The sequence below is a fragment of the Bacillus sp. BSL6 genome (genome assembly GCF_052928345.1).
The window spans coordinates 57,672-101,774 of the sequence record NZ_JAVGCW010000011.1 but is presented as its reverse complement, the minus strand read 5'-3'; the positions used below and the strand labels follow the sequence as shown (position 1 = coordinate 101,774).

41 protein-coding genes, 9 tRNA genes, 2 rRNA genes and 2 riboswitches (1 of these 54 cut by a window edge) are annotated in these 44,103 nt (G+C 36.3%); of the genes, 41 read left to right on the top strand and 11 right to left on the bottom strand.

Going from position 1 to position 44,103, the window contains the following annotated elements:
* The 25 genes from RCJ96_RS25055 to RCJ96_RS24935 all read left to right on the top strand — a co-directional run.
* A 23S ribosomal RNA gene (locus RCJ96_RS25055) occupies positions 1-119 on the top strand; the annotation flags it as partial.
* Between the two features lie 86 nt (positions 120-205).
* Positions 206-321, top strand: a 5S ribosomal RNA gene (rrf, locus tag RCJ96_RS25050).
* A 9-nt stretch (positions 322-330) separates the two neighbouring features.
* Positions 331-405, top strand: a tRNA-Asn gene (locus RCJ96_RS25045).
* Positions 406-409: 4 nt separating this feature from the next.
* Positions 410-482 (top strand) — tRNA-Thr (locus tag RCJ96_RS25040).
* Positions 483-506: 24 nt separating this feature from the next.
* Positions 507-581 (top strand) — tRNA-Glu (locus RCJ96_RS25035).
* Positions 582-586: 5 nt separating this feature from the next.
* Positions 587-662 (top strand) — tRNA-Val (locus RCJ96_RS25030).
* A gap of 17 nt (positions 663-679) precedes the next feature.
* Positions 680-763 (top strand) — tRNA-Tyr (locus RCJ96_RS25025).
* 65 nt (positions 764-828) lie between these two features.
* Positions 829-903: transfer RNA gene (locus RCJ96_RS25020), tRNA-Gln, on the top strand.
* A 5-nt stretch (positions 904-908) separates the two neighbouring features.
* Positions 909-984: transfer RNA gene (locus tag RCJ96_RS25015), tRNA-Lys, on the top strand.
* Positions 985-989: 5 nt separating this feature from the next.
* Positions 990-1,061: transfer RNA gene (locus RCJ96_RS25010), tRNA-Gly, on the top strand.
* 10 nt (positions 1,062-1,071) lie between these two features.
* Positions 1,072-1,144 (top strand) — tRNA-Ala (locus tag RCJ96_RS25005).
* Positions 1,145-1,258: 114 nt separating this feature from the next.
* The gene (locus RCJ96_RS25000; protein WP_270796070.1) at positions 1,259-2,404 is read left to right on the top strand and encodes a glycerate kinase; all 1,146 of its coding nucleotides are present in this window, start codon (positions 1,259-1,261) and stop codon (positions 2,402-2,404) included.
* 209 nt (positions 2,405-2,613) lie between these two features.
* Positions 2,614-3,507 (top strand): arginase, encoded by an 894-nt coding sequence (rocF, locus tag RCJ96_RS24995; RefSeq protein WP_000711570.1) that lies wholly within the window; start codon positions 2,614-2,616, stop codon positions 3,505-3,507.
* Positions 3,508-3,755: 248 nt separating this feature from the next.
* A complete protein-coding gene (gene cdaA, locus RCJ96_RS24990; protein WP_001115700.1) occupies positions 3,756-4,577 on the top strand; it encodes a diadenylate cyclase CdaA in 822 nt (273 codons plus the stop codon).
* On the top strand, positions 4,570-6,063 hold the full coding sequence (locus RCJ96_RS24985) for a CdaR family protein (protein WP_074608918.1): 1,494 nt from the start codon (positions 4,570-4,572) through the stop codon (positions 6,061-6,063). The genes cdaA and RCJ96_RS24985 overlap by 8 nt, the downstream gene beginning before the upstream one ends.
* The gene (gene glmM, locus RCJ96_RS24980; RefSeq protein ID WP_000521474.1) at positions 6,056-7,402 is read left to right on the top strand and encodes a phosphoglucosamine mutase; all 1,347 of its coding nucleotides are present in this window, start codon (positions 6,056-6,058) and stop codon (positions 7,400-7,402) included. The genes RCJ96_RS24985 and glmM overlap by 8 nt, the downstream gene beginning before the upstream one ends.
* Positions 7,403-7,688: 286 nt before the next feature.
* Positions 7,689-7,874 (top strand): hypothetical protein, encoded by a 186-nt coding sequence (locus tag RCJ96_RS24975; RefSeq protein WP_001208183.1) that lies wholly within the window; start codon positions 7,689-7,691, stop codon positions 7,872-7,874.
* Between the two features lie 12 nt (positions 7,875-7,886).
* Positions 7,887-9,689 carry a glutamine--fructose-6-phosphate transaminase (isomerizing) gene (gene glmS, locus RCJ96_RS24970; protein ID WP_046199602.1) on the top strand — a complete coding sequence of 601 codons (1,803 nt, stop codon included), beginning with the start codon at positions 7,887-7,889 and terminating at the stop codon, positions 9,687-9,689.
* Positions 9,690-10,058: 369 nt separating this feature from the next.
* The gene (locus tag RCJ96_RS24965; protein WP_446699872.1) at positions 10,059-10,868 is read left to right on the top strand and encodes an alpha/beta fold hydrolase; all 810 of its coding nucleotides are present in this window, start codon (positions 10,059-10,061) and stop codon (positions 10,866-10,868) included.
* A 409-nt stretch (positions 10,869-11,277) separates the two neighbouring features.
* Entirely contained in the window at positions 11,278-12,009 is a 732-nt protein-coding gene (gntR, locus tag RCJ96_RS24960; RefSeq protein WP_074608915.1) for a gluconate operon transcriptional repressor GntR, read from the top strand.
* On the top strand, positions 12,002-13,537 hold the full coding sequence (gene gntK / locus RCJ96_RS24955; protein WP_074608913.1) for a gluconokinase: 1,536 nt from the start codon (positions 12,002-12,004) through the stop codon (positions 13,535-13,537). Before gntR ends, gntK begins: the two co-directional genes overlap by 8 nt.
* Before the next feature lie 117 nt (positions 13,538-13,654).
* Positions 13,655-15,001: a gluconate permease GntP gene (gene gntP, locus RCJ96_RS24950; protein WP_074608912.1), complete on the top strand. Its 1,347-nt coding sequence runs from the start codon at positions 13,655-13,657 to the stop codon at positions 14,999-15,001.
* Between the two features lie 264 nt (positions 15,002-15,265).
* Complete coding sequence (gene gndA / locus RCJ96_RS24945) at positions 15,266-16,675, top strand: NADP-dependent phosphogluconate dehydrogenase (RefSeq protein ID WP_000413557.1); 1,410 nt, start codon at positions 15,266-15,268, stop codon at positions 16,673-16,675.
* A 195-nt stretch (positions 16,676-16,870) separates the two neighbouring features.
* Positions 16,871-18,829: a S9 family peptidase gene (locus RCJ96_RS24940; protein ID WP_074608910.1), complete on the top strand. Its 1,959-nt coding sequence runs from the start codon at positions 16,871-16,873 to the stop codon at positions 18,827-18,829.
* 118 nt (positions 18,830-18,947) lie between these two features.
* Positions 18,948-19,514, top strand: a complete 567-nt coding sequence (locus tag RCJ96_RS24935; RefSeq protein WP_074608908.1) for a DUF4256 domain-containing protein — start codon at positions 18,948-18,950, stop codon at positions 19,512-19,514.
* 71 nt (positions 19,515-19,585) lie between these two features.
* On the opposite strand, the gene RCJ96_RS24930 is transcribed toward RCJ96_RS24935, so the two are convergent.
* The 4 genes from RCJ96_RS24930 to RCJ96_RS24915 all read right to left on the bottom strand — a co-directional run bounded on the left by RCJ96_RS24930 (position 19,586) and on the right by RCJ96_RS24915 (position 23,183).
* A complete protein-coding gene (locus RCJ96_RS24930; protein ID WP_000236340.1) occupies positions 19,586-20,092 on the bottom strand; it encodes a DoxX family membrane protein in 507 nt (168 codons plus the stop codon).
* A gap of 240 nt (positions 20,093-20,332) precedes the next feature.
* A complete protein-coding gene (locus RCJ96_RS24925) occupies positions 20,333-21,250 on the bottom strand; it encodes a sigma factor regulator N-terminal domain-containing protein (protein ID WP_270796097.1) in 918 nt (305 codons plus the stop codon).
* Complete coding sequence (locus tag RCJ96_RS24920; protein WP_000514136.1) at positions 21,250-21,741, bottom strand: RNA polymerase sigma factor; 492 nt, start codon at positions 21,739-21,741, stop codon at positions 21,250-21,252. The genes RCJ96_RS24925 and RCJ96_RS24920 overlap by 1 nt, the downstream gene beginning before the upstream one ends.
* A 140-nt stretch (positions 21,742-21,881) precedes the next feature.
* Entirely contained in the window at positions 21,882-23,183 is a 1,302-nt protein-coding gene (locus RCJ96_RS24915; protein ID WP_074608903.1) for a DUF5068 domain-containing protein, read from the bottom strand.
* Between the two features lie 439 nt (positions 23,184-23,622).
* On the opposite strand from RCJ96_RS24915, the gene RCJ96_RS24910 reads away from it, so the two are divergent.
* Positions 23,623-24,399 carry an SDR family oxidoreductase gene (locus tag RCJ96_RS24910; protein ID WP_416504585.1) on the top strand — a complete coding sequence of 259 codons (777 nt, stop codon included), beginning with the start codon at positions 23,623-23,625 and terminating at the stop codon, positions 24,397-24,399.
* Positions 24,400-24,436: 37 nt separating this feature from the next.
* On the opposite strand, the gene RCJ96_RS24905 is transcribed toward RCJ96_RS24910, so the two are convergent.
* The 4 genes from RCJ96_RS24905 to RCJ96_RS24890 form a co-directional block, all read right to left on the bottom strand.
* Positions 24,437-25,105 (bottom strand): methionine ABC transporter permease, encoded by a 669-nt coding sequence (locus RCJ96_RS24905; protein ID WP_000428874.1) that lies wholly within the window; start codon positions 25,103-25,105, stop codon positions 24,437-24,439.
* Complete coding sequence (locus RCJ96_RS24900) at positions 25,080-26,120, bottom strand: methionine ABC transporter ATP-binding protein (RefSeq protein WP_446699871.1); 1,041 nt, start codon at positions 26,118-26,120, stop codon at positions 25,080-25,082. Before RCJ96_RS24900 ends, RCJ96_RS24905 begins: the two co-directional genes overlap by 26 nt.
* Positions 26,121-26,132: 12 nt before the next feature.
* Positions 26,133-26,945, bottom strand: coding sequence for a MetQ/NlpA family ABC transporter substrate-binding protein (locus RCJ96_RS24895; RefSeq protein ID WP_074608898.1), 813 nt, complete (start codon positions 26,943-26,945; stop codon positions 26,133-26,135).
* A gap of 86 nt (positions 26,946-27,031) precedes the next feature.
* A riboswitch (SAM riboswitch) is annotated at positions 27,032-27,146 on the bottom strand.
* An 81-nt stretch (positions 27,147-27,227) separates the two neighbouring features.
* Positions 27,228-28,136, bottom strand: a complete 909-nt coding sequence (locus tag RCJ96_RS24890) for an NAD(P)-dependent alcohol dehydrogenase (protein WP_000643888.1) — start codon at positions 28,134-28,136, stop codon at positions 27,228-27,230.
* A 146-nt stretch (positions 28,137-28,282) separates the two neighbouring features.
* Between RCJ96_RS24890 and RCJ96_RS24885 the strand changes: the two genes are divergently transcribed.
* From RCJ96_RS24885 to RCJ96_RS24865, 5 genes are all read left to right on the top strand, one after another.
* Positions 28,283-29,047 (top strand): DUF6612 family protein, encoded by a 765-nt coding sequence (locus tag RCJ96_RS24885; protein WP_000720045.1) that lies wholly within the window; start codon positions 28,283-28,285, stop codon positions 29,045-29,047.
* A gap of 111 nt (positions 29,048-29,158) precedes the next feature.
* Positions 29,159-30,595, top strand: a complete 1,437-nt coding sequence (locus RCJ96_RS24880) for an FAD-binding oxidoreductase (protein ID WP_416504586.1) — start codon at positions 29,159-29,161, stop codon at positions 30,593-30,595.
* Complete coding sequence (locus tag RCJ96_RS24875) at positions 30,592-31,125, top strand: MFS transporter (RefSeq protein WP_000222369.1); 534 nt, start codon at positions 30,592-30,594, stop codon at positions 31,123-31,125. The genes RCJ96_RS24880 and RCJ96_RS24875 overlap by 4 nt, the downstream gene beginning before the upstream one ends.
* A 78-nt stretch (positions 31,126-31,203) precedes the next feature.
* Positions 31,204-32,925, top strand: a complete 1,722-nt coding sequence (locus RCJ96_RS24870) for a DUF3981 domain-containing protein (protein ID WP_416504600.1) — start codon at positions 31,204-31,206, stop codon at positions 32,923-32,925.
* 165 nt (positions 32,926-33,090) lie between these two features.
* Positions 33,091-34,302 (top strand): multidrug effflux MFS transporter, encoded by a 1,212-nt coding sequence (locus tag RCJ96_RS24865; RefSeq protein ID WP_116777297.1) that lies wholly within the window; start codon positions 33,091-33,093, stop codon positions 34,300-34,302.
* A 33-nt stretch (positions 34,303-34,335) separates the two neighbouring features.
* On the opposite strand, the gene RCJ96_RS24860 is transcribed toward RCJ96_RS24865, so the two are convergent.
* Positions 34,336-34,782 carry a hypothetical protein gene (locus RCJ96_RS24860; protein WP_416504587.1) on the bottom strand — a complete coding sequence of 149 codons (447 nt, stop codon included), beginning with the start codon at positions 34,780-34,782 and terminating at the stop codon, positions 34,336-34,338.
* Between the two features lie 274 nt (positions 34,783-35,056).
* On the opposite strand from RCJ96_RS24860, the gene RCJ96_RS24855 reads away from it, so the two are divergent.
* Entirely contained in the window at positions 35,057-35,560 is a 504-nt protein-coding gene (locus RCJ96_RS24855) for a hypothetical protein (protein ID WP_071728633.1), read from the top strand.
* Positions 35,561-35,576: 16 nt separating this feature from the next.
* On the opposite strand, the gene RCJ96_RS24850 is transcribed toward RCJ96_RS24855, so the two are convergent.
* Positions 35,577-35,798 carry a DUF3951 domain-containing protein gene (locus RCJ96_RS24850; protein ID WP_416504588.1) on the bottom strand — a complete coding sequence of 74 codons (222 nt, stop codon included), beginning with the start codon at positions 35,796-35,798 and terminating at the stop codon, positions 35,577-35,579.
* A 167-nt stretch (positions 35,799-35,965) separates the two neighbouring features.
* Positions 35,966-36,071, top strand: a riboswitch (SAM riboswitch).
* A 137-nt stretch (positions 36,072-36,208) separates the two neighbouring features.
* Between RCJ96_RS24850 and RCJ96_RS24845 the strand changes: the two genes are divergently transcribed.
* The 5 genes from RCJ96_RS24845 to RCJ96_RS24825 are packed head-to-tail and all read left to right on the top strand — an operon-like array spanning position 36,209 to position 41,508.
* Positions 36,209-37,126: an ABC transporter permease gene (locus RCJ96_RS24845; RefSeq protein ID WP_074608893.1), complete on the top strand. Its 918-nt coding sequence runs from the start codon at positions 36,209-36,211 to the stop codon at positions 37,124-37,126.
* A gap of 16 nt (positions 37,127-37,142) precedes the next feature.
* Positions 37,143-38,147 (top strand): ABC transporter permease, encoded by a 1,005-nt coding sequence (locus RCJ96_RS24840; RefSeq protein WP_000501524.1) that lies wholly within the window; start codon positions 37,143-37,145, stop codon positions 38,145-38,147.
* Positions 38,104-39,114 (top strand): ABC transporter ATP-binding protein, encoded by a 1,011-nt coding sequence (locus RCJ96_RS24835; RefSeq protein ID WP_000531256.1) that lies wholly within the window; start codon positions 38,104-38,106, stop codon positions 39,112-39,114. Before RCJ96_RS24840 ends, RCJ96_RS24835 begins: the two co-directional genes overlap by 44 nt.
* A complete protein-coding gene (locus RCJ96_RS24830) occupies positions 39,111-39,884 on the top strand; it encodes an ABC transporter ATP-binding protein (RefSeq protein ID WP_270796114.1) in 774 nt (257 codons plus the stop codon). Before RCJ96_RS24835 ends, RCJ96_RS24830 begins: the two co-directional genes overlap by 4 nt.
* A gap of 13 nt (positions 39,885-39,897) precedes the next feature.
* Positions 39,898-41,508, top strand: coding sequence for a peptide ABC transporter substrate-binding protein (locus RCJ96_RS24825; protein ID WP_416504589.1), 1,611 nt, complete (start codon positions 39,898-39,900; stop codon positions 41,506-41,508).
* Positions 41,509-41,524: 16 nt separating this feature from the next.
* Here RCJ96_RS24825 and RCJ96_RS24820 read toward each other — a convergent pair whose 3' ends face one another.
* Positions 41,525-41,992 carry a YusW family protein gene (locus RCJ96_RS24820; RefSeq protein WP_074608889.1) on the bottom strand — a complete coding sequence of 156 codons (468 nt, stop codon included), beginning with the start codon at positions 41,990-41,992 and terminating at the stop codon, positions 41,525-41,527.
* Between the two features lie 173 nt (positions 41,993-42,165).
* On the opposite strand from RCJ96_RS24820, the gene RCJ96_RS24815 reads away from it, so the two are divergent.
* From RCJ96_RS24815 to RCJ96_RS24800, 4 genes are all read left to right on the top strand, one after another.
* Entirely contained in the window at positions 42,166-43,065 is a 900-nt protein-coding gene (locus tag RCJ96_RS24815) for a helix-turn-helix transcriptional regulator (protein ID WP_074608887.1), read from the top strand.
* 18 nt (positions 43,066-43,083) lie between these two features.
* On the top strand, positions 43,084-43,275 hold the full coding sequence (locus RCJ96_RS24810) for a hypothetical protein (protein ID WP_270796118.1): 192 nt from the start codon (positions 43,084-43,086) through the stop codon (positions 43,273-43,275).
* A gap of 65 nt (positions 43,276-43,340) precedes the next feature.
* Positions 43,341-43,922 carry a TetR/AcrR family transcriptional regulator gene (locus tag RCJ96_RS24805; protein ID WP_270796119.1) on the top strand — a complete coding sequence of 194 codons (582 nt, stop codon included), beginning with the start codon at positions 43,341-43,343 and terminating at the stop codon, positions 43,920-43,922.
* 58 nt (positions 43,923-43,980) lie between these two features.
* Positions 43,981-44,103, top strand: the 5' portion of a protein-coding gene (locus RCJ96_RS24800; protein WP_270796121.1) for a YhgE/Pip domain-containing protein. It continues 1,020 nt past the right edge of the window; the window shows 123 of its 1,143 coding nt (coding positions 1-123); it begins with the start codon at positions 43,981-43,983; its stop codon lies off the right edge, out of view.

Sequence of the window (44,103 nt, the reverse complement as noted above, 5' to 3'; positions counted from 1 at the left end):
AGATTTCCCATAGCGTAAGCTAGTAAGATCCCTGAAAGATGATCAGGTTGATAGGTTCGAGGTGGAAGCATGGTGACATGTGGAGCTGACGAATACTAATAGATCGAGGACTTAACCATATAATATGAAGCAATGTTATCTAGTTTTGAAGGAATATATAATTTTCTTCTTGACATTTCGAAAGAAATGTTTATAATGATAAAAGTCTGGTAATGATGGCAGAGAGGTCACACCCGTTCCCATACCGAACACGGAAGTTAAGCTCTCTAGCGCCGATGGTAGTTGGGACCTTGTCCCTGTGAGAGTAGGACGTTGCCAGGCTAATATTATTCCGCAGTAGCTCAGTGGTAGAGCTATCGGCTGTTAACCGATCGGTCGTAGGTTCGAGTCCTACCTGCGGAGCCATTATGCTTCCATAGCTCAGCTGGTAGAGCACTTCCATGGTAAGGAAGAGGTCACCGGTTCAAGCCCGGTTGGAAGCTTGGGAATAGGTTTAAAACTTTTTTGGCCCGTTGGTCAAGTGGTTAAGACACCGCCCTTTCACGGCGGTAACACGGGTTCGAATCCCGTACGGGTCACCACTTTTGGAGGATTAGCTCAGCTGGGAGAGCACCTGCCTTACAAGCAGGGGGTCGGCGGTTCGATCCCGTCATCCTCCACCATATATATTTTAAATGTCGGAGGGGTAGCGAAGTGGCTAAACGCGGCGGACTGTAAATCCGCTCCTTCGGGTTCGGCAGTTCGAATCTGCCCCCCTCCACCATTTTCTTTAAAATAACCTGAGAGGGTTTATTTTTTTGAAAAGATAACCATACTAGTAAATATTAATGGGCTATAGCCAAGCGGTAAGGCAACGGACTTTGACTCCGTCATGCGCTGGTTCGAATCCAGCTAGCCCAGCCATTTACGAGCCATTAGCTCAGTTGGTAGAGCATCTGACTTTTAATCAGAGGGTCGAAGGTTCGAGTCCTTCATGGCTCACCATTTTCGCGGAAGTAGTTCAGTGGTAGAATACAACCTTGCCAAGGTTGGGGTCGCGGGTTCGAATCCCGTCTTCCGCTTAATTACTAAGGGGCCTTAGCTCAGCTGGGAGAGCGCCTGCCTTGCACGCAGGAGGTCAGCGGTTCGATCCCGCTAGGCTCCATCTAATAGAGAAAGCTTACATCATATGATGTAAGCTTTTTTGTGTTTAAAAAGACAACTTTCATACTTGTCATTTAAAATGGAGAAAACGTGAAAATAAAGGATGGGGATAATTATGAAAGTTGTTATTGCATCTGATTCATATAAAGAAAGCTTAACAGCTATAGAAGTATGTGAAGCTATTGAAAGAGGTTTTGGAGCAATTTTTCCTAAAGCAGAGTACGTAAAAATACCAATTGGAGATGGAGGGGAAGGAACGGTCAATTCCCTTGTTGATGCTACAAGCGGGAGGATTATATCATTTCATGTGACAGGACCGCTTAGAGAGAGCGTACAAGCCTTTTACGGTATGTCTAAAGATAAAAAGATAGCGTTTATTGAAATGGCAGCAGCATCAGGTTTACAACACGTTCCGGCTAAAAAGCGAAACCCACTTATTACGACGACGAAAGGAACAGGAGAACTTATACTACATGCCCTAGACGAAGGAGCTGAGCATATCATTTTAGGACTTGGAGGAAGTGCTACAAATGATGGAGGAGCGGGTATGTTGTCAGCTTTAGGAGTTAAGTTCATAAATGGAAAAGGAGAAGTAATAGAACCATCTGGTGGAACGTTACATTCGATTGTCTCTATTGATTTTTCACAAATGGATTCACGTTTAAAGCATATAAAGATAGAAGCAGCATGTGATGTAGATAATCCGTTAGTTGGAATAAGAGGAGCATCTTTCGTATTTGGGCGACAAAAGGGTGCGGATGAAGAGATGATGGAAGAGCTGGATGAGAATTTAAAGCATTATGCGCATATCCTTAAACAATACCTATCTTGCGACGTATCTAAAATACCTGGTGCAGGAGCTGCAGGAGGTATGGGAGCAGCTGTTATTGCAGTGTTAAAGGGAAACTTGCGGAGAGGAATTGAAATTGTATTAGATTATACAAATTTTGATAAGCATATAGAAGGTGCAGATTTAATTATAACTGGCGAAGGGAGAATAGATGAACAAACAGCATATGGAAAGGCCCCAGTAGGTGTTGCGGAGCGTGCAAAGCATTTTCATATTCCAGTCATTGCTATTGGAGGATCTGTATCTCCGAATTACACCGCTGTTCATGAAAAAGGAATTGCCGCAGTATTTAGTAGTACAACAAGTCCGATGACACTAGAGGAGGCATATAAAGTAGCAGAGGAGAATATCGAAATGACAGCGAAGAATATTGCAGCAGTGTGGAAAATAGCATCAGAAAAACACTTCTAAATGGGGGAGTGTTTTTTATTATTATTTAATAATAATGATGGTAGTTGCTTCATTAAGTTAACTTTATACATAGAATAGTCTTAACATTTGGATTTTTAAGCGGATATAAGTGAATAATTTGTATATCCATACAGAAAAATGTCGAGTTGAGTCAGACTATATAAAAGATTTAAAATATTTAGTGAAGGCACAGAAGGGGGATACTATCTATGAAAAAAGAAATTTCGGTTATTGGAGTTCCAATGGATTTAGGGCAGATGCGTCGTGGAGTTGATATGGGACCGAGCGCAATCCGTTATGCAGGTGTAATTGAAAGAATTGAAGAAATTGGATATGACGTTAAAGATATGGGAGATATATGTATAGAGAGAGAAAAAGAAGTAGATGTAAATACAAGCTTAAGAAACCTTACACAAGTTGCAACTGTATGTAACGAATTAGCAAGTAAGGTAGATCATATTATAGAAGAAGGGCGTTTTCCACTTGTATTAGGTGGCGATCATAGTATCGCTATTGGTACATTAGCTGGTGTGGCGAAACATTATAAAAACCTAGGTGTTATTTGGTACGATGCACATGGTGATTTAAATACAGAAGAAACTTCACCATCTGGGAATATTCACGGTATGTCACTTGCAGCAAGTTTAGGGTATGGACATCCCACGCTTGTAGATTTATATGGGGCATATCCAAAGGTGAAAAAAGAGAATGTTGTCATTATCGGTGCACGTGCATTAGATGAAGGAGAAAAAGACTTTATTCGCAATGAAGGTATTAAAGTATTCACAATGCACGAGATTGATCGTATGGGTATGACGGCTGTTATGGAAGAAACAATTGCATATTTATCTCATACTGACGGTGTGCATTTATCATTAGATTTAGATGGTCTTGATCCTCATGATGCACCAGGAGTTGGAACACCTGTAATTGGTGGCCTATCTTATCGTGAGAGCCATTTAGCAATGGAGATGTTAGCGGAAGCTGATATTGTTACATCTGCGGAGTTTGTTGAGGTAAATACGATTTTAGATGAGCGAAATAGAACGGCAACAACAGCGGTTGCTTTAATGGGTTCTTTATTCGGTGAAAAACTAAAATAAATGTAAGAAAAGCAACTGAGAAGTTGCTTTTTTTATTTGAAAATAGGCGTATAATAATGATTTATATTATACTGTACGATAAGAATGTTTGACATCTTACCAATTTAGACTAAAGGGGGTTGTTTGTAATTGTCGTTTGTTTCATGTATGGTATAATTAACTAGTTGTTGGAAATACATACAGATAGAGCATAAAACAATATTTCAATATATGGATAGAATTGCTCGTAAGTAGGAGGAAGGGTTAGCATGCCTTTTGAAGATACGACCATTTTGAAATATCTTAGTACGGCATTAGATATTGCCGTTGTATGGTTTATTATATATAAGCTAATTCTCATAATCCGAGGGACGAAAGCTGTTCAACTTTTAAAAGGGATTACAGTTATTATTGTCGTTCGGATGATCAGTATTTTCCTTGAATTGCGAACGCTATATTGGCTAACTGAACAAGTATTAACGTGGGGATTTTTAGCCGTTATTATTATTTTCCAGCCAGAATTGCGAAGAGCACTTGAGCAGCTAGGACGCGGGAGTTTATTTTCGCGTACTGGAACTCATGAGGATGATGAGCCTGAAATGGTTGCAACAGCGATAGCGAAAGCAACGGAATATATGGGAAAACGTAGAATTGGTGCATTAATTACTTTATCAAAAGAGACCGGTATGGGTGATTATGTAGAAACGGGTATTCCGCTAAATGCAAACGTATCGTCGGAATTACTCATTAATATTTTCATTCCAAATACACCGCTTCACGATGGAGCAGTAATTATGCAAGGCAGTACGATTAAAGCAGCGGCTTGTTATCTTCCGTTATCAGAAAGTCCATTTATTTCTAAAGAGTTAGGAACTAGGCATCGCGCTGCAATGGGAGTTAGTGAGGTTACTGATAGTATTACAGTAGTTGTGTCGGAAGAAACGGGCCAAATTTCTTTAACGAAAAATGGTAAGTTGCATCGTGATTTGAAGACAGAACAACTGAAAGATATGTTGTTAGCTGAATTTAGTGCGAACGAAAAAACGACTTCTTCGTCTTTATGGAATTGGAGGAGAAAGCGTCATGGATAAGTTAATGGAGAATCATTGGTTTTTAAAGGGGATCTCATTACTATTGGCGTGTATGCTTTTTATGTCAGCGACTTTAACTGAAAAAAATACGACATCGGGGATACTACCTTTTGCAAATGATGCGAAAGAAACATTAACTAATTATGCTATTAACGTTAAGTATGATGAAGAGAAATATATTGTAAGTGGTATTCCCGCAGAGGGCGTTAAGGTGAAGTTAGAGGGTCCAAAAGCAGCAGTTGCTACGGCAAAAGCGAAAAAACAATTTGATATACCAGTTGATTTGAGAGGTAGCGAAAAAGGAACGTATGAAGTTTCTTTGAAAACGAATGGACTTCCAGATGATGTGAAAGGAACAGTTCAGCCATCAACAATTAAAATTACTCTTCATGAAAAAGCGAGAAAATATGTTCATGTAGACTTGAAATTATCAAATGAGGATCAAATGCCAGCTGGTGCTACTCTCGAAAAATCAAACATTAAACCTGATACGGTTGAGGTAGTTGGGACGAAAGAAGAAATTGAAAGTATTTCATCTGCTAAGGCGTATGTTGATTTAAAAGGTGTTAATAAAACTGTTACAAAAACAGCCGAAGTTACATTGTACAATAAAGAAGGAAAACGTTTAAATGTAAGAACAAGTCCATCTAAAATTAGTGTAACGTTGAATGTGGCGACGCAAGCTACGGCCAATAATACTGAAAAAACTGTTCCTATAACATATGCGAAAAAGGGGAGTTTACCGGAAGGATTGGCCGTTACAAATATTAGCGTTGAGCCGAGAGAAGTAACGATAGCAGGTCCAAAAGATATATTGGATAATATACAATCGATAGAGGGGGTCGAAGTAGATCTTAGTCAATTGACAGAGTCTACAACATTCGATACCTCTGTTTTATTACCAAAGGGTGTAACAAGTGCGAAGCCAAATCAAGTAAAGGTTTCAGTAGGCGTACAAAAAACAAAACAAACGAAAACAAGAACGATTGATGGTATATCAATTCAAAAAAATGGACTTTCTAAAGACGTTACGGCCCAGTTACTTTCGCCGCAAGATGGGAAGATAAGCGTTGATATTTCAGGAGAAACAAGTATAGTAGATAAAATAACAGCTGCTCAAATAACAGCAGTGATTAATCTACAAAATGTGTCTCCTGGGACGAAGGATGTTGCTATTCAAGTGAGTGGCCCTGTTAATATTTCAATAGAGCCAAAACAAAAAAGTGCTAAAGTTACAATTGTGAAGAAAGAAAATCCCGATAAAGAAGTACAGGGTAACGGTGAGCAACCAAATTCAAATAATAATAAAGATAATCAAACTGAAAAACCAAAAAATCCTGAACCTGAACCTAAGCCTGATCCAGAAAAGGAAAAGGAAAAGGAGAAGGAATCGGAACCGGAACAAAATAAAGATAAAGAAACTAGCCAAGAGCCAACAGTAGATAATCAAAAAGAGCCAGAAAAAGGAGCGAATCATAATGGGTAAATATTTTGGTACAGATGGAGTACGCGGGGTTGCGAATAAGGAGTTAACACCTGAATTAGCGTTCAAAATTGGACGTTTTGGTGGTTATGTATTAACAAAAGATACAGACCGTCCAAAAGTAATTATCGGCCGTGATACACGTATATCAGGACATATGTTAGAAGGAGCTTTAGTAGCAGGTCTATTATCAACTGGAGCAGAAGTAATGCGTCTTGGTGTTATTTCTACACCAGGTGTTGCTTATTTAACGAAAGCGTTAGATGCACAAGCTGGTGTTATGATTTCTGCATCTCATAATCCAGTACAAGATAACGGAATTAAATTCTTCGGTTCAGACGGTTTTAAATTAACAGATGAGCAAGAAGCAGAAATCGAAGCTTTATTAGACAAAGAAGTGGATGAATTACCACGTCCAACAGGTACGAACCTTGGGCAAGTGAGTGATTATTTTGAAGGTGGACAAAAGTATTTACAATACATTAAACAAACTGTAGAGGAAGATTTCTCAGGTTTACATATCGCTTTAGATTGTGCGCATGGTGCTACGTCTTCTTTAGCTCCGTACTTATTTGCTGATTTAGAAGCTGATATTTCAACAATGGGAACTTCACCAAACGGTATGAACATTAACGATGGAGTAGGTTCTACGCATCCAGAAGTATTAGCTGAATTAGTAAAAGAAAAAGGTGCTGATATTGGTCTTGCTTTCGATGGTGATGGTGACCGTTTAATCGCTGTAGATGAAAAAGGAAACATTGTTGATGGCGATCAAATTATGTTTATTTGTGCAAAGTACATGAAAGAAACTGGTCAACTAAAGCATAATACAGTTGTTTCAACAGTTATGAGTAACTTAGGTTTCTACAAAGCACTTGAAGCTAACGGTATTACAAGTGATAAAACAGCAGTTGGTGACCGCTACGTAATGGAAGAAATGAAGCGCGGAGGTTACAACTTAGGTGGAGAACAATCAGGCCATATTATCTTACTTGATTACATTACAACTGGTGATGGAATGTTAAGTGCACTTCAACTTGTAAACATTATGAAAATGACGAAAAAACCATTATCTGAGCTTGCAGGAGAAATGACAAAATTCCCGCAATTACTAGTAAACGTTCGTGTAACAGATAAAAAACTAGCACTAGAAAACGAAAAAATTAAAGAAATTATTCGTGTTGTAGAGGAAGAAATGAACGGTGATGGCCGCATTCTTGTTCGTCCATCTGGAACAGAACCACTTATTCGTGTAATGGCAGAAGCACCAACACAAGAAGTTTGTGATGCATATGTACATCGCATTGTAGAAGTTGTGAAAGCGGAAGTTGGCGCTGAATAATTTAATAAATTTATTGAAAAGGAGCACAATAAGTGCTCCTTTTTCATATGTTTTATAGACGGTGAAAAAATTTTCATTGACGTTTTATCCATGTTTGTTATAAGATGGTCTTGTTCTTTTTCTCAAAGGAAATATTGTAAATTATAGAAGCGCCAGAACTACAAGTAGTGTAGTTGACGAGGTGGGGTTTATCGAGATTTCGGCGGATGGCTCCCGGTTGTTCATCACAACCGCAAGCTTTTACTTAAATCATTAAGGTGACTTAGTGGACAAAGGTGAAAGTGTGATGAGAGAAAAGGAACGGATACAAACTAGCTGTATAAGTATATACGGACTTAAACCCAATCGAGAGGAAGGTGAAAGCCGTTACAAGCTTACAGGGCTAGCAATATGTAATCCGTTTTTTAGTATAAATAAAAATGGTATCGGACTATGTCGTTACATGTTCGCAGAGCAGTGTAAGCATTTGTAACGGCGACTAAACATGTGTGGAATCGTAGGATTTATTGGAGAGCAAGATGCAAAGGAAATTTTATTAAAAGGTTTAGAAAAGCTAGAATATCGTGGATATGATTCAGCAGGTATTGCAGTACAAGCAGAGAACGGTGTTGTTGTATACAAAGAAAAAGGCCGTATTGCAAAACTTCGCGAAATCGTAGATGAGAACGTAGCAACAAGCGTGGGGATCGGTCACACACGCTGGGCTACACATGGTGTTCCGAGCAAAGTAAACGCGCATCCGCATCAAAGTACATCAAAGCGTTTTACACTAGTTCATAACGGTGTAATTGAAAACTATGAGTTAGTGAAGAAGGAATATTTACAAGATGTAACGTTCGTAAGTGAAACGGATACAGAGGTTATCGTACAGCTTATGGAACAACAAGTGAGCACAGGACTAAGTGTAGAAGAAGCGTTCCGTAATACGCTATCCCTTTTACATGGCTCTTATGCAATCGGATTACTTGATGCTGAAAATCCAAACATGATTTATGTTGCTAAAAACAAAAGCCCGCTATTAGTAGGTGTTGGTGACAACTTTAATGTTGTGGCGAGCGACGCTATGGCGATGTTACAAGTTACAGATCAATTTATTGAATTAATGGATAAAGAAATTGTAATTGTAACGAAAGAAAGTATTACAATTAAAAACTTACAAGGTGAAACGATTGAACGTGCACCGTTTACAGCGGAATTAGACGCAAGTGATATTGAAAAAGGAACATACCCTCATTTCATGCTCAAAGAAATCGATGAGCAACCACTTGTTATCCGTAATATAATTCAAAAGTACCAAGATGAAAATGGCGAGATTGAATTAGATCAAGACATCCGTAATGCGATTTTAGATAGCGATCGTATTTACATCATTGCATGTGGAACAAGTTATCATGCAGGTCTTGTTGGAAAACAATTTATCGAGAAGTTTGCAAAAATGCCAGTTGAAGTGCATGTAGCAAGTGAATTCTCTTATAACATGCCATTATTAACAGAAAGACCATTCTTCATTTACATTTCACAAAGTGGTGAAACAGCTGATAGCCGTGCAGTACTTGTACAAACAAATGAAATGGGTCATAAAGCATTAACAATTACAAACGTACCTGGTTCTACACTTTCTCGTGAAGCGGATTATACACTTCCGTTATACGCGGGACCAGAAATCGCCGTTGCATCAACGAAAGCTTACACAGCACAGCTTGCAGTACTTTCAATTTTAGCTGCAGATATTGCTAAAGCAAAAGGTGAAGTTCTTGATTTCGATTTAACACACGAATTAGGACTTGTAGCAAATGCAATGGTACAACTTTGTGATCAAAAAGAAGAAATGGACGCATTAGCAAAACAATTTTTAGCAACAACTCGTAACTGTTTCTTCATCGGACGTAGCGTAGACTTCTACGTAGGATTAGAAGGAGCGTTAAAGCTAAAAGAAATCTCTTACATCCAAGCAGAAGGATTTGCTGGAGGAGAGTTAAAACACGGTACAATCGCCTTAATCGAAAACGGTACACCAGTTATCGCACTTGCTACACAAGAACACGTAAACCTTGGAATTCGTGGTAACGTGAAAGAAGTAGTAGCACGCGGAGCTAACCCATGTATCATCTCAATGAAAGGCTTAGAAATGGAAGGTGACAGCTTCGTATTACCAGCTGTACATGAAGCACTAGCACCGTTAGTAGCAGTTATTCCATTACAACTTATCTCATACTACGCAGCACTTCACCGCGAGTGTGACGTTGATAAGCCACGTAACTTAGCTAAGTCTGTTACGGTTGAGTAGGAGATTAGTAGGTTAGTAAATATAGTGTAGTTTTGAAATAAAGTTAAGACGTTTATTAAAAAGGTGCGATGCTTTATCTCTTTAATCAAAGAATTGTAAATAAGCTATGATCAAACCTTTTTATAAAACATAAACATAAACATAAACCTGTTGGATAAGAAACCATTTTGATTAGACTTTTTCAAAATGGTTTCTTTTTATTCATCATAGAATACGGTTTAACACAATATTTTTAATCAAACTTTATTTTAAAGCCACACATTGCTTTTTCTTATGGTGAATTTGTTTCTTAGTTATTTCCTGCATTTTATATCGTTCACCAATCATGTAATGTTAAGGGAGATGACAAAAGAAAGGAAGAATGTACAAATGAGTATAGTAAAAAACGGAACATTGCAAGTAATTGGAGCAAGCATCTATTATGAGGTGCGTGGCTCGGGTCCAATTCTTCTTTTGATTCATGGTGGGGGTGGTGATGCCGACAAGTTCCATAATATCGCCGACCATCTTGCTAAATGGTATACCGTTGTTACTTACGATCGTCGTGGTCATTCCCGTAGCAATCTCGTCAATAAAAATGAGGATTACCATGTGCACACGCATAGCGAAGATGCTCATCGGTTGCTAGCTAATCTGACCAAAGAACCGGCTTATGTATTCGGAAGTAGTTCTGGTGCTGTTATCGGACTTGATTTGTGCATACGTCATCCTGAGCAGGTACAGTTACTAATTCCACACGAACCGGTTTTATTACAACTTTTATCTGAAAATGAGTTGAAGCAGGCTATAAATTTCCTGGAAGACCTTAAAGGGAATCATCAAAGTGAGGTCATGAAGTTATTGTCAAATATTGATGATAGTAATTCCGAACCATCGAAGGATATGCTAACAGAGCGACTACTCGGCAATTCGATGTATTTCACTGAGTATGAAATCCCGGGAATCTTCAGCTATACTTTAAATATCGATGCATTAAAGTCCCTATTAAAACCTGCATCGATACAGGTACGTCCAGCCGGTGGAAGTATTTCACGAGAATCTTTTCCTTATCATTGCGCATTCAACTTAGCAGAACACCTCGGAACAGAATTCGCAGAGTTTCCAGGACATCATGTGGGTTATAACACAGTGTATCATAAAGAGTTTGCTGAGAGGTTACATGATATTATTGAGAATTAATCGGGAAACTATCAATGAGCAGTGTATAAACACAATAGCGCGAATAGATATTCATGGAGTTACAAGACAATACGTAATTTAGGATTTTGTCTATATGTCTAAATTGATTTCAAAGCATCAGTAGAATATGAACAAATAAAAAAAGCAGCCACCTCTCCATTTAAAGGTAGCTGCTTCTTTTTACATAGATTCTATAATTATTTGTCTTTCATACCACTTGTTTAGTTTTCCATTCCCTAAATCTTCTTTATCAACAATAATAGTTTAGGGGTGACTTGATTTGTGAGCTTAATAATTATGGGGCTTTCCACTAATAGGACCAAAGCAAACAATAAAAGCGCTTGCATAATTAAAAATCCGAGTTATAATACTTGTATACAAGTATACTTGATTAACACGAGGTGGATTTATGACGAAATCAACGGAATTTCTTTATCCTGAAAAATGGCTTTCAAAAGCTTCTACAGGCGATCGTGTTGCGAGCGAATTGAGAATGCGCATTATTGCAGGCGTAATTGAAAGCGATACCATTCTGTCAGAAAATAAAATAGCTGCCGATTTTTCTGTAAGTCGGTCACCCGTTCGTGAAGCATTAAAATTACTAGCTTCTGAAAATATTATTCGCTTAGAAAGAATGGGCGCAGTTGTCATTGGTTTAACCGAGAAAGAAATCGAAGAAATATATGATGTTCGTTTACTTATAGAAACGTTTATTTTTGAGCGACTTGGAAAGATAGACACAAATGATTTAGTAAGAGAACTAAATAAAATAATGGAAATGATGAAAATCGCCATTAAATATCATGATTCTGATGAATTTTCTTATCAAGATCTCTTATTCCATGAAACGATTATTCGAACCATTGAGCATTCCTACATCCTAATGATTTGGAATAATTTAAAGCCTGTTATGGAAAGCTTAATCCTTTTATCAATGCGTACTCGTTTCAAGGAAAAGTACGAAGACTTTGAACGGATTATTAAAAATCATGAGCTTTATATAAAAGCAATCGAATCAAAAGATCGAGCCCTCATGATTGAGGCCTTACATCAAAACTTCGATGATGTTCAAGGGAAAGTCGAAGACCTCTGGATGTCACAACAAATGTTATCTAAAGGAGTTGAGCAAGGACATGAGTAGCTATATGTTAGGTATAGATATTGGTACAACAAGTACGAAAGCAGTTTTATTTACTGAGAAAGGCGAAGTCATCCAAACCGAGAATATTGGTTATCCACTTCGCACACCGGATATATCCACAGCGGAACAAGATCCAGAAGAGATTTTTCAAGCTGTTTTACAAGCGATATCAAATATAACGAAACAGCATTCAGATAAAAAACCATCGTTTATTTCATTTAGCAGTGCTATGCATAGTGTTATTGCCATGGATGAAAATGATCAGCCGCTGACACCTTGTATTACTTGGGCAGATAATCGTAGTGAGGCATGGGCACATAAAATCAAAGATGAACTGAATGGCCATGAAGTTTATAGACGAACAGGAACACCTATTCACCCAATGTCACCATTAAGTAAAATTACATGGATTGTGAATGATCATCCGGAAATTGCTATTAGAACGAAGAAATATATTGGAATTAAAGAATATATCTTCAAACAATTCTTTGATCAATATGTTGTTGATCATTCCATCGCCTCGTGCATGGGTATGATGAACTTAAAAAAACTAGATTGGGATGAGGAAGCTTTAAAAATTGCTGGTATAACATCAGCTCAATTATCCGAACTCGTACCAACTACCCAAATATTTAGCAACTGCAATCCAGATTTAGCCCAAAAGATTGGTATCGATTCCCAAACACCGTTTGTCATTGGTGCCAGTGATGGGGTGCTTTCTAATCTAGGTGTGAATGCAATTCGGAAAGGGGAGATAGCTGTCACAATTGGAACCAGTGGTGCTATTCGGACCATCATTGATAAACCACAAACAGATAAAAAAGGAAGAATATTTTGTTATGCCTTAACGGAAAAGCATTGGGTAATTGGTGGACCGGTAAACAATGGAGGAATGGTCCTTCGTTGGATTCGTGATGAACTTGCTTCATCAGAAGTAGAAACTGCGAAAAGACTAGGAATTGATCCATACGATGTATTAACTAAAATAGCTGAACGCGTGAGACCTGGTGCAGACGGATTATTATTCCATCCATACCTCGCAGGGGAACGTGCACCATTATGGAATCCAGATGTACGTGGCTCCTTCTTCGGTTTAACGATGTCACATAAGAAGGAACATATGATTCGTGCAGCTTTAGAAGGCGTTATATATAATTTATACACTGTATTTTTAGCATTAACAGAATGCATGGATGGTCCTGTAACTCGTATTCAAGCAACAGGCGGCTTCGCAAGGTCTGACGTTTGGCGACAGATGATGTCCGATATTTTCGCATCTGAAGTCGTTGTTCCAAAGAGCTACGAAAGCTCTTGTCTAGGTGCAGGTATATTAGGTCTCTATGCCACAGGAAAAATTGATTCTTTTGAAATCGTTTCCGAAATGGTTGGCAGTACCTACAAACATACACCGAAAGAAGAAGCAACAAAAGAATACAGACAATTACTGCCTATATTTATTAACCTATCAAGGGCGCTAGAAGACGATTATACACGAATTGCAAATTATCAAAGAAATTTAATAAAGTAAAACTTTCATCAGTAATCCCCTATGCCTCGCTTCTATCTAAATCTCGAGGTGGGGGGCCTTACTGCCCACGAATAGCGGGATCAATACAAATACAGCTAAGATTAGGGGGGAACTACGATGCCATTAGTCATTGTAGCAATTGGGATTTTAGCATTACTTTTACTGATTATGCGCTTTAAATTAAATACCTTTATTTCATTAATCATTGTATCCGTCGGGGTTGCGTTAGCACTTGGAATGCCATCAGAAAAGATTTTTAAAACCATTGAAGCGGGATTAGGCGGAACGCTTGGGCACTTAGCACTCGTTTTTGGACTTGGTGCGATGTTAGGTAAGTTGCTTTCAGATTCTGGGGGTGCACAACGCATTGCCATGACCCTTGTGAAAAAATTTGGTGAAAAGAACATTCAATGGGCTGTTGTGACTGCCTCATTTATTATAGGGATTGCATTATTTTTTGAAGTAGGATTAGTATTATTAATTCCGATTGTATTTGCAATTTCAAGAGAATTAAAAGTTTCTATCTTATATCTCGGTATTTCGATGGCAGCTGCTTTATCTGTAACACACGGATTTTTACCACCACACCCAGGACCAACTGCTATCGCTGGTGAATTGCATGCAAACATCGGTGAAGTATTACTTTACGGTTTTATGATAGCGGTTCCAACGGTTGTTTTAGCTGGACCTGTATTTACTAAGCTTGCAAAAAAACTAGTACCTGAGGCGTTCACAAAAACCGGTAATATTCAATCATTAGGTGAGCAGAAAGTATTTAAACTTGAAGAAACCCCTGGTTTTGGAATCAGTGTTTTTACCGCTTTACTGCCTGTTCTTTTAATGGCAGTCGCTACAATTATTACTTTGTTGCAAAAAACAATGGGATTCAAAGATAATAGTTTACTAGCAACGATCGAGTTTATTGGGAATGCGGATACTGCCATGTTGATATCCTTACTAGTTGCAATCTATACAATGGGATTGGCAAGAAATATTCCAATCAAAAACGTGATGGAATCTTGTACAACAGCGATCTCGAATATTGGGATGATGCTCTTAATTATTGGTGGAGGCGGCGCTTTCAAACAAGTATTAATTGATGGCGGCGTTGGTAACTATGTAGCCGAATTATTCAAAGGAACTTCATTATCACCAATCTTGCTCGCATGGATTATCGCTGCCATCTTACGTATTTCATTGGGGTCTGCTACGGTTGCTGCATTAACAACTGTCGGTTTAGTGATTCCGATGTTAGGGCAATCTGATGTTAACCTTGCTTTAGTTGTCCTTGCAACAGGGGCTGGTAGTTTAATTGCTTCACACGTGAATGATGCTGGTTTCTGGATGTTCAAAGAGTACTTTGGTTTAAGCATGAAAGAAACATTTGCAACATGGACGTTACTTGAGACTATCGTTTCTGTAGCCGGATTAGGGTTTACTTTATTACTAAGTTTATTTGTATAGATCTTTCTAAACAGTAAAAGGGATACGGAAGCTGTTTAATGTGATTTTTCATAATTAACCGGTTAATTTTCATGATTGATTAATAAGGATGACAATTTCTCTTTATTTTTTAACTTGATAGTGATGTGCCGTGTCCCAATAACCTTTTGTACGAATAATGGCGGAGCCTATTGAAATGAAAAAGTTGGATTATTTGATTAAAGTGTTATTTTAAGTATATATACTATAATACAGAGTAACATACATGGAAAGGAACGATAGAATATGGAAAAGTTACAAATTGGAGTTGTTGGTGTGGGCGTTATGGGAAAAAGCCTCGCACTTAACTTTGAGAGCAAAGGGTATTCTGTTGCCCTATATGATATTTCAAAGGAAAAAGTTGATGAAACCATTGAGGAAAACCGTGGTAAAAACTTAGTTGGTACTCATATAGTTGAAGAGTTTGTTAACTCACTTGAATCACCTAGAAAGATTTTATTAATGGTTAATGCGGGGGAAATTACAGATAAAGCGATTGATTCTCTAGTCCCTCACCTCGATAAAGGTGATATTTTAATTGACGGTGGTAATACATACTTTGTCGATACAATTCGCCGAAATAAACGTCTTGCCGAAGAAGGAATCAATTTCATCGGGGCAGGTGTGTCAGGCGGCGAAGAGGGTGCATTGAAGGGACCATCTATTATGCCAGGCGGACAGAAGGATGCATACGAAAAAGTAAAGGATATGCTTGAAAACATCTCTGCAAAAGTGAATAACGAGCCTTGCTGTTCTTATATCGGACCTAATGGGGCAGGACACTATGTAAAGATGGTTCACAATGGTATTGAGTATGGAGATATGCAATTAATTTGTGAAGCATATTTCTTCTTGAAACAAACACTAGATTTGACTGCAGAAGAGTTCCATGAAATATTTGCTGAATGGAATAAAGGTGAACTGAACAGCTATCTAATTGAGATTACAGCCGATATTTTCAAGAAGAAAGATGAAGAAACTGGTAAGCCATTAGTGGATGTTATTCTTGATACTGCAGGACAAAAGGGTACAGGGAAATGGACAAGTCAAAGCGCACTTGATTTAGGTATCTCTCTGCCTATTATCACGGAATCTGTATTTGCACGTTGCATTTCTGCTTTAAAAGAAGAGCGTGTGAACGCAAGCAAAGTTTTATCTGGCCCTAAAGATAAAACAGCAATTGGAGTTGAAAAAGCCGAATTAATTGAAGCGGTGCGCCAAGCTTTATATATGAGTAAAATTTGTTCTTATGCACAAGGATTCACGCAATTGAAGGCAGCTTCTGAGGAATATGATTGGAACCTTGATTTCGGTAGCATTTCTATGCTTTGGAGAGGCGGATGTATTATCCGTGCTGCCTTTTTACAGAACATTAAAGAGGCTTATGAGACTAACACTGACCTACCGAACCTTTTACTTGATCCATACTTTAAAGAAATTGTAGAGTCATATCAAGGTGGATTACGCCAAATTATCTCAATGGCGGTACAACAGGGCATTCCGATACCTGCATTTTCAGCAGCAATTTCTTATTATGACAGCTATCGTACTGCCAAACTACCTGCAAACTTGTTGCAAGCGCAGCGCGATTATTTTGGAGCGCATACGTATAAACGAGTAGATAAAGAAGGTACATTCCATACAAAATGGATATAAAATAATAAATGGACTAAGATTAAATTCTTAGTCCATTTTTCATTCCACAATTCGTAGGCTATAAGACTCCCACTGATGGAATTTCACTTTTATTTATCTGAATTTTCCATTAGCATTTTAAGTATCTGTGAACAATTTCCTTTATTATGACAAAAAGAGACGAGAGATTTATGGACATTACAAGGGGGCATATGGATGAAAGTGAGTGAAAAAACATATTTAAGTATAGAAGAGATTATTTCATTACCAACCTTATCAAGTACCAATATAAGCGATGATGGCAAAAATGTAGCATTTGTTAAGAGGACAGTTAACTGGAAAGACAATACATATAGAAATCATGTATGGATATATGAAAAAGGTAAAGGGCAGAGTTATCCATTAACAAATGGGGATATAGATAGTACATGCCCGTTATGGTCTCCAAATTCTAGGGGTATTGCATACCTTAGCCCTGTTGGTAATGAGGGAAATCAAATCTTTGTTAAGTCATTAGATAGTTATGGTGGGGTGCAAATTACTAATGAGGAAGAAGGGATCAGTACATTCAAATGGGATCCTACCGGTAAAGGTTTTTATTATATTGCACAGTCAAAAGAATGTGAGGAAATAAAGAAACGTAAGGACCTATATGGAGATTTTCAACATGTAGGTAAGGAACATCAGAATAATTGTTTATGCTACATTGAAATAGAAAAGGTGATACAAAATGATAAAGAGGAACGAGAGATTAACGGTGTTTATCAATTAACTGGTGGTAAGGATTTTTATATCCATGGATTTGATATTTCAAATGATGGGAAAAATATTGTATGTATGGCTACCCCAAGCCTAAACGATCATATGAATGGTGACCTATACATATTAGATGTTGAAGCTGGGGAACTGCAAAAGATGAATGTAGATAGGTTGTTGGGCGGGAGCGTTTGCTTTTCTCCTGAGGGCAGCAAAATATGTTACTCAGCAAGCATAAGAGAGAAGGAGTATTATAGAAACCATATACAAGAAAGTACATTAGAGATATATGATATGAATACTGGGGAGGTACTTCAGCCTCTAACAAACTTTGATAGTACGGTTATGCCATTACAGTGGACAGCTAAAGGAATTTTAATTAGATGGCAGGATAAAACAAATTACCTTATTGGTTTGCTAGCTGAAGATGGCACTGTGGAAACATTAAGCGAAAAAGTAGATGGCTTTATAATGGATGCCTCTATAACAAGAGATGGAAATCATATAACCTATAATAAGGCTATAACAAATGAAACCTTTGAAATCTATTTGGATGATAAAAAAATAACGAATGAAAATAGCTTTTTCGAAGGGAAGCTTAAAAGCAACAGGGAAATCATCTCATGGCAAAGTAGTGATGGTCTTGAAATAGAGGGTGTTTTATCAACACCAGTAGAGTTTGACGCAAATAAAAAGTATCCTTTATTAGTAGTAATTCACGGTGGTCCGGCTTGGGCATCCTTTCCGATATTTTCAGACTGCTTCAATGAGAAATATCCAATTGAACAGTTTGTTGAAAAGGGCTTTATCGTTTTAGAGCCAAACTATAGAGGAAGTTCTGGTTATGGTAATGAATTTTTAAAAGCAAACTATAGAAAACAAGGATTTGCTGATTACGATGATGTTATATCTGGAGTGGATGAACTAATTGAAAAAGGGATGGTAGATAAAGATAGAGTAGGAGTTATGGGATGGAGTAACGGAGGATATATATCAGCTTTCTGTTCTACATTTAGTAGTAGATTTAAAGCTATTTCAGTTGGGGGAGGAATTACGAACTGGAGTACCCATTATGTAAATACAGATATCCCTTACTTTATTAGAATGTATTTAGGAAATACTCCATGGAATGATCCAAATATATATAAGAGAACATCACCAATGACATATATTAAATCAGCATGTACACCTACCTTAATTCAACATGGGGAAATGGATGTAAGAATACCAATTACAAATGCATATGAGCTATATCAAGGGTTAAAGGATATGGAAGTTGATACAGAATTAATTATATTTAAAGGAATGGCATATAGTTCTGACCAACCAGGAGTTCATGTGGCTATTATGAAGCAGAACTTGATGTGGTTTTCACATTATATTCTTGGAGAAAGTATGGAGGGTTTTAGTACTATATAATGGATATCCGCACAGGGATTATTCGTTGTGCAATCGGGCCAGATTGTTGTAAACTGCAAGTAAACCATTATTGAGAAGATTTAAGTGGTTATAAGGAAGCTTAATTCGGAGGACGAATATGACAGAGAATAAAAATGAGTTATCTGTAGAACAACGTGAAGAACTATTAAAAGTATTACAAGCCCGTTTTGAGAAAAATATGAACCGCCATGAAGACCTTGAATGGGCTAAAGTTGAAGCGAAGCTGGCTACTAATAATGAAAAATTGTGGTCACTTAATGAAATGGAAGTAACAGGCGGTGAGCCGGATGTTGTTGGTTATGATGAAGAGAAGGACGAGTATACTTTCTATGATTGTTCAAAGGAGAGTCCTAAAGGGCGCAGAAGTCTCTGTTATGATCTGAAAGCGTTAGAATCAAGAAAAAAACATAAGCCAGAAAATAATGTTATTGATGTTGCAAATGCTATGGGTATTGAACTATTAACAGAAGAACAATATCGGGAATTGCAAAAACTTGGAGATTTTGACATGAAATCATCAAGTTGGGTACAAACACCTTCAGATATTCGAGAACTCGGTGGTGCGCTATTTTGCGATTATCGCTTCGGGCATGTTTTCGTGTATCACAATGGGGCAGATTCTTATTATGCTGCCAGAGGTTTTCGTGGCTCGTTAAGAGTTTAAATTTGGAGTAAACAAAAAAGAGCCTATACGCAGGCTCTTTTTCTTATTTATATTTTAAGAGTAAACCGTTACTACGCAGTTTTGCTTAATTTATATGTTCCGTGGCTGTTTTTACGGAAAAGTTTTGGGAAAACATAGCCATCTAATCCAATACGTCCGGCGTTCTGTCCTGCAACTAAAATGAACATAGTTAAAATAAGCAGGTTTGGGTTTACACTAACAGTTCCGCTTAATAAAAATGCAAGATTCATTATGATTCCGAAAAATGCAGCTGTTTTTGTTAATCCGCCTAAAATCAAACCTAGACCTACTAAAATTTCTCCCCATTGAACTAAAAAGCTAAATAGGTCTGCATTTGGAAGAACAAAGTGTTGAAGGAAATCTGCCCACCAACTTTGTACGGCAGGGTGGTCACCTGATGCTTGAGCAATAGCACCCTTTAGAAAACCACTTGCGTCAAAAGATTGTCCAAAGACTTTGCCGATTCCAGCAGCGAGCCATGTATATCCTATGTAAAGTCGTAAAAATAATAATATGAAAGCAGCACGTTTATCAGTTCTTAAAAAATTGATAACCATTGAAATCCCTCCAATATTGTATTTACAAGTTTATTATATATCCATTGTGAAAAAATTCACAATGGATAAAGTGTGAACAAATATATGATTTTTTATTTATAAAATTGCACCTAAAATATTATGAAGTTTATTTTTGAAAATTAAGCAATAAATGAGAGATGGGAGCTATCTATTGTAGCGGATAGCTCCCGTAGTAAACAGTTTTATGTGTGTTCTTTAAGTTCATCTGGGCGTTCCTTATTATTTCTCCGGTTTTATATAAGGAACAACTTGTGCAGTAACCCCTACAGAAGCACCGCGAACAAAGTCTTGGTTTTCTAATACCTTAAAGTTTTCCGTTTTCCCAGTTAGCATAACCCCTAAGATTTTCACTTGATCAAATGGTTTGTTCTTGTTTGCTTTTAAAAACTTCTGGATATCTTCGTCATATCCATCGTCATCGTATTGTTTAAGGGAGTCAAAGAACCTTTTGTACGCTTCTTCAGGCTCTTTTTCTGGATCAAATCCGTAAACTTGCATACCGGCAGGACCTTTGCTTTCGTCTTTAATAGGTGAGACCATATATAGCCATACGATATTTAAGTTGTCTGGTATTTTTGTTTGAATTTCTTTTAATGTATAAGGTTGATTGAAAGAGATAGCAACTTCCGCTACATAGTTTTCCATTGTTGAAACGGCACTTAATTCATTTTTGACTCCATTATGATATTCTTTGATAGCCGGATTATAAAATGTAGCAACTTTATTTTTCGTTTGTTTATCATAATTATAAGCCTCTTTACTAGAGCTAGACCAATAAGATCCTGGTATTAACTCGTTGTAATCGATATTAGAGCGAAACCAATCGTAAGAGCTTGTCAGTGTATTCCATCGTACTACGTAACCGTTAATGTTTTTAGAGCGATTAGATACGATATTGCCGCCAAACATAGAAGAATTACTCGTTACTTGAGAATCAATTTGCACATTCGGTTCTGCAATTGCGTTATGTAAAAAGAGATGTTCGTGCAGCTTCGTAGAACTTTTCGCTGCGAAGTAATTGCCAACCTTGTACATTATAGGAATCAGCATGACTACAACGATAATAGAAGTAATAATGATTTTAAGTAACTGTTTCCTTTTAGCTTTTTTTAATGCATCTTTTAAAGAAGTATCCATTAAGTTTTTCCTCCTACTGTAGAATGAATTGTTTTACGTGCACGATGTAATTTTTGTTTAACACTGTTCACTTGAATATCTAGTATTAAGGCGATTTCTTCATATGAAAAATCATAATAATATTTTAAAAAGAAGGCTTCTTTATATTCTAGTTTTATATCTTTTAATAGATAGAAAATCTCATCTTTATTTAAAACAGCATCTAATTCTCGGTCTGTATATTGTAGTTTTGAATAAATCTCTTCAGTTAAATAGATGTTTTGCTGCTCTTTTTTTCTCTTCAAGTCAATGTATTCGTTTAATGCAACCCTAAAAAACCATGGACGTATGTTATTCTCTGTTAGGTCATCTAGCAACGTATATACTTTATAGAAAGTATTTTGGATGATGTCTTCTGCGTCTTCTTTTATAGCCCCTTTCGCTAGTAATAGTTTGAACACTTCCTCCCCTAAATTGATAAGATAGGAGGTCAATATATTTTCTTTTCCCATCATTTTTCCCCCCTATACTTATACAACGGATAGGTAATCATAAATGTATACACTTAAATGAAAGTTTTGTTCTTGATACAAATAGAAAAGGCATATAACAATCATATGTTATATGCCTTTTCTATTATATATTTAGTAATTTATTTAGGTAATGTAAACTTAGCTTTTTTACCTTGTGAAATATCTTTAGCTTCTTTATTTCTCATAGGTCCTAACTCAATCTCAAAGCTTTTATCTTTCCAAATCTTCTCATACTGCTCTTGATCTAAAATAAATACTTGCAGTAACTCTCCAGATGTTCCCGTTTTGACTGAAGCGTTATAGTCGTAATTTAGTAGCATACCTTCATTAATCGTATATTGTGTACCATCATTTACTCTCAATGTAGAGCTTATAGGAGATAGTGAAACGTCTTGAGTATCTTTGTTATCAAGCTTGAATTTCACCGTTAATAGAACAATACCGTTTTTGAAATTTGCAAAGCGCGGTGCTTCGACGGAATTTGGTGTGAATTGAGTAAATTGGTATCCATCTAATGTAACATGAACAGCGCCTAATTCTTGGCTGTTATTAATACTTGATTTCTCTTTTAACATTTTTTTATCGCCCATGTTATTAGCTGTAGCTTTATCTTGGTAGAAAGCTTTATCTGTTGCAACCTTTTCAGCACCTTGTTTGTTTAAACTTAATGAAAAGCTTCCGGGACTGCCGATTGGAGCATCGAATTTTCCTTTATTAGCTTGTGCAGTTGGGACTGTGACTGAGACTGTTGAGAGACTTGAAATTTTTGCTAGATCATCTTTTCCAAATGGATACGCGATATAACCAGAAATAGTTTCTCCTGCTTTTACTAAGTAATCATTCGTTGGAGCAAGCTTAGTTGGCAGTTGATCTTCTTTTGGAATTAAATCTTTATAGTTACTATATACTTTCTGCGCACCAGTAAACGATATGTCCAATGCTGGCATATAATAAATATCTTTAGCTGAACTATTTTTTACGCTATAGTTCACAAGAATGACTCCGCCCTCTGTTTGACGGTTAAATGGAATGTTAAAGTCCGTATGGAATCCATTTAATTCAACTAATGTATAACTGTTCATCGATACTGAAATATCTTCAGATTTATAGACTTGTGGTTCCTTATTTTCAAAAAGAACTTTTGTTTTTCCGCCTGTTTCTTTTTCCATGTAGGAAATAAGTTTAGAATAATCGCTGGAGCTAGTAGCGGTATTTTCCGTCTTTTTATCTTCAGTTTTCTTGTCTTCGGATTTTTTTTCTTCAGGTTTATTTTCTTTTGTTGTATCCGTTTTTTCTGTTTTGTTTTCTTTGGCTGCATTTTCTTTTTGTTCTTTATTTGTCGTATCGCTTTGACCACAGCCGGTTATTACAAAAGCTGCTACGATTACTGCAGAAAATAAAGAAAGTAATTTTTTTGACATGTTTCTTCCCCCTATTTGTTTAAAACTAAACTCTCACATTAGCCCCACGTTTTATTATAAGAAGGCTAGTCAATATTTACCAGTGTTTTTTCTGATTATTTCCATTATTTAAATATTGTAATATAATAAATTTGATGGAAGTTTGGAATGGAATATTGGTTTTTATTTTTTTATCATTTGAAATATTACACCATATTGTTATGATAGAAATAGAGGTATATGGAAAGGAGACAAGGACTCAATATGTGGATGAACTTGTAATGATTAGAAATTAGATAGATGAATTTTTCTCTCATAAGTGAGGGGTTATTTGGCTATCTGTAAATCATGCAAGGACTGCATATTTGGCTTGTGCGTCCCCTTTGTAAGGATAGATACTTATGTGGGGAAATTCATATCTCTTATATAAAATATGCGTCCTTTAAAATTGGAGGAGTATATGATGAATCAATTAAAAGATAAAGTAGCAGTTGTTACAGGTGTAAGTCGTTTAGATGGTATAGGCGCAGCAATTTGTAAAGAATTAGCTGAGGCTGGATACAATATATTTTTTACGTATTGGACAGAGTATGATAAAGAGATGCCTTGGGGCGTTGATCAAAGTGAACAAATACAATTACAAGAAGAGTTACTAAAAAACGGTGTGAAAGTATCGAGTATGGAGTTAGATTTAACTCAGAATGATGCACCGAAAGAGCTTATAAATAAAGTTACTGAACAACTAGGCTACCCTCATATATTAATTAATAATGCAGCGTATTCTACGAATAATGATTTCTCTAATTTGACTGCTGAAGAATTAGATAAGCACTACATGGTCAATATTCGTGCGACTACATTATTAAGTAGTCAATTTGCCCGAGGATTTGATAAGAAATCTGGTGGTAGAATTGTGAATATGACTTCGGGGCAATTTCAAGGGCCTATGGTTGGAGAACTGGCGTATGCAACAACGAAGGGGGCTATTGATGCTCTAACTAGTACGTTGTCAGCAGAAGTAGCTCATTTAGGAATAACAGTGAATGCAATTAACCCAGGTCCAACTGATACAGGCTGGATGACTGAAGAGATAAAGCAAGGATTAAAACCAATGTTTCCTTTTGGCAGAATTGGTGAGCCAAAGGATGCAGCAAGACTCATTAAGTTTTTAGTAAGTGAAGAAGCAGAGTGGATTACGGGACAAGTTATTCATTCAGAAGGTGGATTTAAAAGATAAGAAGAAGGTATCTCATCCTGGTGAGATACCTTCTTTTTTAATCTTTCTTCAACCTTCGTGCAATACCATTCCCTAAAGACTGTAATCCTTGAACGAGGATAATTAAAATAAAGACAGTTGCATACATTACTTCAGGTTCATAGCGTAAATGTCCGAAGCGATATGCTAAGTCCCCTAGTCCACCAGCACCTACAAGGCCAGCCATTGCTGTTGCGCCGATTAAGCCAATCGTTGCAATTGTTAATCCAAGTACAAGGGAGGGACGAGCTTCTTTCACCATAACGTGCCAAATAATTTTTATAGTAGAAACGCCCATCGCTTGATAGGCTTCAATCACACCACGATCTACTTCTAATAATGCGGTCTCCATCAATCTTGCGATATAGGGAGCAGTGAAGACGACAAGCGGTACGATAACACCTTGCACACCAATGGATGTTCCCATTAGAAATTTTGTAAAAGGTAGAATGAAGAATAATAGAATGATAAATGGAAGAGAGCGAATGATATTAATAATTGTATTAAGAATTGGATAAATGATTTTGTTTTCTCGCTGTCCACCAGGTCTCGTTAAAACAAGTGTGACACCAAGTGGCAGTGCAATAAGGATCGAGATGAGTAATGAAATAGATGTCATTTGAAAAGTTTGTATGGTCGCCTCCCATATAACTTTACCCCATTCATCCAAAAAGGACTTGTTTTCCATGGCCTGTTCTACCTCCTTCTACGATGATTCCCTGTTCTTGTAAAAATGATAAAGCACGGTTGATTTCATTTTGTTCCCCTTGCATATGAATGATAAGTTTCCCGTATGCTTCATGTTTTAATTGAGTAATATTACCGGATAAAATATTCGGATATACTTGGAATCGTTTTGTAGCGACAGCTAATGCTGGTTCTCCTGAAGAATTTCCTATAAAAGAAAGAGTTACAATTTCACCAGTAGTTTGAAGTTCTTTTTGTACATCTTCTGGAATTTTTGCTGCAAATGCACTATTTACAAATTTCTTCGTTGTTACATGTTGTGGGTTTGTAAAAATATCTTTCACAGTCCCGCTTTCAACTACTGTTCCATGTTCCATAACAGCAACTCGGTCGCATATACGCTGGATGACATTCATTTCATGTGTAATTAATAAAATTGTAATCCCGATTTCCTCATTAATCTTTAATAATAGGTCAAGAATAGAATCAGTTGTTTCTGGATCTAAAGCGCTCGTTGCTTCATCACTTAATAACACTTCCGGTTCATGTGATAGTGCACGCGCGATGGCTACACGTTGTTTCTGGCCACCAGAAAGTTCACTTGGATAGGCGTCTTTTCGATTAAAGAGATCGACAATACGTAAATACTTTTCTACCCTTTTTTCAATTTCTACTTTTGGAATGCCAGCAAGGCGTAAAGGTAGTGCGATATTTTCATAGACGGTAACGGTTTTAAGTAAATTGAACCCTTGAAAAATCATCCCGATTTTTTGTCTCGCTTTTGCTAGTTCTTTTGTAGACAGTGTTGTTAAATCTTGCTCGTTTACAATAATATTTCCTGTTGTTGGTTTTTCTAATAAATTTACACAGCGAATTAATGTACTTTTGCCAGCGCCACTATATCCAATGATTCCAAATACTTCGCCCTTTTTTACTTGGAGGGAAGTAGACTTAAGAGCTTCCACATTCCCCTTTTTTGTTGTAAATACTTTGGATACATTTTTTAATTCAATCATTATCGTCAGCTCCTACCAAGACGGTAAAACAGAACCATCAAATTTTTTCTCGATAAATTCTTTTACTTCTTTAGATTGATAAGCTTTCTTTAATTTATTTACAACAGCATCATCTTTATTTTCAGTACGAACAACGACCCAGTTTACATATGGTGAATCTTTTCCTTCACGGAAGATAGAATCTTTCGCAGGGCTTAATTTTGCACCTAATGCAAAGTTTGTATTAATGGCAGCTGCTTTTACTTCACTTAGTTGTGTTGGTAATTGAGATGCCTCTAATTCAACGATCTTTAAATTTTTTGGATTTTCAATTACATCTTTTGCAGTCGCTTTTTCTGTCGCTTTTGGATCAACTTTTAAAACACCTGCTTTTTCAAATAGTTTTAAAGCTCGAAGTTCATTCGTTGGATCATTCGGTACAGCAATTGCATCGCCCTCTTTTAATTCTTTTACATCCTTTAAGCTTTTTGAATATACGCCCATAGGGAATGTTACTGTTGAAAATACTTCAGTTAATTTCATATTACGTTCAGCTTTAAATACGTCTAAATATGATTTCGTTTGATAGCTATTTACATCAAGGCTTTTTTCATCGAGGGATACGTTCGGTGCTACATAATCATTAAATACTTTTATATCAATTTCGAGACCGTCTTTCGCTGCTACTTCTTTTACCTTTTCAAAAATTTGTTCATGTGGCCCTCCTGTTACACCGACAGTAATCTTTTTCTCATCTAACGCTTTTACTTCTTTATCTGAACTCCCGCTACATGCGCTTAATAATAATACAGCCCCACTTACAATGCTTAATAATACTTTCTTCATCTATAATTCCCCCTTAAATATACGTTCCAAAATAAAAAGCACCTCTCAAAAATAAGAGAGGTGCCGAATAGACAAAATAGATTCCTCTCTTATCTTCCAAAACGAGAACTCGTTTTGCAGGAATTAGCACCTTAGCTTATACGTTATAAGCTCGGTTGCCGGGCATCATCGGGCCAGTCCCTCCGCCACTCTTGATAAGAGTATGTGTATGTAGTTTTTTTAATATGGTACTAATAGTAAATCTTACAAAAAGAATTGTCAACGTTATTTTCTGAATATATTTTATTTTAAGGTAATCGAAACGTTCCCCTTTTTATGCCCTTTTTCTACATATATATGAGCTTCAGCAATTTCTTCTAATCGGTAAGTTCTATCAATAACAGGCTTTAAATTTTCTGTTTCAGTTAGTTTTTTTAGTAGAAACATATCTTCTTTACTTACCTTTGCCATCATTCCATTAACAGATACATATATTCCATTAGGTGTTAATACTTGTTTACAAAGGGATTTTTTATATTTTCCAACTGCATCAAATATAACATCATAGTATTCCCCCTGCTTAGTAAAATCTTCTTTCGTATAATCGATTACTTTGTCAGCCCCTAAAGATTGCACGAGTTCAAAATTTGAATGACTACAAACAGCTGTAACGGTTGCGCCGAAATATTTAGCAAGTTGTACGGCAGCTGTTCCTACTGATCCAGATGCGCCATATATGAGTACTTGTTGCCCCCTTTTTATACGGGCCTTTCTTAGGAAGTGTAGTGCCGAAGTTGCGCCAAAGGGAATAACTGCTGCTTCCTCATACGTTACATTGGTAGGTTTTAATGCTACTAATCCACTTTCATGTACACATGTATATTCTGCATAACCACCGACATTAAGCTCTGTTAATGCAAAAATTTGATCTCCTTTTTTAAATTGAGTTACATCTGTTCCTATTTCTTCGATTTCGCCGGATAACTCTACACCGAGTATAGGCTTTCTCGGTTTTCTAAAACCTAATATGATTCGCATAGGAATCCAAAATAAGAGAGGGCTATTAAACCCACGTATTCTACAATCTCCAGTCGTTACACTCGTTGCGTGGATCTTGACTAATACTTCGTTCTTTTTAGGTATAGGTTTCTCTATATTTTGAAGCTGAAGAACGTTAGGTGGTCCATACTGTGTGCAAATGATCGCCTTCATAATGACCTCCTGAAATGAGTTGTCGTTATTTACATCATATTTAAACTCTTCATTAAACATGTCGCTATATAGCGAATATAGATTGAAATTTATATAGATTTCATAGGAAAAGAGATGATATTATTTTGGGAAAGGGGGGCGGAATTATGAAAAAAATTATTTTTATTTCAAGTTTAGTGCTTGCAATCAGTCTAGGGGTAGGATGTAGTAATGAGAAAACAGCAAAGACGGATGAGCCGAAAAAAGAATCCGTTCAAAAAGAAAAGGAATTAACGGCGAAAGATGTTTTCAAGAAAACGAATGAAGCTTTTAAAAATGAAGAACATGTAACGATGACATATGGTGTAGGGGTAAAAGCTGAGGGAACAGAGATGGATATATTAAAGGCTAAGATGCAATTAGAGCCAAAGACAAAGAATTCTCGTTCTGAAATGAATATTTCCGGTACAGATGTTGTAGTGTATACTGTGGATGGTAAAGTTGCTGGTGAGGTAAAAAACCCTAATACAGGAGAAGTTATAACCGTACCAGAGGAGCAATTAAACGCTGGTGGAATGAAAGCGACTCAAGATATTATAGATAAATTAGAAGTACCGGAAGTAGTTTTAGATAAAATGAAGCTGGAGAAAAGCGGAGATAAATATAAACTGAAATTTACATTAAAAGGGCAAGAAACAGAAAGTATGTTAACTAGCATGGATGAAACGCAGAAGAAAATGTTACAAGCACAAAACGCGAAGATAGAAGAAGTGGATGCAGAATATATCATTACAAAAGATTTTAAATATGAATCAGCAAAGATAGACATGATTATGAGTAGTAATGGCAAGGATAAAGCACACATTATTACGAACGCAAAATATACGTCGTATGAAAAGTTTGACCCAATACAATTGCCAGCAGCAAAGTAACAGTTTTGATAAGGAGGGACCTAAAATAAGGTCCCTCTTTTTTGTATTCTTTCTTCATAGGAAAATAGGTACAATATAAAGAGGAAAAGATGTAGAAGAGGAGAGTGTCATTTGAAAAAAGGAAAGATAGCGGTGGTCATTGTAGCATATACAGTGTTGCTTGCAACGTCTGTACATACATATAAAAAACAACTCGATCATCCTATTATGAGTGATGTAGGTAAATTGCTTCCGACAAAAATAAAACGTGTTGAAAGTGCTACTGATGAGCAATCGTTAATAAAATTAGTGCAAGATGCAAATGTTTCTGGAGAGAAGATTTCTATTGCTGGTATGCAACATAGCCAAGGCGGACAGACGTATTATCCACATGGTACGATGCTTGATATGAAAGGGTATAATAAAATATTAGAATTTGATCCAGAGAAGAAGCGCATTACAGTTCAAAGTGGTGTCACGTGGAATGATATTCAGAAGAAAATAAATCCATATGGTCTTGCTGTTCAGGTGATGCAATCGCAAAATATTTTTACGGTTGGTGGTTCATTAAGTGTAAATGTACATGGTCGTGATATTCGTCATGAGGCATTGATTGATACAGTCGAATCATTTCGATTACTAATGGCAGATGGCACTGTACGTAATGTAAGTAGAGAAGAGAATGCGGATTTATTTCCTTACGTCATTGGCGGTTATGGGTTATTTGGTGTCATTTTAGATGTGACTTTAAAGTTAACAAATGATGAATTATATGAAACGCATACGAAAATGCTAGATTATAAAGAATACACGTCTTATTTCAAAGAAAAAGTGAAAAAAGATGCTAATGTTCGTATGCACTTAGCTCGTATTTCTGTTGCTCCAAATTCATTCTTAAGAGAAATGTATGTGACAGATTATACATTGGCACAAAATCAAAATATGAGGGAAGAGTATAGTGAACTAAAAGAAGAAACTATTATAGCAGCGCCGAAATTTTTACTTGGATTATCACGCTATAGTGATTGGGGAAAGAATACGTTTTGGGATATACAAAGAAGTTATTTCGAACGTACAGATGGAAAGTATGAGACGCGAAATAATGTTATGAGGTCAGATAGTGCCTTTATGGAATATGAAAATCCGAATAGGACAGAGGTGTTACAAGAATATTTTGTGCCTATAGATTCTTTTACGGAATACATAGATGATTTACGTAACGTATTAAATGAAGAAGAGTTTAATTTGCTTAATATTACGATTCGTTACGTGGAAAAGAATGAAAATGCAGTTTTATCCTATGCGAAAGATGATATGTTTGCACTGGTTCTTTTAATTAATCAAGGGCGTTCTGAAAATGAGATAAAGAAAACAGAGGATGTTATTCAGAAGATGATTGATGTTACGTTAAAGCATAACGGTAGTTATTATTTACCGTATTATTCTTATCCAACGAAAGAGCAGTTAAAGAGAGCATATCCTCGTATAGAAGAGTTTCTTCAGAAGAAAAAAGAAGCGGATCTAAAAGAGAGATTTGTGAATTTATTTTATAGGGAGTATACGAAATGACATATAGAAGATTTGTAGCTTCACAAAGCATCATTATGATGGCTGGAAGTATGGTATTTCCTTTTTACATTCTATTGCTTCGGAATGTTGGAAATAGCTTCTCACAGTTTGGCTGGGCATATGGCTTATTTGCCTTAACTTCAGCTCTAGTATATCCGTTAGTTGGAAGAATCTCTGATAGAGTAGGTGATAGAAAGTTACTAATTATATACGCCTGGTCTATGGCAATATTAATGCTTTGTTTTCCTATTGCAACAGAAGTATGGCATGTATACATTCTTCAAATTTTAATGGGTATTTTAGGGGCTGTGCAGCGTAATACGGAGAAGACTTCGTTAGCACGAAAAGTTGTACAAGAAAATGCTGGTTATGAGATTGGAAAATATCATGTGTGGACATCGATTGGAGGAGCAGTAGCAATTATTGCAACAGGATATTTAGTAGATTTCTTTACGATCGGCACGATTTTTTATATTGCATCTATCTTATATGTAGTGAGCGGAGTTGTACTAAGTAGTAAAAAAATATAACAATTCCCATTTTTACCTGAATAACCTTTATTTGTTATACTAAAGGGGAAGACAAAAGAAAAGGGGACATTGCCTTTGATGAAATTTTTAATTTTAGCTATTCTCACTTTGTTTTTGATTCCATGGACAAGAAGAAGCGGTAGTAAACTTCGAGCAGTGGATAAGAAAGGGGATGAGAAGGTTGTAAAGGGTAAGAAATCATCTATTTTAGTTATTCCATTTTTATTTTGGATAGGTATTGCAATCTATGAATATTTTTGGCTAATTGATGATCGAGCAGATTCAATTCTTACTCATTATTCTGTTGCAGTAGCGATTTTAATTGGGCTTGTTTTATTTTCCCAAGATCAAATAGGTAAATTAGAAGGCACGTTAAAAGGACTTCTAATGTTTGTTTTACTTGCAAGTTACGGCTACTTTGGTTATTTGCACGATATAGTAATCTCGCAAAAGAAATATGATTCTGTTGTAAAGGTAGAGAAAGATATTTCAGAGCCATTTACTGAAAATGATCAGCCATTTACAGTGCCGCCAAAGACAGCGGAGAATAAGATGAAAAAAGTATTTGGGGATATTCCGAAAGTAGCTTATTTTGAGCTAGGAGAATTAACGCCACAAATGGTAAATGGCGAGGCTTTATATGTAGCACCGATTGAAGTTTCAGGATTTTTTAAAGCACGTAAAGCTGAGACAATTCCAGGGTACGTCACGATGTCAGGTACGAATCCTGATGCAGAAGCAAAGCTGCACCTTGGTTATAAAATGAAATACGTGCCAAGCATGTTTTTCGGAAATCATTTAGAGCGTGTGGTAAGGAAAGCAGAACCAAATTTAATCTTTAAAGGGAAACCTAAATTCGAAGTGGATGATAAAGGGAAACCGTATTATACAATGACGTACGGTGAATTTATTTCGGGAAGATCCGGATTCGAAGTAGAGGGCGTTGTAGTAGTAGACGCACAAACAGGTGAAGTGAAAAGATACGATAAAGGAAAGGCACCTAAATTTGTTGATGGTGTATTAAATCACGAGACCGCATCTACATTAAATACGTATTTCGGTAAGTACATTCACGGATTTTGGAATACAAAATTCTCGCAAACGGACATGAAGATTCCGACTGAGTGGGGAACGAAAGAAGGAGTTACACCAATCTTCGGTAAGGATGGAACGTTATATTACTTTACTGATTTCACCTCTCCGAAAGAGGGAGTAGATTCTGCACTAGGTTATTCACTTATCGATGCGCGTACAGGTAAGTTGTATTACTATAACGGAAAAGAAGTAAAGGGAATTATGGATGGTTCGGCTGCTTCGGAAGTCGTGGATAATTCCTTTAAGAGAGAGAAATGGCATGGAACGATGCCGGTTATTTATAACGTGTACGGTAAACCTTCTTGGATTGTACCTGTTATTGATGATGGAGGGTTAGTGCGTGCCCATACGGTTATCTATGCTTCTAATGCGAAAATATTTGCAACAGGTTCGACGCAAAAAGAAGCGCTTGAGAATTATAAAAATGCGCTGAGTGGAAGCGGAGATTCATTTAGACCGACTTCAAATGGAAAAGAGGCGCAAAAAGAAGGCGTTGTACAACGTGTATATAAAGAAAAATCAGGTGAAAATACAATTGTTTATGTACTGTTGGAGAACGAACAAAAAGTGTTTATGATACCTGCGAAAAAGTTCCCATATGCTATGTTTACAGAAGTGGGAGATCCAATTCAAATCACATATTTAGATACAGGAGAGGCGATGTCTTCCGTATCTAAATTTACAAATAGTAATTTGAACAAGTAAAGCGATAGAGATTCTATCGCTTTTTTTACAAAATTAAACAGGAAAATACGCTATACTTGACGTATGTGTATGTTGTAACTATAATTGTTACGATTTAGTATGTATAGGAAAGGGTGAACGGAAAAAGTGAATGAAGTTAATCAGGAAATATATAAGCCTGTAAAGATGAACAGGTTATGGATGATTCTTGTATTAGGAACACTTACGGCGATTGGGCCATTATCTATTGATATGTATTTGCCTTCATTACCGAAATTAACGGATGACTTGCAAACAGGTGCATCCCTAGCCCAGCTTACATTAACAGCTTGTTTGCTTGGGCTTTCAGTAGGACAATTATTTGTTGGCTCAATTAGTGATATTTACGGAAGACGCAAACCTCTTATTATTGCTCTCATTATTTATGTTGCTTCTTCTTTACTTTGTGCTGTTGCGCCATCTATTTGGACTTTAGTGTTATTACGCTTCCTACAAGGAGCTTCAGGATCAGCCGGGATTGTTATATCACGTGCAATGGTACGTGACATGTATTCAGGTTCTGAAATGACGAAGTTCTTCTCACTGCTTATGTTAGTAAACGGAGCAGCACCTATTTTGGCACCGATTATTGGGGGACAATTATTACAGTTTACAACGTGGCGCGGTGTTTTCATCGTTCTTGGAGCAATTAGCGTATTCATGTTAATCTCAGCTACTTTCGTATTACGTGAAACATTACCTCCTGAAGAAAGAGAAACAGGCGGTTTGTCAGGGACGTTAGCGACATACGGAAAACTGTTAAAGGACCGTTTGTTTATGGGATATGCATTGTCACAAGGATTAGTAACGGCGGCAATGTTTGCATACATTTCGGGCTCACCATTTGTGTTGCAGAACATATACGGAGCATCACCACAGCAATTTAGTTTATTCTTTGCAATCAACGGTATCGGTATTATTATTGCTAGTCAGGTTACGGGTCGTTTAGCGGGGAAAGTGAATGAGAAGACATTATTTGTCTCTGGTATCATTATTGCAGCTGTTGGTGGTTTATCTTTATTACTGACAATCTTACTAGGGATAGGGTTAATTGGTGTTTTATGCTCGTTATTCCTTGTCGTATCAAGTGTTGGGGTTGTCTCAACAACTGGGTTTTCATTAGCGATGAGAAATCAAAAACAAGCTGCAGGAACAGCATCAGCTTTATTAGGCTTATTACAGTTCATTTCAGGAGCGCTTGTTGCACCGCTAGTAGGTATTGGTGGAAGTAATACCGCATTACCGATGGGTGTTGTAATAGCTCTTTGTGAAATTGGTGCGGTACTATGCTATTTATTTATGGCTAGAAGAAGTGAAAAGCAGTTTGAACTGCAAGCAAGACAAAATTTAGAGGCTTAACAAAAAAGAACTGATTCAAAGGGAATATTTGAATCAGTTCTTTTTTTTATTTCTTTCAAATACCTCATACATATTATTCATGATCGTATCATATAAAACAGCAAGTTTATCCCACACCCAGCGATTACTATCAACTTCTTTTTCCCCGCAGTCGATAATATCGGTATGGTCGGTAATTTTATACGCTTTTTTAACGACAATAGGAGCAATTTTCGGTATACGTGGGATTTCTTTTAAGATATCTGCGAAGTTTCCAATGTAGACATGACCGATGATTTCGATTGTTAATGATTTATCTGATATATTTAGCACTGTATGAAATTGATTTGTATGTTGTTGTTTTAAATATTGGGCTAACTTAAATGGAGCATGCTTCTTTTTTAATACGCGGCGAAGGCTCTCTGTATTTTCGATATGAAGTGATTTTTCGCGAATAAGGACACGAATATCTTCTCCCATAAAAGGCATTGTATTGTACATAGATGATTCTCCTTAAAAACTTACATATGTTTGCGTTATGCATATGTAAGTCTAGCATGGTTTGTTCTTTATGTGTGCTTACAGTTTTGTAAGGTGCTGTAGTAAAGCAGTGCAAAAGTTATTTGTATAAAGTGACGATACTGTGACAAACATGTTGGTATATATATTACGATGTCGTCTTAAGTGTAAAAAGTAGGATGTTCTCGGTATAATAACAAGTAGAGATAAAAGAAACTATAATGAGTAGTAGCTGTAGATAAAAGGAGAAGAAGAGATGAAGAAGGCTTTGGGTATTGCTGTAATGGGAAGTATGATCCTTCTAGCAGGATGTAATGGAAATAAGGATACGAAAGAACCGAAAGAAAAGGTAGAGCAATCTACAGAACAAACAGAAGAAATGAAAGAATACCGTGCAGTACATGAAAAATACGATTTGAAAATGAATAAAGAAATTAATAACGCACTGCAGTTATTTGAAGTAGCAAAAGAAAAGGGCGGTAAGGAAATAACGACTGCTACATATAAAGAAGATGTGCAAAAGGTAACAACGAGCATGTTAGAAGATATTGATCATATACGAAAAGAAATTCGTGTTCCGAAGTCGAAAGAGCAAGAACATGAGGTATATGTCGGTTTCTTGAATGAATCGGAACAAGCAATGAAAAAATTACAGAAATTAGCTAAAGAAGAAGATTCATCGTTGATTCGTGATATAGAAATTAATTTTGCAACAGCATCGACATACTATAAACGTTTTCAAGCAGAAACGAAAAAATAACCTTGCCTATGCAAGGTTATTTTTTCTTCTTGCCATCTCCATCTTCATCTTCATCCTCGGATACTAATATCTTCTGTTCTTCGTGAAATTCAGAAATAGTTTGCCCGGTAATATTATCGAAAGGGGTATAAAAAGAAGTGATACTTTTCTTTTTGATGAAGAGTTTGTAGAAGCCGATGATGACAAGTATAACGATTGTTAAGGGTAATCCTATAGTAGCTAGAAGTAAGGGGTCCATCTTATAACTCCTTTCATATCTTTTTTTATTATAAGCGAAATACGATATAGATAAATAAAAGTGTTAAAAACTGATTTTTCTAAATATATCCAATTTGATTGACTTTTCATTTTTTCAGAATTATAATTCGAAATATACAATTTGAACCAAATAATAATATAGCAATTTACTTATCCAGAGAGGTAGAGGGACTGGCCCTATGACACCTCAGCAGCGGGTTCTGTAATAGGAACACCGTGCTAATTCCAGCAAGCAAGTCTTGAAAGATAAGTGATGGGCCTTTGTTTATTAAGCCTTGATCTTATTTTTTAAGATCAAGGCTTTTTGTATTCTAAAAAAGAGAAAAGGGAGTAATGGAAAAAGTACGTTCATAAAACTAAGTAAATATATGTGTTTAGGGGGTTATTGAAGTGTATGTAATTAAAAAATTATCAGTTATGGTGTTCACGATATGGGTTATTACGACGGTGACATTTCTAATTATGCATATTATTCCGGGGGATCCATTTTCATCAGATGCAAAAATCTTTCCTGAAGAAGTGATCCAAAACATGAGAGCGAAGTATCACCTTGATGAACCGTTATGGAATCAATATGTTGCTTATTTAGACGGCGTAGTTCATTTTGATTTTGGTGAATCTGTTCAATCAACCGGGCAAGGTGTATCAGAAATTATAACAACTGGTTTTGGTCCATCAGCAATTATTGGTTTACAAGCACTTATTATTTCATTGCTAGTCGGAATTGCTGCAGGTACATTTGCTGCTCTCTATCATGGGAAGGTAATTGATTACGGTGTAAGTTTACTTGCCATCCTCGGTATTTCTATTCCGAGTTTTATTTTAGCACCACTATTTATACAAGTATTCGCTATTCAATTCGAGCTCTTACCAGTAGCCTCTTGGGGTACATTTGAACATACGGTATTGCCATCCTTTGCATTAGCGTTAGGACCAATCGCAGTGATTACAAGATTTGTTCGCTCTAATATGATTGAAGTTTTGCAGAGTGATTATATTAAGTTAGCGAGAGCGAAAGGTATACCGATTAAGAAGATTATTATAAGACATGCTCTTCGAAATGCAATTGTTCCAGTGCTTACATTTGTTGGACCATTAATGGCGGGACTTTTAACAGGTACTTTCGTTATTGAAAAGATTTTTTCAATTCCTGGTCTCGGAAAATATTTTGTAGATAGTATTTTTAATCGAGATTATCCAGTGATTATGGGAACAACCATTTTTTATAGTGCACTTTTAATTGTATGTATTTTTATTACAGATATTATTCATCGTATTGTTGATCCACGTATTCGTTCTATTACGTAAGGAGGGAGATGTTTAGATGGGGGCTTATGAAATTAATGACCAGTTATTAACAAATGAAGAGAAAAAAGAATTAACAATAAATAAAGATCAGCAAAAGATTAGCCGAAAGAAAGAAGTGTTTCGTAAGTTTGTATCGAATCCAATCGCAGTTTTAGGATCAGTGACGTTATTACTCATTATTGTTTTTTCACTTGTTGGTGAAAGTTTAACGCCATTTACTGCGAGTGAACAAGTAAAAGAGGCAACAAACTTACCACCTAGTAGTGAGCATTGGTTCGGAACAGATGATTTGGGAAGAGATATATGGGCACGTACTTGGGCTGGCGGGAAAATTTCATTAACAGTTGGATTAGTGGCAGCTGCTCTTGATATAGGACTTGGTGTGCTAATTGGAGGATTTAGTGGATATGTGAGAGGGCGCAATCGCCTTGGGACATTAATTGATGAGTGGATTATACGAGGAATCGAAGTGTTATACGGTATCCCGTATTTATTAATTGTTATTTTACTATTAATTGTTATGAAACCAGGTCTTTTTACCATTATCATCGCCCTTGCATTAACAGGATGGATTGGTATGGCACGTCTCGTTAGGGCGCAAGTCTTATCTTTAAAACAAAGAGAGTTTGTTATTGCAGCGGAGCGATTAGGTACATCACATATGAAAATTATATACGGGCACTTAATTCCGAACTTAACAGGCATTATTATCGTAAATTTATCATTTACAATTCCAGCAGCTATTTTCTCAGAATCATTTTTAAGCTTTATCGGACTAGGAGTGCAATCACCGGCAGCAAGCTGGGGGACGATGACGAATGATGCACTTGGGACATTACTAAGCGGGGAATGGTGGCAGCTATTCTTCCCAGCAATCATGATTGCGCTCATTATGTTCGCATTTAATGCGATTGGTGATGGTTTACAAGATGCAATTGATCCAAAAATCGTAAAACAGAATCGAAAGGAGAAAAAACATGGGACAGCTCTTATCTTTAGAAAACGTAACGTTAGCCGTTGAAAAAGAGAATAGTAAACAAGCAATTGTGAAGCATGTTTCCTTTTCTGTTAGCGAAGGTGAAATAGTTGCACTTGTAGGAGAAAGTGGCTCAGGGAAAAGTGTTACAGCACAATCTATTATCGGCTTAAATCAAGAATCAATTCAAATTGATGATGGAAATATATCTTTCGAATCAAAGGCATTAACGAATCTACAAGAATCAGAATGGAATCAAATTCGTGGGAAAGATATTTCTTTTATCTTTCAAGATCCACTTTCATCTTTAAATCCGACGATGAAGGTGGGAAGGCAAATTACAGAGGTGATTTTGCAACACGAAAAGAAATCGAAAAAAGAAGCAAAAGAAATTGCGATTAACTTATTAAATGATTTAGGGATACATGAAGCAGAGAAACGCTTTGAACAGTACCCACATCAATTAAGCGGAGGTATGAGGCAACGTATTTGTTTAGCAATCGCATTTGCTTGCCACCCAAAACTCGTTATTGCGGATGAACCTACGACAGCATTAGATGTAACAATTCAAAAGCAAATTATGGAGTTATTAAAGGAAAGAAAGGAAAAGCAAAATACGAGTATTTTACTAATTACGCACGATTTAGCACTTGTACGTGAAGTAGCGGATCGAGTAGTTGTGATGTATGGAGGACGTGTTGTTGAAAAAGGAACGATAGAGGAAGTGATAGGTTCTCCTAAACATCCATACACAAAAAGCTTATTACAAGCAATTCCCAATATGGATGATTCCGAAAAAGTATTACGTGCAATAGAAGGGACGACACCTTCCATTGAGACGTTAAATAGCTTTGGTTGTCCTTTTGTAAATCGTTGTCCAGTAGCGATAAAAGAATGTATTCATCGTTTCCCAGAGAGAACAACATATTCCAAGGAGCATAGTTCACATTGCTGGCAACATGTTCTGGAGCATAATAAAGCGAAATCAAAAGAGAAGGTGAATGCCTCATGACGACAGATTTAATTACTGTAAAGCAAGTAACGAAAACGTATGGAAGTAAAAATAAAGAAATCGCAGCGTTAAAAGACATATCACTTACGATCTCGAAAGGCACAACGCTTGGCATTATTGGAGAAAGTGGTTCAGGAAAAACAACACTTGGTAAGCTCATAGCTGGGATTGAGAGCCCAACGTCTGGTGAAATTGATTATAACGGTCAAGTCGTTCACAAGTTGAATGCAGCTCATAAACGTGATTTCTTACAGAAAGTACAGTTTATTTTTCAAGATTCCACAGCAGCATTAAATCCGCGCTGGAAAGTACGCGATAGCGTAACGGAAGGTTATATTTCATTCGGTTTAGGTGATAAAGGATTAAAGGATAAAGTAGCAGGTGATGCGCTAGAACGTGTGGGATTAGATAGACGATATATCGATCGCTATCCGCACGAATTTAGCGGAGGACAACGTCAACGAATTGCTATTGCAAGAGCTTTATTATGTGAGCCAGAAGTATTAATTCTTGATGAACCAATTTCAGCATTAGATGTTTCATTGCAAATTCAAATTGTACATCTGCTGCAAAAAATCCAAAAAGAACAAGGTTATACATATTTATTTATCGCGCATGATTTACCGATGGTTCACTATTTATGTGAAAAAGTAGCTGTCTTATACAAAGGAGAACTTGTTGAATTTGGAAATACGGACGAAGTATTCCGTAATCCACAACATTCTTATACAAAAACATTATTAGCATCAACACCAAAAATTTCAGGTTAAAGGAGAATGTAGGATGAAGAAGTTTTTACTGTTTGTCATTATGACTGTTTTAGCAATTACTTCTGTCGCTTGCGGTAAGAAAGAGACGCAAAAGGCGAGTGCTGGTAAGGGAGAAGGAGATCGATTAGTAACGAATATTGGTAGCGATCCATATACACTTGATTCCGCTATCGCGACAGATAGTACTTCAGGTTATGTAATTGGACATTTATTCTCAAGCTTATATACGCAAGATAGTGATGGGAAATATCAAAATGAATTAGCAGAGAAAGAAGAAGTAAATGCTGATGGAACTGAGTATACAATTCATTTAAAGAAAGATATTAAATGGTCAGATGGTTCTGCTATTACAGCAAATGATTTTGAATTTGCATGGAAGCGATTATTAAATCCGAAAACGGGTTCTATGAATGCGACAGAAATGTATTTTATTAAAGGGGCAGAGGCATACAATACTGGAAAAGGTGAAGAAGGACAAGTTGGCATTCAAATCATTGATCCTCAAACATTAAAGGTAACACTTGAGCACCCAGTGTCTTCTATTAAACAAAAGTTAGCAAGCTCATTATTCATTCCATTATCTAAAAAATCAATTGATGATAATAATAAATTAAAAACAGATCCAAAAGAGTTAATTACGAACGGACCATTCACATTAAAAGAATGGAAGCATAATCAGGCTATTACAGTACAAAAAAATAAAGAATACTATGATAAAAAGGTAACATTAAAAGAAATTGAGTTTCGTATTATTCCAGATTCTAAAACAGCGTACCAATTATACAAATCAAAAGAATTAGATGTGCTAAGTGGTTTACCACAAGAGATGATTGAGAAAGAAAAAGGAAATAAAGAATACAAGCGTGTTGCAGGATTCTCATCTTATATTTATTCGTTTAACGTAGAAAAAGAGCCGTTCACAAATGCAAAGGTACGTAAAGCATTCTCGTTAGCAGTTGATCGTAAGTTTATTGTTGAAAAACTGTATAAAAACAATGCACAAGAAGCAAATGCATTCGTTCCAGAAGGAGCAAAAACACAAAGTGGGCGTGATTTCCGTAAAGAAAAAGGTGGTTACGTTAAATTTGATCCAGCAGAAGCGAAAAAATTATTAGAAGAAGGCATGAAAGAACAAGGCTGGTCTACATTACCTGAAGTAACATTAAAGTTCACTACAGATACACAACATAAAAAAGTAGCAGAAGCAATGCAAGAAATGTTTAAGAAAAATCTTGGCGTAGATATTAAATTAGAAAATAAAGAGTGGAAGAGTTACATCGACACATATAAGCAAAGTGATTTCCAATTAGCTTATATGGGATGGGGCGGTTCTCTATTAGACCCAATTACTAAATTAGATTTATATGCAGGTGATGGTCCAAACAATTATGCAAAATGGCATAATAAAGAATTTGATGCTTTAGTGAAGGAAGCAGAAGTTGAACAAAATGAAGATAAGCGTTTTGACTTATTGCATAAAGCGGAAGATATTATGTTTACAGATTCACCATTAATTCCAATTATATTCCCGTCGGATTCCTATTTACAAAAACAAACGGTATCTGGACTTCAATATTATGTTGGATCTAAACCAGATTTAAGATATGCAAAAATAAAGAAGTAGGCGACTGCCTACTTCTTTATTTTATTTCTCTTTTATATTCTTTTTTCGTTCCATCAGAGAAGACAACTTCTAAATCGAATTTTTGGTAGTCTTTATCAAGTTTGAACACGTTCACTACTTGATCGATTACTTCTTGGTCGGCAGTATCTTTATCAAATTTTAATTCTTGTAGAAGTGGGCTTAATTTTGTGATAGCCTCGTCTCCTGTTAATTTTACATCTGCTTTATGATCTTCAATTTTTGCTTCCATTTTCTTATCAGCTGCTACATTTTTATAGTCTGCTTCGTAGTCTTTCTTTGTATCTTGGTAGTCTGCCTTTAAATCGAATTCATTGAAGTTTAGTTTTAAATCTGCAGGAGCCTCGTTTTTTGCTTCTTCAGTCGTCTTTTTATTAGAAGTTGTATCTTCTTTTGCAGGAGCTTTACATCCTGTTAATGCAGGTACTAGCATAAGAACTAATAAAACTGATAGTAGAATTCTCATTATAAATTCCTCCTTATGTAAATTCGTTCTATACAAGTTTTTCCCAAAAACATGTAATTATGTATGTGTTGAAAATAAATTATTATTCTGTAGTCACAAGGGCTAATCCGCAATTTAAATCAAAAAAGATTTGTATGTATATGGTAAATTGAAGTTGTGAGGGAGGGACTAAAATGCATGAAGAGTATAAAGAGATAATAAAAAAATCAATTGAATATATAGAGAATCACTTACATGAGGAGCTTACAACAGAAAGAGTGGCATCTCACAGTGCAGTATCGATGTACCATTTTCATCGTATCTTTCAAAGATATGTTGGGATGAGTGTAACGGATTATATTCGAAAGAGAAGGTTAACTCATGCTGCGCAGACTTTAGTATCGACTGAAAGAGCAGTTATTGATATTGCAATGCAATATGGTTTTTCCTCACAAGAGGCATTTACGAGAGCTTTTAAAAGAATGTTTCAATTGCCACCAAAGAAATATCGAAAGTACTTCCAGTCATTTTATATAGAAAGAGAGGGTGTTTCAATGCAAAAAGGTATACCGAAAGGATGGATCTTAAGTGGAAGTCATCCTGCTGAATATGAGATGGGTTTAGATTATGAAGTTGTCCATCAAGGGAAAGTATCTGCATACATAAAAGCAAAAGAGAATGTTACGCACGGAGGATTTTCAACATTAATGCAAATGTTCCGAGCAGATAAATATGTAGGGAAGAGATTACGTTTTACAGCATTTGTTAAGAGTGAAAATGTAAGAGATTGGGCAGGGTTGTGGATGCGAGTAGACGGAAAAGAGACAGAACCGCTTGCTATGGATAATATGCAAAATCGTCCCATTAAAAATACGAATAATTGGCAATCGTACTCGGTTGTATTAGATATAAAAGAAGGAGCGCTTGGTATTGCATTTGGTGTTTTATTATCAGGAGAAGGTTGTGTGTGGCTAGATAGTATTCGATTTGATGAAGTAGATGAAAAAATTCCTACAACAGATTTGGCAGAGAACTTTTATGAAACACTCTTAGAAGAACCAATGAATCTACAATTTGAAGAATTAGAAAAATAAAAAACAAGGAGAAAAGATATGCTCAAATATGCAAAACTAATAAGTATTAGTTTAGTAATATCGTCTTGTATTATGGGAATTAATTATTTAGTTAGCTATCTTTGGTCAGGGCATATACCTTCTTTGACGTGGAGAACATATTTGATGTTTGTGTTTATATTTATGATGAGTTTTGGTTCCGTGCAAAAAGAAGGGAGAAAGGATTATTGACAATTATTAGAAAAGTTATATAATCTAAATGTAAGTGATCACTTGCATGAGGAAGAGAGGGTTTTATGGCGCGTTCAAAGACAGCAGAAAGAATTATTCAAGCAGCGATTGAATTAGTGAAAGAAAAAGGATATACAGCAGCGACAACGAAAGAAATTGCAATGCGTGCTGGTGTTAATGAAGTAACGATATTCCGCAATTTTAAAAGTAAGAAGGGTGTTATTGAAGCTGCGGTTGCTGAATTTTCATATGTACCGCATTTAAAGCATTTTTTACAAACAGAAATTGTGTGGGAATTAGAAACGGATTTAAAGAACTTAGCAAGGCATTATCATAATTTTTTAGATGGGGTAAAAGATATTATTGCTATTGGTATACGTGAGGCTGGAGAATTTCCTGAATTAGATGGGGAAATTGCTAAAATACCACAAGGACTAAAAGAAGAATTAAGTATCTATTTTGCAAAAATGCAGGAAAAAGGAAACATTATTGATACAAATATTGAAGCGCAAGTAATGAACTTTATCTGGATCAATTTTGGATATTTCTTATCTAAATTACGTTTTGCAGATCGCCTGACAGAAGTTGATGATGAGAAATTTATTGAAAATAATATTGTTTTGTATGCTAGGGCATTAAGACCCTAGTATTTATTTAAAATAAAATGCAAGTATGTACTTGCTTGCTGTATAGGAGAGTGAGAAAATGGGCGCATTAAAACAATTTTTAAAACGACCTGGTACGTATGTAGGAATGGTAGTGGCATTATCGTTCCAACTTATTTTCTTTTGCGTCTGGTTAACGGCGTATGATGGAGTGAATGAAAGA

Bases quoted from the DNA above. Each gene is read 5' to 3' on its own strand.
- RCJ96_RS24850 (WP_416504588.1), bottom strand. From the start codon at position 35,798: ATGGACCCCTTACTTCTAGCTACTATAGGATTACCCTTAACAATCGTT.
- cdaA (WP_001115700.1), top strand. From the start codon at position 3,756: ATGCCTTTTGAAGATACGACCATTTTGAAATATCTTAGTACGGCATTA.
- RCJ96_RS24815 (WP_074608887.1), top strand. From the start codon at position 42,166: ATGCATGAAGAGTATAAAGAGATAATAAAAAAATCAATTGAATATATA.
- RCJ96_RS24810 (WP_270796118.1), top strand. From the start codon at position 43,084: ATGCTCAAATATGCAAAACTAATAAGTATTAGTTTAGTAATATCGTCT.
- glmS (WP_046199602.1), top strand. From the start codon at position 7,887: ATGTGTGGAATCGTAGGATTTATTGGAGAGCAAGATGCAAAGGAAATT.
- RCJ96_RS24900 (WP_446699871.1), bottom strand. From the start codon at position 26,120: ATGATTGAATTAAAAAATGTATCCAAAGTATTTACAACAAAAAAGGGG.
- rocF (WP_000711570.1), top strand. From the start codon at position 2,614: ATGAAAAAAGAAATTTCGGTTATTGGAGTTCCAATGGATTTAGGGCAG.
- RCJ96_RS24935 (WP_074608908.1), top strand. From the start codon at position 18,948: ATGACAGAGAATAAAAATGAGTTATCTGTAGAACAACGTGAAGAACTA.
- RCJ96_RS24870 (WP_416504600.1), top strand. From the start codon at position 31,204: ATGAAATTTTTAATTTTAGCTATTCTCACTTTGTTTTTGATTCCATGG.
- RCJ96_RS24915 (WP_074608903.1), bottom strand. From the start codon at position 23,183: ATGTCAAAAAAATTACTTTCTTTATTTTCTGCAGTAATCGTAGCAGCT.
- RCJ96_RS24975 (WP_001208183.1), top strand. From the start codon at position 7,689: ATGAGAGAAAAGGAACGGATACAAACTAGCTGTATAAGTATATACGGA.
- glmM (WP_000521474.1), top strand. From the start codon at position 6,056: ATGGGTAAATATTTTGGTACAGATGGAGTACGCGGGGTTGCGAATAAG.
- RCJ96_RS24910 (WP_416504585.1), top strand. From the start codon at position 23,623: ATGATGAATCAATTAAAAGATAAAGTAGCAGTTGTTACAGGTGTAAGT.
- RCJ96_RS24865 (WP_116777297.1), top strand. From the start codon at position 33,091: ATGAACAGGTTATGGATGATTCTTGTATTAGGAACACTTACGGCGATT.
- RCJ96_RS24905 (WP_000428874.1), bottom strand. From the start codon at position 25,105: ATGGAAAACAAGTCCTTTTTGGATGAATGGGGTAAAGTTATATGGGAG.
- gntR (WP_074608915.1), top strand. From the start codon at position 11,278: ATGACGAAATCAACGGAATTTCTTTATCCTGAAAAATGGCTTTCAAAA.
- RCJ96_RS24925 (WP_270796097.1), bottom strand. From the start codon at position 21,250: ATGGATACTTCTTTAAAAGATGCATTAAAAAAAGCTAAAAGGAAACAG.
- RCJ96_RS24885 (WP_000720045.1), top strand. From the start codon at position 28,283: ATGAAAAAAATTATTTTTATTTCAAGTTTAGTGCTTGCAATCAGTCTA.
- RCJ96_RS24890 (WP_000643888.1), bottom strand. From the start codon at position 28,136: ATGAAGGCGATCATTTGCACACAGTATGGACCACCTAACGTTCTTCAG.
- RCJ96_RS24830 (WP_270796114.1), top strand. From the start codon at position 39,111: ATGACGACAGATTTAATTACTGTAAAGCAAGTAACGAAAACGTATGGA.
- gndA (WP_000413557.1), top strand. From the start codon at position 15,266: ATGGAAAAGTTACAAATTGGAGTTGTTGGTGTGGGCGTTATGGGAAAA.
- RCJ96_RS24985 (WP_074608918.1), top strand. From the start codon at position 4,570: ATGGATAAGTTAATGGAGAATCATTGGTTTTTAAAGGGGATCTCATTA.
- gntP (WP_074608912.1), top strand. From the start codon at position 13,655: ATGCCATTAGTCATTGTAGCAATTGGGATTTTAGCATTACTTTTACTG.
- RCJ96_RS24940 (WP_074608910.1), top strand. From the start codon at position 16,871: ATGAAAGTGAGTGAAAAAACATATTTAAGTATAGAAGAGATTATTTCA.
- RCJ96_RS24820 (WP_074608889.1), bottom strand. From the start codon at position 41,992: ATGAGAATTCTACTATCAGTTTTATTAGTTCTTATGCTAGTACCTGCA.
- RCJ96_RS24860 (WP_416504587.1), bottom strand. From the start codon at position 34,782: ATGTACAATACAATGCCTTTTATGGGAGAAGATATTCGTGTCCTTATT.
- gntK (WP_074608913.1), top strand. From the start codon at position 12,002: ATGAGTAGCTATATGTTAGGTATAGATATTGGTACAACAAGTACGAAA.
- RCJ96_RS25000 (WP_270796070.1), top strand. From the start codon at position 1,259: ATGAAAGTTGTTATTGCATCTGATTCATATAAAGAAAGCTTAACAGCT.
- RCJ96_RS24840 (WP_000501524.1), top strand. From the start codon at position 37,143: ATGGGGGCTTATGAAATTAATGACCAGTTATTAACAAATGAAGAGAAA.
- RCJ96_RS24855 (WP_071728633.1), top strand. From the start codon at position 35,057: ATGAAGAAGGCTTTGGGTATTGCTGTAATGGGAAGTATGATCCTTCTA.
- RCJ96_RS24920 (WP_000514136.1), bottom strand. From the start codon at position 21,741: ATGGGAAAAGAAAATATATTGACCTCCTATCTTATCAATTTAGGGGAG.
- RCJ96_RS24895 (WP_074608898.1), bottom strand. From the start codon at position 26,945: ATGAAGAAAGTATTATTAAGCATTGTAAGTGGGGCTGTATTATTATTA.
- RCJ96_RS24835 (WP_000531256.1), top strand. From the start codon at position 38,104: ATGGGACAGCTCTTATCTTTAGAAAACGTAACGTTAGCCGTTGAAAAA.
- RCJ96_RS24930 (WP_000236340.1), bottom strand. From the start codon at position 20,092: ATGGTTATCAATTTTTTAAGAACTGATAAACGTGCTGCTTTCATATTA.
- RCJ96_RS24965 (WP_446699872.1), top strand. From the start codon at position 10,059: ATGAGTATAGTAAAAAACGGAACATTGCAAGTAATTGGAGCAAGCATC.
- RCJ96_RS24875 (WP_000222369.1), top strand. From the start codon at position 30,592: ATGACATATAGAAGATTTGTAGCTTCACAAAGCATCATTATGATGGCT.
- RCJ96_RS24825 (WP_416504589.1), top strand. From the start codon at position 39,898: ATGAAGAAGTTTTTACTGTTTGTCATTATGACTGTTTTAGCAATTACT.
- RCJ96_RS24805 (WP_270796119.1), top strand. From the start codon at position 43,341: ATGGCGCGTTCAAAGACAGCAGAAAGAATTATTCAAGCAGCGATTGAA.